Origin of the sequence: Rhodococcus sp. NPDC080181 (assembly GCF_040702225.1) — a bacterium.
Taxonomy (GTDB): Bacteria; Actinomycetota; Actinomycetes; order Mycobacteriales; family Mycobacteriaceae; genus Rhodococcoides; species Rhodococcoides fascians.
Genome location: NZ_JBFBKN010000011.1, coordinates 57,672 through 115,342, shown reverse-complemented (window position 1 = coordinate 115,342; position 57,671 = coordinate 57,672). Strand labels below are relative to the sequence as shown.

52 protein-coding genes and 1 riboswitch (2 of these 53 cut by a window edge) are annotated in these 57,671 nt (G+C 64.3%); of the genes, 20 read left to right on the top strand and 32 right to left on the bottom strand.

Going from position 1 to position 57,671, the window contains the following annotated elements; translation table 11 throughout:
- Together AB0O58_RS14840 and AB0O58_RS14835 are read left to right on the top strand one after the other, a co-directional pair.
- Positions 1–482, top strand: the 3' end of a protein-coding gene (locus tag AB0O58_RS14840; RefSeq protein WP_366238339.1) for an acyl-CoA dehydrogenase family protein. The gene continues 682 nt to the left of window position 1, outside the view; 482 of the gene's 1,164 nt are visible here — the last part of the coding sequence; the start codon falls outside the window, past its left edge; the stop codon is at positions 480–482.
- The gene (locus AB0O58_RS14835) at positions 479–1,315 is read left to right on the top strand and encodes a CoA ester lyase (protein WP_366238338.1); all 837 of its coding nucleotides are present in this window, start codon (positions 479–481) and stop codon (positions 1,313–1,315) included. The genes AB0O58_RS14840 and AB0O58_RS14835 overlap by 4 nt, the downstream gene beginning before the upstream one ends.
- A 101-nt stretch (positions 1,316–1,416) precedes the next feature.
- On the opposite strand, the gene AB0O58_RS14830 is transcribed toward AB0O58_RS14835, so the two are convergent.
- The 4 genes from AB0O58_RS14830 to AB0O58_RS14815 all read right to left on the bottom strand — a co-directional run bounded on the left by AB0O58_RS14830 (position 1,417) and on the right by AB0O58_RS14815 (position 5,313).
- Positions 1,417–2,226 carry an ABC transporter ATP-binding protein gene (locus AB0O58_RS14830; RefSeq protein ID WP_032406993.1) on the bottom strand — a complete coding sequence of 270 codons (810 nt, stop codon included), beginning with the start codon at positions 2,224–2,226 and terminating at the stop codon, positions 1,417–1,419.
- Positions 2,227–2,235: 9 nt separating this feature from the next.
- Positions 2,236–3,264, bottom strand: coding sequence for an ABC transporter substrate-binding protein (locus AB0O58_RS14825; RefSeq protein WP_032406920.1), 1,029 nt, complete (start codon positions 3,262–3,264; stop codon positions 2,236–2,238).
- Between the two features lie 35 nt (positions 3,265–3,299).
- Complete coding sequence (locus AB0O58_RS14820; RefSeq protein ID WP_032406919.1) at positions 3,300–4,169, bottom strand: ABC transporter permease; 870 nt, start codon at positions 4,167–4,169, stop codon at positions 3,300–3,302.
- Positions 4,170–4,284: 115 nt separating this feature from the next.
- The gene (locus AB0O58_RS14815; protein ID WP_032406992.1) at positions 4,285–5,313 is read right to left on the bottom strand and encodes a LacI family DNA-binding transcriptional regulator; all 1,029 of its coding nucleotides are present in this window, start codon (positions 5,311–5,313) and stop codon (positions 4,285–4,287) included.
- 211 nt (positions 5,314–5,524) lie between these two features.
- On the opposite strand from AB0O58_RS14815, the gene AB0O58_RS14810 reads away from it, so the two are divergent.
- Genes AB0O58_RS14810 through AB0O58_RS14795 form a run of 4 tightly spaced genes read left to right on the top strand, consistent with a single transcriptional unit; the run spans position 5,525 to position 9,787 of the window.
- The gene (locus AB0O58_RS14810; RefSeq protein WP_027497766.1) at positions 5,525–6,682 is read left to right on the top strand and encodes a Gfo/Idh/MocA family oxidoreductase; all 1,158 of its coding nucleotides are present in this window, start codon (positions 5,525–5,527) and stop codon (positions 6,680–6,682) included.
- Entirely contained in the window at positions 6,679–7,860 is a 1,182-nt protein-coding gene (locus tag AB0O58_RS14805; protein WP_032406918.1) for a dihydrodipicolinate synthase family protein, read from the top strand. The genes AB0O58_RS14810 and AB0O58_RS14805 overlap by 4 nt, the downstream gene beginning before the upstream one ends.
- Positions 7,857–8,708, top strand: coding sequence for a sugar phosphate isomerase/epimerase family protein (locus tag AB0O58_RS14800; protein ID WP_045840809.1), 852 nt, complete (start codon positions 7,857–7,859; stop codon positions 8,706–8,708). Before AB0O58_RS14805 ends, AB0O58_RS14800 begins: the two co-directional genes overlap by 4 nt.
- Entirely contained in the window at positions 8,705–9,787 is a 1,083-nt protein-coding gene (locus tag AB0O58_RS14795) for a glycerate kinase (RefSeq protein ID WP_045840808.1), read from the top strand. The genes AB0O58_RS14800 and AB0O58_RS14795 overlap by 4 nt, the downstream gene beginning before the upstream one ends.
- A gap of 443 nt (positions 9,788–10,230) precedes the next feature.
- On the opposite strand, the gene AB0O58_RS14790 is transcribed toward AB0O58_RS14795, so the two are convergent.
- Positions 10,231–10,821, bottom strand: a complete 591-nt coding sequence (locus AB0O58_RS14790; RefSeq protein WP_156158478.1) for a hypothetical protein — start codon at positions 10,819–10,821, stop codon at positions 10,231–10,233.
- A 3-nt stretch (positions 10,822–10,824) separates the two neighbouring features.
- On the opposite strand from AB0O58_RS14790, the gene AB0O58_RS14785 reads away from it, so the two are divergent.
- The 3 genes from AB0O58_RS14785 (at position 10,825) to AB0O58_RS14775 (ending at position 12,816) form a co-directional block, all read left to right on the top strand.
- Entirely contained in the window at positions 10,825–11,643 is an 819-nt protein-coding gene (locus AB0O58_RS14785; RefSeq protein ID WP_231578172.1) for a DUF3558 domain-containing protein, read from the top strand.
- 13 nt (positions 11,644–11,656) lie between these two features.
- Positions 11,657–12,058 carry a hypothetical protein gene (locus tag AB0O58_RS14780; RefSeq protein WP_052054987.1) on the top strand — a complete coding sequence of 134 codons (402 nt, stop codon included), beginning with the start codon at positions 11,657–11,659 and terminating at the stop codon, positions 12,056–12,058.
- 183 nt (positions 12,059–12,241) lie between these two features.
- Positions 12,242–12,360: riboswitch (SAM riboswitch) on the top strand.
- A gap of 27 nt (positions 12,361–12,387) precedes the next feature.
- Positions 12,388–12,816, top strand: coding sequence for a hypothetical protein (locus tag AB0O58_RS14775; protein WP_027497761.1), 429 nt, complete (start codon positions 12,388–12,390; stop codon positions 12,814–12,816).
- A gap of 78 nt (positions 12,817–12,894) precedes the next feature.
- Here the strand turns inward: AB0O58_RS14775 and AB0O58_RS14770 are convergent, their stop codons facing one another.
- From AB0O58_RS14770 to AB0O58_RS14760, 3 genes are all read right to left on the bottom strand, one after another.
- Entirely contained in the window at positions 12,895–13,272 is a 378-nt protein-coding gene (locus tag AB0O58_RS14770; protein WP_032364353.1) for a hypothetical protein, read from the bottom strand.
- A gap of 61 nt (positions 13,273–13,333) precedes the next feature.
- Positions 13,334–14,644 (bottom strand): cytosine permease, encoded by a 1,311-nt coding sequence (codB, locus tag AB0O58_RS14765; protein WP_032383265.1) that lies wholly within the window; start codon positions 14,642–14,644, stop codon positions 13,334–13,336.
- On the bottom strand, positions 14,641–15,105 hold the full coding sequence (locus tag AB0O58_RS14760; RefSeq protein WP_032368971.1) for a nucleoside deaminase: 465 nt from the start codon (positions 15,103–15,105) through the stop codon (positions 14,641–14,643). Before AB0O58_RS14760 ends, codB begins: the two co-directional genes overlap by 4 nt.
- Before the next feature lie 144 nt (positions 15,106–15,249).
- Here AB0O58_RS14760 and AB0O58_RS14755 point away from each other — a divergent pair, with 144 nt between their 5' ends.
- From AB0O58_RS14755 to AB0O58_RS14745, 3 genes are all read left to right on the top strand, one after another.
- Positions 15,250–16,803: a PucR family transcriptional regulator ligand-binding domain-containing protein gene (locus AB0O58_RS14755; protein ID WP_366238337.1), complete on the top strand. Its 1,554-nt coding sequence runs from the start codon at positions 15,250–15,252 to the stop codon at positions 16,801–16,803.
- Between the two features lie 117 nt (positions 16,804–16,920).
- The gene (gene gdhA, locus AB0O58_RS14750; protein ID WP_032384870.1) at positions 16,921–18,264 is read left to right on the top strand and encodes an NADP-specific glutamate dehydrogenase; all 1,344 of its coding nucleotides are present in this window, start codon (positions 16,921–16,923) and stop codon (positions 18,262–18,264) included.
- Between the two features lie 364 nt (positions 18,265–18,628).
- Entirely contained in the window at positions 18,629–19,099 is a 471-nt protein-coding gene (locus AB0O58_RS14745; protein ID WP_366238336.1) for a GreA/GreB family elongation factor, read from the top strand.
- 33 nt (positions 19,100–19,132) lie between these two features.
- Here AB0O58_RS14745 and AB0O58_RS14740 read toward each other — a convergent pair whose 3' ends face one another.
- The 16 genes from AB0O58_RS14740 to AB0O58_RS14665 all read right to left on the bottom strand — a co-directional run bounded on the left by AB0O58_RS14740 (position 19,133) and on the right by AB0O58_RS14665 (position 42,209).
- Positions 19,133–19,969: an NmrA family NAD(P)-binding protein gene (locus AB0O58_RS14740; RefSeq protein WP_045840801.1), complete on the bottom strand. Its 837-nt coding sequence runs from the start codon at positions 19,967–19,969 to the stop codon at positions 19,133–19,135.
- A gap of 9 nt (positions 19,970–19,978) precedes the next feature.
- The gene (locus AB0O58_RS14735; RefSeq protein WP_230593340.1) at positions 19,979–21,895 is read right to left on the bottom strand and encodes a hydantoinase B/oxoprolinase family protein; all 1,917 of its coding nucleotides are present in this window, start codon (positions 21,893–21,895) and stop codon (positions 19,979–19,981) included.
- 14 nt (positions 21,896–21,909) lie between these two features.
- Positions 21,910–24,009 carry a hydantoinase/oxoprolinase family protein gene (locus AB0O58_RS14730; protein WP_032364448.1) on the bottom strand — a complete coding sequence of 700 codons (2,100 nt, stop codon included), beginning with the start codon at positions 24,007–24,009 and terminating at the stop codon, positions 21,910–21,912.
- Between the two features lie 248 nt (positions 24,010–24,257).
- Entirely contained in the window at positions 24,258–24,920 is a 663-nt protein-coding gene (locus tag AB0O58_RS14725; protein ID WP_032399123.1) for a carbon monoxide dehydrogenase subunit G, read from the bottom strand.
- Entirely contained in the window at positions 24,917–27,397 is a 2,481-nt protein-coding gene (gene cutA / locus AB0O58_RS14720; RefSeq protein WP_094714604.1) for an aerobic carbon-monoxide dehydrogenase large subunit, read from the bottom strand. The genes AB0O58_RS14725 and cutA overlap by 4 nt, the downstream gene beginning before the upstream one ends.
- Positions 27,394–28,032, bottom strand: a complete 639-nt coding sequence (locus AB0O58_RS14715; RefSeq protein WP_094623193.1) for a (2Fe-2S)-binding protein — start codon at positions 28,030–28,032, stop codon at positions 27,394–27,396. Before AB0O58_RS14715 ends, cutA begins: the two co-directional genes overlap by 4 nt.
- Positions 28,032–28,946, bottom strand: coding sequence for an FAD binding domain-containing protein (locus AB0O58_RS14710; protein WP_366238335.1), 915 nt, complete (start codon positions 28,944–28,946; stop codon positions 28,032–28,034). Before AB0O58_RS14710 ends, AB0O58_RS14715 begins: the two co-directional genes overlap by 1 nt.
- Positions 28,947–29,026: 80 nt before the next feature.
- Positions 29,027–30,487, bottom strand: coding sequence for a solute carrier family 23 protein (locus AB0O58_RS14705; protein WP_283542310.1), 1,461 nt, complete (start codon positions 30,485–30,487; stop codon positions 29,027–29,029).
- A gap of 129 nt (positions 30,488–30,616) precedes the next feature.
- Positions 30,617–32,221 (bottom strand): helix-turn-helix domain-containing protein, encoded by a 1,605-nt coding sequence (locus tag AB0O58_RS14700; protein ID WP_283542311.1) that lies wholly within the window; start codon positions 32,219–32,221, stop codon positions 30,617–30,619.
- 56 nt (positions 32,222–32,277) lie between these two features.
- Positions 32,278–33,420 (bottom strand): XdhC/CoxI family protein, encoded by a 1,143-nt coding sequence (locus AB0O58_RS14695; protein WP_032399125.1) that lies wholly within the window; start codon positions 33,418–33,420, stop codon positions 32,278–32,280.
- Positions 33,421–33,561: 141 nt separating this feature from the next.
- The gene (locus tag AB0O58_RS14690; RefSeq protein WP_283348369.1) at positions 33,562–34,938 is read right to left on the bottom strand and encodes an amidase; all 1,377 of its coding nucleotides are present in this window, start codon (positions 34,936–34,938) and stop codon (positions 33,562–33,564) included.
- A gap of 21 nt (positions 34,939–34,959) precedes the next feature.
- A complete protein-coding gene (locus tag AB0O58_RS14685; RefSeq protein ID WP_283348370.1) occupies positions 34,960–36,678 on the bottom strand; it encodes a PucR family transcriptional regulator in 1,719 nt (572 codons plus the stop codon).
- Positions 36,679–36,720: 42 nt separating this feature from the next.
- Positions 36,721–38,169, bottom strand: coding sequence for an amidase (locus AB0O58_RS14680; protein ID WP_027497746.1), 1,449 nt, complete (start codon positions 38,167–38,169; stop codon positions 36,721–36,723).
- Between the two features lie 105 nt (positions 38,170–38,274).
- Positions 38,275–39,381: a ring-opening amidohydrolase gene (locus AB0O58_RS14675; protein WP_366238334.1), complete on the bottom strand. Its 1,107-nt coding sequence runs from the start codon at positions 39,379–39,381 to the stop codon at positions 38,275–38,277.
- Positions 39,382–39,459: 78 nt separating this feature from the next.
- Positions 39,460–41,040 carry a carboxyl transferase domain-containing protein gene (locus AB0O58_RS14670; protein WP_094623190.1) on the bottom strand — a complete coding sequence of 527 codons (1,581 nt, stop codon included), beginning with the start codon at positions 41,038–41,040 and terminating at the stop codon, positions 39,460–39,462.
- Positions 41,037–42,209, bottom strand: coding sequence for a CoA transferase (locus AB0O58_RS14665; RefSeq protein WP_032364454.1), 1,173 nt, complete (start codon positions 42,207–42,209; stop codon positions 41,037–41,039). The genes AB0O58_RS14670 and AB0O58_RS14665 overlap by 4 nt, the downstream gene beginning before the upstream one ends.
- 203 nt (positions 42,210–42,412) lie before the next feature.
- Here AB0O58_RS14665 and upp point away from each other — a divergent pair, with 203 nt between their 5' ends.
- Positions 42,413–43,036, top strand: a complete 624-nt coding sequence (gene upp, locus AB0O58_RS14660) for a uracil phosphoribosyltransferase (RefSeq protein WP_032393066.1) — start codon at positions 42,413–42,415, stop codon at positions 43,034–43,036.
- Between the two features lie 144 nt (positions 43,037–43,180).
- Here the strand turns inward: upp and AB0O58_RS14655 are convergent, their stop codons facing one another.
- Entirely contained in the window at positions 43,181–43,399 is a 219-nt protein-coding gene (locus tag AB0O58_RS14655; protein WP_287452534.1) for a helix-turn-helix domain-containing protein, read from the bottom strand.
- Positions 43,400–43,737: 338 nt separating this feature from the next.
- Between AB0O58_RS14655 and AB0O58_RS14650 the strand changes: the two genes are divergently transcribed.
- Positions 43,738–45,483, top strand: a complete 1,746-nt coding sequence (locus AB0O58_RS14650) for a TerD family protein (protein WP_094643665.1) — start codon at positions 43,738–43,740, stop codon at positions 45,481–45,483.
- A 130-nt stretch (positions 45,484–45,613) separates the two neighbouring features.
- Complete coding sequence (locus AB0O58_RS14645; protein WP_287452531.1) at positions 45,614–45,901, top strand: hypothetical protein; 288 nt, start codon at positions 45,614–45,616, stop codon at positions 45,899–45,901.
- Positions 45,902–45,903: 2 nt separating this feature from the next.
- Here the strand turns inward: AB0O58_RS14645 and AB0O58_RS14640 are convergent, their stop codons facing one another.
- Positions 45,904–47,529, bottom strand: coding sequence for a long-chain fatty acid--CoA ligase (locus tag AB0O58_RS14640; protein WP_366238333.1), 1,626 nt, complete (start codon positions 47,527–47,529; stop codon positions 45,904–45,906).
- Between the two features lie 106 nt (positions 47,530–47,635).
- Between AB0O58_RS14640 and AB0O58_RS14635 the strand changes: the two genes are divergently transcribed.
- Positions 47,636–48,034: a PPOX class F420-dependent oxidoreductase gene (locus tag AB0O58_RS14635; protein ID WP_366238332.1), complete on the top strand. Its 399-nt coding sequence runs from the start codon at positions 47,636–47,638 to the stop codon at positions 48,032–48,034.
- A gap of 7 nt (positions 48,035–48,041) precedes the next feature.
- Here the strand turns inward: AB0O58_RS14635 and AB0O58_RS14630 are convergent, their stop codons facing one another.
- From AB0O58_RS14630 to AB0O58_RS14615, 4 genes are all read right to left on the bottom strand, one after another.
- Complete coding sequence (locus tag AB0O58_RS14630; protein WP_366238331.1) at positions 48,042–49,097, bottom strand: alpha/beta hydrolase; 1,056 nt, start codon at positions 49,095–49,097, stop codon at positions 48,042–48,044.
- Between the two features lie 69 nt (positions 49,098–49,166).
- Positions 49,167–50,051, bottom strand: coding sequence for a hypothetical protein (locus AB0O58_RS14625; RefSeq protein ID WP_366238330.1), 885 nt, complete (start codon positions 50,049–50,051; stop codon positions 49,167–49,169).
- Between the two features lie 70 nt (positions 50,052–50,121).
- The gene (locus AB0O58_RS14620) at positions 50,122–51,477 is read right to left on the bottom strand and encodes an FGGY family carbohydrate kinase (RefSeq protein ID WP_366238329.1); all 1,356 of its coding nucleotides are present in this window, start codon (positions 51,475–51,477) and stop codon (positions 50,122–50,124) included.
- 10 nt (positions 51,478–51,487) lie between these two features.
- Positions 51,488–52,492: a LacI family DNA-binding transcriptional regulator gene (locus tag AB0O58_RS14615; RefSeq protein WP_366238328.1), complete on the bottom strand. Its 1,005-nt coding sequence runs from the start codon at positions 52,490–52,492 to the stop codon at positions 51,488–51,490.
- A 74-nt stretch (positions 52,493–52,566) separates the two neighbouring features.
- Here AB0O58_RS14615 and AB0O58_RS14610 point away from each other — a divergent pair, with 74 nt between their 5' ends.
- Complete coding sequence (locus tag AB0O58_RS14610; protein WP_283315498.1) at positions 52,567–53,139, top strand: AAA family ATPase; 573 nt, start codon at positions 52,567–52,569, stop codon at positions 53,137–53,139.
- Here the strand turns inward: AB0O58_RS14610 and AB0O58_RS14605 are convergent.
- Complete coding sequence (locus AB0O58_RS14605) at positions 53,132–54,139, bottom strand: LacI family DNA-binding transcriptional regulator (RefSeq protein WP_027497732.1); 1,008 nt, start codon at positions 54,137–54,139, stop codon at positions 53,132–53,134. The genes AB0O58_RS14610 and AB0O58_RS14605 overlap by 8 nt on opposite strands.
- A 30-nt stretch (positions 54,140–54,169) precedes the next feature.
- Complete coding sequence (locus tag AB0O58_RS14600; protein ID WP_027497731.1) at positions 54,170–54,895, bottom strand: SDR family oxidoreductase; 726 nt, start codon at positions 54,893–54,895, stop codon at positions 54,170–54,172.
- 406 nt (positions 54,896–55,301) lie between these two features.
- Between AB0O58_RS14600 and AB0O58_RS14595 the strand changes: the two genes are divergently transcribed.
- The 3 genes in view from AB0O58_RS14595 to AB0O58_RS14585 are tightly spaced (at most 54 nt apart) and all read left to right on the top strand, a layout consistent with a single transcriptional unit that may run on beyond the window.
- Positions 55,302–56,081: an ATP-binding cassette domain-containing protein gene (locus tag AB0O58_RS14595; RefSeq protein ID WP_032364377.1), complete on the top strand. Its 780-nt coding sequence runs from the start codon at positions 55,302–55,304 to the stop codon at positions 56,079–56,081.
- The gene (locus AB0O58_RS14590; protein ID WP_287452525.1) at positions 56,078–57,175 is read left to right on the top strand and encodes an ABC transporter permease; all 1,098 of its coding nucleotides are present in this window, start codon (positions 56,078–56,080) and stop codon (positions 57,173–57,175) included. The genes AB0O58_RS14595 and AB0O58_RS14590 overlap by 4 nt, the downstream gene beginning before the upstream one ends.
- Positions 57,176–57,229: 54 nt before the next feature.
- A protein-coding gene (locus AB0O58_RS14585; RefSeq protein WP_283550899.1) for an ABC transporter substrate-binding protein crosses the window boundary here: on the top strand, positions 57,230–57,671 show its beginning. Its footprint extends 530 nt past the window's final position; the window shows 442 of its 972 coding nt (coding positions 1–442); it begins with the start codon at positions 57,230–57,232; its stop codon lies beyond the right edge, outside the window.

Here is a 57,671-nt window from a genome sequence, read left to right as displayed (position 1 = left end):
GCGTCGAGGGTCGTGGTCTGCAGCAAGCACTGTCTGGTCTCGAGATCGGTCGGCTCAACATTGCCGGACGCAGTGTCGGAATCGCACAGGCCGCGTACGACGCAGCCCTCGAATACGCGAAGCAGCGCACCGCATTCGGACAGCCCATCGCCGAGTTCCAGGCGATCCAGCTCAAGATCGCCGACATCGCGACCCAGCTGCAGGCTGCACGTCTGATGACGTACTGGGCTGCATCACAGGCGGATTCGGGTAAGCGCGTCGACATGGAGGCCGGGATGGCGAAGTACTTCGCCTCCGAGGCCGCCATCACCGCCAGCCTCGAAGCCATGCGTATTCACGGTGGCTACGGCTACTCCACCGAATTCGTCGTCGAGCGCCTCTACCGCGACGCCCCGCTCATGGCCATCGGTGAGGGCACCAACGACATCATGCGCACCGTCATCGCCAAGTCCCTCGTCGCGGGCACGGGCGTCATCGGATGAGGACGGCTCTGACCTACCTCTACGTTCCCGGGGACGTCCCGGAGCGCTTCGACAAAGCACTGGCATCGGGCACCGACGCGGTGGTGTTGGATCTCGAGGACGCGGTCACCGCAGCGAACAAGGACCAAGCCCGTGCGACCGTGGCCGAGTGGGTCGCGTCCTGCGATCCGGGAGACGTGCAGATTTGGGTGCGGGTCAACCCAGGGCCGTTGCAAGAGGACGATATTCGCGCGGTGATGCACCCGAACCTGACCGGCCTCTGGCTGCCGAAGGTGTCGTCGGTTCGCGAGGTTGAGCAGGCCGATGCTCTACTGAGTGGCACCAGCGCGGTGGTCTCGCCCCTCATCGAGACGGCCGCCGGAGTGTTTGCCGCCCTCGAGATTGCCCGCGCGCCTCGGGTCAAGTTTCTCCAAATCGGGGAAGTGGACCTCGCCGCGGATCTGGGCGTCGACGGTTCCGCGGAATCACTGTCGTTCGTGCGGGCTCAGGTGGTCGCAGCCAGCGTGGCGGCGGGGATTGATCCACCGCCTGCTGCGGTGTCGCGAAACTTCCGCGATGCCGATGCGTTCGAGGCCGATACTCGCACTCTGGCCGGTCTCGGTTTTGTTGGCCGCGCATGTATTCATCCGGCTCAACTCGCGCCCGTGCGAACGGTGTTCGTACCTTCGGAGGACGAGGTGCGTGAGGCCGAGGAGATGCTGGCCGACTTGGAACGTGCCACCTCGGGTGTGGCGGTGGACAGCAAAGGATTCCTGATCGACGAAGCCGTGGCGCGGAGTGCTCGACGCGTGGTGCAGCGAGGAGTCGCACGGGAGACGATGGCGCGGAGCTGACAAGCTCGACGCCGGAGAACAATGCACCCGTGAAATGCAGCCCTCACGACGGCAGGCGGCCCTGCAGACCATCGAGGTCTGCAGGGCCTTGTGCGTGGTGATCAGTCCGCGCTCGTTGTCGCTCCCAGGAGATCGCGGACAGTGTTTGCAACACTGATGAATTCTGGCTTCTCCATCGTTGCGCTGTAATCGCGGTGCACAGGAAGGTCGACGTCGAGGATGTCCACTATCCGACCCGGCCGTGGGCTCATGACGACCACTCGGTTGGCGAGGTAGACCGCTTCGGCGACGGAGTGGGTGACGAGCATGACCGTCGTTCCGGTCTCCCGCCAGATGCGGTGCAGCTCGACGTTCATCTTCTCGCGGGTGAGAGCGTCCAGAGCTCCGAAAGGCTCGTCCATGAGCAACACTTCGGGTTCGTGAAGCAATGCGCGACAAAGTGATACGCGCTGCTGCATGCCGCCGGACAGCTCATGGGGGAGTGCTCCCTCGAAACCGGTCAACCCGGTCATCTCGATGAGCTGATCGGCCTTCGCGGCCGCTACCTTCTTGTTCATTCCGCGCATCTCACCCTGAAGCAGAATGTTCTTGCGCACGGTCCGCCATTCGAGCAGTGCAGCACGTTGGAAGACGTAGCCGATGTTGCGTTGCGGGCCCTTGACCTCCTTGCCGACCAGCTGGACCGACCCACGTGAGGCACCGGTGAGACCGGCGACCACTTTGAGCAGGGTGGACTTGCCGCAACCGGAAGGCCCTGCAATGGAGACGAATTCACCCTTCCCAACCCGGAGGTCGACATCGGAGAGAGCGGTCACGTCACCTCGTTTGGACGAGAACTGAACGGTGAGGTTGTCGACAGAGACCGCGGTGTCCGTCACGGTGGGAGGCCGTTCACTGGTGATCGCATTCATGGTCACGTCTCATTCCTCGTTGGAGGTGAAGGTCGAGTCCCAGTAGGTCGAGGACTCGGCTCCAGCCTCGGTGAGTCCGGCATCGCTGAGGATGCTGATGGTGTTGGCCCAGTCCTCGTCGCTGTTGACACCCGGAGCCATTCCTTCGGTGTTGTCCGTGGTGAGCAGCGGAATGGTTTCCTGCCACTGCTGCAGAAGCACCGACTCCGGCGGAGTCTGCGGGTCCTTACCGACCATCGATGCCACGGCCGCTTCAGGATTGGCGATGGCTGCCTCGAACGATTCGCGGGTGGCGTCGACCATGGCCTGAACGAGTTCGGGGGAGCGCTCGATGGTCGACGTGTTGGCGATGAGGCCGTTGCTGTAGAAGTTCAAGCCCTCGTCGGAGTAACGGAGGTAGCGCATCTCGCGTCCGGACTTGTTCGCAATATTGGGCCCCTGGTCGTGTGCGAAGCCGATGAGACCGTCGACCTGACCCGAGAGCATCGCGGCGATCTTGCCCGCGGAGTCCAGACTCTGCTGCTGAACTTGGTCCTCGGGAACGCCGACGCGGTCGAGGAAGATGGGGAATGTAGTGGTGGGCGCATCCCCGGCGGAGACGGCGATGGTCTTTCCTGCGAGGTCGGCGGTGGTCTGAATAGGTCCGTCTGCGTAGACCTGCACAGCCGACGGCGTCGTCTGCAGGAATACGCCGAGGCTCTTGACCTTGACCCCCTTGTCGATGTTGGACATCACGGCCGCAGTGTCGGCCCAGCCGAAATCGGTCTGGTTGGAGCCCGCGGCCTGTGCGGTCTTGGTCGATCCCTGGCCCGCAGTGATGGTGAGGTCGATACCGTGCTCGGCGAAGATACCTTCTTGCACTCCGTAGTAGAACGGGGCGTGCTCGCCGTAGGGATACCAATTGAGCATCAGCGAGGTCGCGGTGGTTTCACCGTCGGCACCCGGGGCCTTCTCCTCGCCTCCACCTCCTCCGCTGCATCCGGCGAGTACGAGAGCGGACGACGCGACGGTCGCCACCAGAACGTTTTTGAGCTTCATGGAATATGTCCTTCGATGGAGGGAGAGCAAGCGGGTCACACAGCGCCGACGGACGCGGTGGAGCGACGCGATGCGTGCCAGGGGATAAGGAACTTCTCGGCGATCTCGATGATCAGGAAGAGCACGATGCCGAGCAGGGACATGATGATCAGAGAGGCGAAAAGCATTGCTGTATCGATGTTTCCGTTGGCCTGGAGGATCACGTACCCCAGACCTTCGTTGGCCCCGACGAATTCACCGACCACCGCTCCGGTCACCGCGAGTGTTGCGGCGATCTTGAGGCCGGACATCAGCTGCGGCAACGACGCCGGAAAACGCACCTTGCAGAACGTCTTCCATTTGCTCGCACCCATGGTAGATGTGAGTTCGAGGATCTCGGGATCGACGGAACGCAATCCCGCCATTCCGGCGATGACAATGGGGAAGAAGGCCATGAGGACGGCCACGAGGATCTTGGGGCTGGGACCGAAGCCGAGCCACACGACGAACAGTGGCGCGATGGCGATCTTCGGGATCACCTGTGCGAACAGGATGAGCGGGTACATCGTCTTCTCGATCGAGGACGAGTAGATCATCACCACTGCAACGGCGATTCCGACGCCGCTGGCGATGATGAAGCCGGCGACGGTTTCGTACGTTGTCACCCAGGTGTGGCCGGCGAGGTAGGACGCGTTGTCCACCATCGTCGACCACGTGTCACCGGGTGACGGAAGAATATAGGGCGCAACGAGTTCGGAGGCGGTGACGGCCCACCATGCGGCGACGAGCACGGCCACGAGGGCCAGAGGTCGCCAGAGGCCGGACCAGGTATTGCGGAGCGAAGGGAACCGTCGACGACGGGTCGGTGCGGGTTGAGGAACCGACGCAGTGGCAGAACGGACTTCGACCGACGATGTTGTCGTCATATGGAGTCCTCGATCTAGTAGGAGGCGGGTCCGTCTACACCCGCTGGAATGCGCTTTCCGAAGCTGTCGCCCAACGTAGTGTGATCGCGCCCACAGTGTCAAGCAATTCGGACAATCAGCTGTTCAGAGAGGTGCTACGGCGCAGGACGACGGTGCCCGGTGCCCACTCCCGGCTGCCAGGGCGACTGTCCGGATCGAGGGCGAGCTGCACGGCTCTCTCGCCGATATCCACCAACGAGAGTGCGACGGTGGTCAGGCTCGGAGAGTGATCGCGCAGTGTAGGGATGTCGTCGAATCCGGCGACGCAGACATCCTCCGGCACGCTCAGGCCCAGCTCACGCCACGCTGCGATTGCCCCGATGGCCATGACGTCGGTGACTGCGAACACGCACGGTGGAGCGCCGTGGCCGGGGGAGAGTTCGAGCGCAGCCGCCAGACGCCGCGCGGCGCTGTAGCCGCCGTCTCGCGAGAAGTCCCCGGCCACTTCGATTTCCGGTGTGATGCCGTGTGTGCACAGTGTCTCGACGAAGCCGTTGCGACGATCGGTCGAGGTCCGGATATTTCCCGGTCCGCCGATGATGGCAAAGCGACGATGGCCGTGCTCGTGCAGGGCCTGCGCCAAAGCCGCAGATGCGGCGAAGTTCTCCGGTTCGACCGCAGAGGCGAACGGCACCGGTTGTCCGATCACCACCACCCTGCCGCCGTTGTCGCGGTATGCCGCGAACTCCTGTCCCAACGCTCGGTCCAAGTCGCCGCTCTGCCTTGAGCCGGCCAGGATGATGGCATCGGCGCGGTGCGAGATGAAGGTGGCGACCGACTGCCGCTCGAGAGCGAAATCGCGCTCGGTACTGGCCAGGAGCACCAGCTTGCCTGCGTCGCGCGCCTCGTTCTGCACGCCGCGAACGATGGAGGAGAAGTACGGATCGGCCACATCGTGCACCACGAGCCCGATCAGTCCGGTCGACGACCGAGCCAGCGCCTGGGCCTGCGCGTTGGCGATATAGCCGAGATCCGCCGCCGCTGCACGGACGCGATCGGCGACACCCTCGCCGGGCACTCGTGACGAGCCGTTGAGCACCCGCGACGCTGTGGCCTGCGAGACGCCGGCCGCCGCAGCCACATCGCTGAGTCGGACTGCCGCCATGAACCCCTCACCCCCTGCGAAATCGTTGTGATCGACGGTCGCACTTGACCGATCGACATCGACAGCATAGCTTGGAAAGCGCATTCCGAAGCTGACTTTCCCTCACGACGCGTAGTGGACTTTCCGCCACACCGTCGCCGCGGCCCCATCCGTCATGGCTCGCCGTCGTCCCACGTCCTTCGTCATCAGTGCACAGAAAGGGCAATCTCTCATGCCCACACCCACCCGTACCTTGCGCATCGCCATGAACGGCGTCACCGGCCGCATGGGCTACCGTCAGCATCTTCTTCGCTCCATCCTGCCCATCCGCGACGCCGGCGGGCTCCTCCTCGACGACGGTTCACGCATACAGGTCGAGCCGATCCTGGTCGGCCGCAACGAAGCCAAGCTCCAAGAGCTCTGCAGCCGACACGGTATCGCCGAGTACACCACCGACAGCGCATCGGTCATCGACGACGCGTCCGTCGACATCTACTTCGACGCTCAGGTCACTTCGCGGCGCGCCGAGGCGCTCTCGTCGGCGATGAAGGCCGGCAAGCACATCTTCACGGAAAAGCCGACAGCCGAAACGCTGACGCAAGCCATCGAACTGGCCCGCATCGGGCAGAACGCAGGCATCACGGCCGGCGTCGTGCACGACAAGCTCTACCTCCCAGGCCTGGTCAAACTCAAGCGGCTCGTCGACGAGGGATTCTTCGGCCGCATCCTCTCCCTACGGGGCGAATTCGGCTACTGGGTCTTCGAAGGCGACGGTCAGCCCGCCCAACGACCCAGCTGGAACTACCGGGCCGAGGACGGCGGCGGCATCGTCGTCGACATGTTCTGCCACTGGAACTACGTGCTCGAAGGCATCCTCGGCAAGGTCGAGACCGTCATTGCGAAAACCGCCACCCACATCCCGACGCGCTGGGACGAGCAGGGCAACGAATACGCCGCCACCGCCGACGACGCCGCTTACGGCATCTTCGAGATGGAGAACGGCGTTGTCGCCCAGATCAACTCGTCGTGGGCAGTGCGAGTGTTCCGAGACGAACTGGTCGAATTCCAGATCGACGGCACGCACGGATCGGCGGTCGCGGGGTTGCGCAACTGCGTCGCCCAGCATCGTTCGCACACCCCGAAGCCTGTATGGAATCCAGATCTGCCCGTCACCGAACCGTTCCGCGACCAGTGGCTCGAGGTTCCCGCGAACGCGGACTTGGACAACGGGTTCAAGTTGCAATGGGAAGAGTTCCTGCGCGACGTCGTCGCTGAACGGCCGCACCGCTACGGTCTGCTCTCCGCTGCCCGCGGTGTGCAGCTGGCCGAGCTCGGTTTGCGATCCTCCGCCGAGGGCCGTCGCCTCGAGGTCCCGGAGATCGCGCTGTGACCGCCGTCGACTCCAGGGTGTCGATCACCCTCCCCGGCCGCGGGGTCTACGCGCTCGGCGAACCGGGTGAGTGGACCAAGCCCACCGCCCCCATCACCTCACGCGTCGCATATGCCGCAGCGCACGTGATCCCCAGGGCCACAGGAGACAACACCCCGGGGGCACCCGCCGACATCGACTGGGACGCCACCATGGCGTACCGCCATGAACTCTGGTCCTACGGATTGGGTGTCGCCGATGCGATGGACACCGCTCAGCGCGGCATGGGCCTGGACTGGGCCGCTACGTCCGAGCTGATCAGTCGCTCTGGAGCCGAGGCCGCTCGCGTCGGAGGATCACTCGCCTGCGGCGCGGGAACGGACCAACTCGACTTGAACGCGCTGCCGTCGGGCAAAGACGGTCTCGCTGCTGTGCTCGACGCCTACCGCGAGCAGATCTCGGTGGTCACCGAGTCGGGAGCAAAGGTCATCGTCATGGCTTCACGCGCCCTGGCTCGGGTGGCGACGTCACCCGACGACTATCTGCACGTCTACTCGACATTGCTCGACGAAGTCGAACAGCCTGTCGTATTACATTGGCTCGGAACGATGTTCGATCCCGCGCTCGCCGGATACTGGGGTAGCGCTGACATTTCGTCCGCTACGGGTACCTTCCGCGGGCTGATCGAGTCGCACGCAGCCAAGGTCGACGGAGTGAAGGTGTCGTTGCTCGACGCTCAGCACGAGATCGAACTACGAGCCGGGCTGCCCGCAGGCGTCCGCCTCTACACCGGCGACGACTTCAACTACCCCGAGCTGATCATCGGCGATGGACAGCATCATTCGGATGCACTACTCGGCATCTTCGCCGGCATCTACCCGGCGGCGTCGACGGCGTTGCAGGAGCTCGACCGCGGGAACACTGCACGCGCCGAGACCATTCTGCGTTCGACGCAGGAGCTCGGCCGCCATATCTTCGCCGCGCCCACCTATTACTACAAGACCGGGATTGCGTTCCTGTCGTGGCTCAACGGCAAGCAACCGGGCTATTCGATGGTGGGCGGTCTGTCGTCGGGTCGCAGTGTGGAACACCTGACCACGCTGTTCGTCCTCGCCGATCGCGCCGGGCTCTTGTCGGATCCGTCGCTGGCTGCGCATCGTATGGGGCTATACCTGGATCTGAACGGAGTGTCCTCGTGAAATTGTTACCGTTCGATATCGAGAACCCCTACGCGTCACTATCTCTCAACACCAAGACGACGAATAGCTGGACGCTGACGCAAGCCGTCGACGGGGCCGCGCGAGCCGGGCTGGGTGCGGTGGCCCCGTGGCGGGATCGGATTCAGGAGGCCGGTGTCAGCGAATCGGCCAAGCTCATCTCCGATGCCGGTCTGCGGGTGTCGAGCCTCTGCCGCGGTGGGTTCCTCACGGCGATCGACGACGACGGTCTCGATGACAACCGTCGCGCTCTCGACGAAGCCGCCGAACTCGGAGCGCCCGAGCTCGTGATGGTCATGGGTGGCATCCCCGATCGCGACCTCGTCGGAGCGCGGGCTCGGGTGGAAGAGAGGCTGGCTCTGCTCGTTCCGTATGCACTCGAGCGGGGGGTTCGCATAGCGCTCGAACCTCTGCACCCGATGTTCGCGGCCGACCGTGCTGTCATCTCCACACTGGGACAGGCTTTGTCGATGGCCGAGCCGCATCCGGTGGAAGCGGTAGGCGTCGTGGTCGACACCTTTCACGTGTGGTGGGATCCGGACCTGGAGTCATTGATCCGAACGGCAGGTGACCGTGGCCGCATCAGCTCGTACCAGGTGTGCGACTGGCTGGTGCCGATGGAGGCCGACCCGCTTCTGTCGCGCGGAATGATGGGAGACGGTGTGATCGACTTCGAATCCATCGGCCGATGGATTCAGGACGCTGGGTACCGAGGTGATGTCGAAGTGGAGATCTTCAACGCTGCCGTGTGGGCGACCGATGGAGACCAGGTGATCGAGACGATGAAGCAGCGCTACCGCGATCTGGTTCTTCCCAGTCTGATCGCATGAGAGTTCTCTTCGCCCCCGATTCCTTCAAAGGCACCATCGACGCTGTGGATGCCGCCGCGGCACTGATCGAGGGGTGGGCGGCTGTCCGCAAGGGTGACGACCTGGTGTCGATGCCGCAGGCAGATGGGGGCGAAGGGACGCTCGACGTGCTCGCAGCGTGCTCGGCAGACTCGACGTGGTCATCGGTGCGCGGTGTCTGCGGCCCGGACGGTCGGCCGGTCGACGCGCGATGGTTGATGCTCGACAACGGCCGGGCGGTGATCGAGCTTTCGGAGTCGTCGGGCATCGCGATGATGGAGTCGCTGAATGCATTTGCTGCGACCACCCGCGGGCTCGGTGAGGTCATTCGAGGCTGCGGTTCGGATCAAATTACGGTAGCGCTGGGGGGCTCGGCGTCGACCGACGGCGGGCTAGGAGTGCTTCGGGCGCTTGGCGTTCGGGTGCTGGACCAATCGGGTCAGGACGTTCCGGAGGGCGGTGCAGGTCTGGTGGCCGCCCGGTCGGTGGATGCGTCGGGCCTCGCGGGGGTGCCGTCCGATATCGAATTGCTGACCGATACGCGCGCGGTCTTGTTCGGACTCGACGGTGCCGCACACATCTTCGGGCCGCAGAAGGGTGCGTCGGCCGCTGACATCGAGTCTCTCGACGAAGCGTTGGAGTATTGGGCCGATCTGCTCGCCGATGCGGGCTTGCCGGCCGACCCGTCCATGCCGGGAACCGGTGCTGCGGGAGGGGTCGCATTTGGGCTGTGCGCGCTGGGGGCTCGTGTATCCGCCGGAGCGCAACGGGTGTCGGACCTGACGGGACTGTCGGCTGCTGTCTCTTCCGCCGACCTCGTGGTGACGGGTGAGGGCACCTTCGATCGCACGTCGCTGACTGGCAAACTGGTCGGATATGTAGTTCAGATGTGTTCGGACGCTTCGGTTCCGGTAGTGGTGGTCGCCGGGGCGGTGAAGTCGGACGTCGAGGTGCGGACCGTGTCGCTGACGGACCTTGCCGGCAGCAGTGAGGCCGCCATGGCGGATCCGCGACAATGGTTGATCGACGCTGGACGGCGTCTGGCACACAAAGTTCGATAGCGAGGGGCACCGAAAACGCCGTCGGATCGGATGGTGCCCGCTGCTGCGGCACCGGCGCTGAGGATGAAGTTGTGCCGTACTTCGTTGCGGAAAACCATCTGCATCGGCAGGAGCCAGAATCTATCCTCGTCGGTGAAGTCGGAACTGAGAATCTGGAAACCGCGTTGATTGACAGTGTCTTCGCCCTTGGCGTCGAGAACCCCCAGAGTCGCGGGAAGTCCTTACCGATGTCGTCGGGTCCCGGCTGCGACAGTGCGGCCAGCCGGCATTAGAGCCTGCGGGTTTCGTGTGGGACGGTGCAGGTTTCCGCCGAGGACGTCGAGCATGTCTGCAGTGACTCGCGCCTACTTCGCGAAGAACAATCCGGTGATGATCATCGGCTCGCTCGCTCGTTCGTGAATTGCCCTCAGGCTAAACGATCTCGGCGGTAGATCTTCGAGCGCCTATGCCGTCGTACGCAACGCCCACGCCCGAGCGAGCGCGAATGTTGCCACGAGTACGCACAGCACCGCCACCATCACCGCGACGAAAGTGGATACCGTCGTGGAGAATCCGAGAATCCAGGCGGTCCCCATTCCAGCGAGGGTAGCGAGGACACCTCCGATCGGGAGAAAGACAGCTACAACCTTGGTTGTCCGAGACGACAACGGATCATGAGTTGCCCTGAGCAGCAACCGGACCGAGGCGACTCCGACCACGTAGGCCAATATTCCGGTGCCTGCGTATATCGGGAGCACGTAGTCGGTCGATACGCCCGAACTTGAACCGGAGAAGCTTGTGCCGACGAGGATCAGCACTGGCATCATCCCCAGCGTCACTCCGACCAGACCGGCAACGACTACGAGCCCCACGCGCCGAGAGGGTTCGACGATGAATCGATAGCCACACAGGTGCAGCACCAGCCCTGCGAACATGCCGATCACCGCGCCGGTCGAAGCGGCGACGACGGGTCGCACCCATAGCCCCAGCGTGGTGTCGGGTCCATAGAACGATTCGCCGGAGACGTACGCCGCGTACCCCGAAGTTCCGGTCACTGCGTGACCCAGTACCGCGATCACAGCGCCGAGCAAAGCAAAACAAGTTGCCTGTTTTATCACGCATCAATGATGACGGATGTCCGATCTACGTCGAGAACCTCGGCCGGAGTGGTGCCCGTTCATCACTGGGATCATTCGGTCCACAGCGCGTCGCACCTATCGGCAAACGCAGGGCATGCTCGCCTCCGATCCAATGGAACCGATGCGTCGCTAGCTGCGTCCAACATCAAGGATGGCTTACCTGGATGGAGTGCTGTGAGCAAGATGCGATTGCTGATCGCGGGTGCGGTCGGGGTGATGCTGGCGGTAACCGGATGCGGACGGGCGACCGAAGGCATGCCTGTTGCGTCGCCGTTGACGACCTCGGTGTCGACAACCGCACCGGCAGATGGTGCATGGGATCCGTGCACTATCCCGGACTCGGCCATCGAGGACGCAGGCTTGGCAGTCGAGACGAAGTCCTCGAACTTGGTAGGAGATCTGCCAATTTCGGAAGACTGGATGACGTGTTTTTGGACGAACCCTCTGCCGACGCCGTGGTATCGCGTCGGCATCTTTTCTTCCACGGAAAGTCTGGACTACTTGCGTGAGCGGGGACCGTTCGAGAATTTCGAGCCCATCGAGGGTTCCGACGGCATGCGCTTCCAGCGGACCATCAAGTACGACGAGGTCAACTGCGGCGTCGCCTTCGGCCACCCGGGTGGCGTCGTCTACCTGAATCTCGACGGGTTGGTGATGACACCACCTCTTGAAAATCCGTGTGTTGAGGTCGAACGGTTGGCGCGTTCGCTCCGACTGTCCTTGCCGTCGGAAGAATAGGTGGATGTAATCGATGGGTTCGGAGACCAACGAGCTGGCGTCGTCGATGCAGCAGTGGCAGGCGCTGTCGATGCAGGCAGATTCCGGGCAGCTCGAGATTCCAGAAGGCGTGGCGTTCCGGTGTGACGAGGTGTGTGCTGCCTACATCCGGCACTTGAAAGACATGGTGGTAAAGACGCAAAACTTGGTCGACGTCAAGGCATTCGGCTCCTTGGATTCGGCCAGGCAGCTCGGCGAAAAGTTCGAGAGGATTGCCTACAGCGGTGATCGCTCGCTGCGCGTCGTGCTGACGCAGCACATCGAGGTCATCGAATTGATGCGGTCGGTGTTCAAGCGCTACTTCGATGAAGCCGAGTACGCCGATCAGCGGACGTTGACGTCCATCGCGGAGATCGGTGAGCGTCTGGGCAGGTGACCTTTCAGGTCCGAGGCCCAACGCGATCGGTGCCACCGGTCCGTCTGGACAGATACTGCGCCGCTGCGCAGTTGGTGTGCGAGCTGAAGTGCGGGTCCCGATCTGGATGCGAATTTCGTCGGAAGATGCTCCGCTGACCCACAGGATTGTCGCAGCCGTACCCCTCGGCTATTGTCGAGGAAGGTTCAAGAGCGACAGCCGTAGGTACCTGGCCGGCTGTCCGGCAACCCCGTCTCCATCGACAGGGTGCCCCAGGGGAAGAACCGGCGCATCTCGCGACCGCGGGTGCGCAAGTCGATGGAGGTCGCACCTCCAGGACGAGGTGAAAAATGTCTGCAGATGACGGACTCGCAGCAGCACAAGCCAAATGGGAACCCATTCCGCCGGATCGTCGTCGTGCCTGGTGCCAGACGCTGCTGAGCTATCCGCCGATATGGTTCGGGGTGTTCCCGATGCTCGAGACCCGGAGGCTGGTACTCGAGGGTGGATATGCGAACAGTGAAGCCTGGATCGACCTTGCGAAACGTGCTGAAGCAGTGGGTTTCTCACCGCGAACGTGGCTGATCTTTCGGCAGAGCCTCGAGCCGGCCTATTTGAAGGATCGGTTCCCGTCGCATCCCGAGAACAAGCCAAAGCGGCGGGGAAACGGCCGCGTGGAGACGGTAGTGGTCGATCCAGAGGACTTCTCCGAGTGGCCATGGCTGTTCGAGGCAGGATATCGCGCGGGAGAGGCGACCCTGCACGCGTTGTCCCGCTGAGTGGGTCGACTAGCAGTCAGGCGTCTTGTCCCGGCTGCGGGCGCTCTAGTAACTGACCGAAAGCCTCTTACCGCTCGATTAACCGAACGCGATGCGAAGCCCTACGCTCGCTGTGGCTTCACCGGCGCTGAGGATGAAGTTGTGCCGTCCTTCGTCGCGGAACACCATCTGCATCGGCAGGAACCAGAATCGATTCTCCCCGGTAAATCCGGCACCGGGGATCTGGAGACCACGTTGATTGACGATGTGTTCGCCCTTCGCGTCGAGCACTTCGAGCGTCGCGGGGAAGTCCTTACCGATGTCGTCGGGCCCCGTCTGCAGTAGCGCCACGAGACGGCATTCGAGCATTCGGGTGTCGCGAGGAACCGTGCAGGTATCCCATACACCGCCGAGAATGTCGAGCATGTCTTCGCTGACTCGCGCGTACTCCGCGAAGAACAATCCGGTGATGATCATCGGCTTCGGCCACCTCTTTCGCCCAACACTGGCCTCGGGGTTGACAGTCGTGTCGACAACCCTAAGCGGCCACGGAGCCACTTGCTGACGCCGCGGCACGTCGATGCAGAACCACCGTCAGCGCGATGGCGACCACGATGCCGATCAGGGGTGGTATTCCGAATTCGAGTTCCCCGGACAGCCACGCAAGGAATGCCGCGAAGGCGTAGACCGCGAGATGTCGCCAATGCACGAGCGGGGGAGTGTGCCCCTCGGGTATGCCCTGACGCCAGCGGCACAGGAAGTCTCCGATGAGAACACCGCCCAACGGAGGAATGAAGGTGCCGAGCAAGCTCAGGTAGTCGACCAGATGATTGTGCACACCGACGAGTGCGAGCACGGTCCCGATGACGCAGCCGCCGATGATGAACGGTGCCTTCCGGGGATGCCGGAACATTTCCGCGCCGGCGACGCCGAAGGCATATGCGGTGTCCGCGTTGCTCTTCCACAGGTTACCGAAGAGCAGAATCAGGCCCCAGCCGACGAGTCCCAGGTTGTAGAGAACCAGAACGAAATCGCCCTCACCGAAGGTGATTGCTCCGATCGCTCCGAACAGAATCATCATTCCGTTGCCGAGAAGGAACCCGATGATGCACGCCCACGCCGCTTGCGACCCGGATCGTGCGAATCGAGTCCAATTGGGTGCCTGTGTCCCCGCGGAGACGAAAGTGCCGACGACCGTCGTGATGGCGAGCGTGACCGTCATGGTCGTCGTGGGTGCGATCGACGTCAGACCGGCGAACCCACCGACCTCGTCGAGAGAGCGGGAGACCACCCAACATGCCAAGGCAATAATCAATGGCGTCGACACGACCGAGACCCAGTACATCCCGCGGTATCCGTAGCAGGCGGTGATGCACATGAGGATGCTCGCACCGATCATGACGGCCGCCCGTGCGGCATAGGACTCCCAGCCCAAAGCCTGCGAGGTGAGCTCACCGATGGTGCCGATGATGACGCCATACCAACCGATTTGCGTACCACCGAGGAGCAACGACGCGAGCTTGGATCCGCGGGTGCCGAAGCTGTAACGCGCCATGAGCACGGTCGTCAAACCTGTACGTGCACCGGCAAATCCCATCATGGCCACGTACGCGCCCAGAATCGCCGAGCCGGCGACGATCACCAGGATGAGGGTCCAGAAACTGAACGCCGTGCCGAGTGCAGCGCCGGCCAGCATCGTCGGAGTGAAGATGGTGAAGCCCAGCAGAACGATGGCCAACGAGAAGAACGGCTTGCGGGCACTGCGGGGCACGGGCGTGACGGGGTAGTCCAGGTCTACCGGTTCGTCGGCCTTCTGTGCGGTGGATTCGTGATCGGCTCGGTTGCTCATGCCTCCTCGCCGATGTCTTCGAGCCACAGGCCTGGGCGCTCCGCCAACATGCGTTCCATGAGCTGCAGACAGGCGGGGTCGTCGACGACGTCGAGCTGTACTCCATGCTCGCGCAACAGACTCTCCGACATCTCGAACGAGCGGTTCTCGCCGATGACGATTCGCGGAATCTCGTACAGCAATGCGGTTCCCGCACACATGAAGCACGGGGACAGGGTGGTGTAGAGAACGGACTTGCGGTACACCGATGCCGGTAGTCGCCCCGCTCGCTCGATGCAGTCGGTTTCGCCATGACGAATTGCGCTGTCCATCTGCACGCGTCGGTTCCGTCCCACCGCCAGAACTTCGCCGTCGTGCACGAGTGCCGCGCCGATGGGAACGCCGCCCTCCTCCCAGCCGATCTGTGCTTGTTCGATTGCAAGTCCGAGGAAGTACTCGTCGGTGTGCGCGGGATCGGTCAAGGGGTCCTCCTGAAGTGTCTGCGAACGGTGAGGGTGATGCGTGCCATCAGTCGACCAGGCCTCGCACAGATTGCCAAGGGACAACGTGTCACTCGAGCAATAGTCGATCTGGAGCACTGTGTCCCGCCGGCGGAGCATGAACGAATGCTGCCGACTCTGCGAAACGTTCTGGCGCTGCCGTCTTTCGAAGCGGCTGCTGTCGAGGTACTCACGGGCTCACCCGACACCGTGGTCGTCCGCTGGGTGCATTCGTCCGAGGTCTACGAGATGGGCGGCTTGCTGTCGGGCGGAGAGCTGTTGTTGACCACCGGACTCGGCCTCCAAGGGCGATCGGCCCAACAGCTGACCGCCTACCTCGACCAACTGGCCGACGCGGGATGTGCCGCTCTTGCAATGGAAGTCGGGCGCTCATTTCTCGTGGCACCGCCGGAATTGGTCGAGGCCGCGCGTCGCCGAGGGGTGGCGTTCCTGACGCTGCACACGATCGTTCCCTTCGAGCGGATGGTCGAGGACTTCCACGACCTCGTGATGAGGCGCCGGCTCGGAATGCAGCGCACCGGCGAGCCGGTCTGGCATCAGCTCATGGACCTCGTCGTGGCGGGGCAGGGCATGACTGCCCTACTCGACGCGATCGCACGGCTGGCCGGCTGTGGCGTCGATCTGCTCGACGCGGAGGGCCGCGTCGTCGAACACAACGCTACCGCTGCGCCGCGATCGGCCGATGAAAAAACGGTCCTCGACGTGCGCGGACCCGCGGGCTCGCTCGGTCGGCTCGTGCTGGCCGGACGGACCACTGCACGGCGCTCGGCCATCGGTCACTGCGCGGCCGTCGCGGTAGCTCTTGAACTCGGTCGACATCCAGGCCTCGGTCCCCGACAGTCCCGTGCACAGGCCGTGATCACCGATCTCGTGGGAGGCACGTCGACCTCACACGGTGACCTGGTCGAGCGCCTCGGCGCAGCCGGTTGGGCACCCACCGAAGGCCACCATGTTCTGGTGGCCGCCGTCGACGTCGATCAACGAACTCCGGCGCGCGAGCTGTTGATTCCGGTTCGAGAGGCGGTCGAGTCCGTCCTCGGGCGGTGTTTGGTCGGGGTGGCTGCAAACCACGTCGTCGTGCTCGCGCAGGGCTGGGTGCAGCCGTCGCCTGCGCGAGTTCGCTCCGCGTTCAACGAGATCGAGGCTCTGCTCCGCGGCGGATCTCATGGTTCAGCATTGCGCACGATCGGTGCGTCGGCTGCGGTTCTCGGGTTGTCTCACATCTCCGATGCGATCGGCCGAGCGCGTGAGGTGGTCCAGATCGCGCGGCGCTTCGGAACTCGCACCGGTGTTCTGTGCGCTCGCGATGTCGGTGTTCAACGGTTGCTGGGCGCGTGCGTACCGGCCATGATCACGGAGTTCGTCACCGAACAGCTCGGTGACGTGATCGCTTTCGACACCGAGCACTCTGCCGATCTCGTGCGAACCCTCGATGCCTTCGTGGCGAACGGCGGTAGTAAAGCCCAGACCGCGATCGGACTGGGCATCAGGCGACAGTCTCTCTACGCCCGGTTGTCTCGACTCGACACGCTCCTGGGCACCTCGCTCGATGATCCGACGCACCTGGCCGGTCTGGGACTCGCTCTGACGGCGTGGCGTATGCAGACAGGTGTTGACCCGCAGGCCGCATTCGCGCGTACATCGCGCTGCGGAAGCTGACCCCACTCGATCGGGAACGTCGTGGATCCGGTCCTGTGAGTCCCCAACCTGTGTGCCCATCTCGCGTCCGTCATTGTTACGGTCTTATTTCACATTCCTCACATAGGAGACGCACGAGTGTCGACGCGAGACCAGATCGAGACGATCTACCAGCAAGTTCGCGCGCGGAACGCGGGGGAGCCCGAGTTCCATCAAGCGGTGACCGAGGTGTTCGACTCGCTTCGAGTGGTGGTCGATCGCAGTCCGGGTTACGCCGACGCCGGGTTGATCGAGCGTTTGTGTGAGCCGGAGCGTCAGATCATCTTCCGTGTTCCGTGGATGGACGACGCCGGCGCAGTGCACGTCAACCGTGGCTTCCGAGTGCAGTACAACAGCGCCCTGGGGCCGTACAAGGGTGGATTGCGGTTCCACTCCAGCGTCAACCTGGGCATCGTCAAGTTCCTGGGTTTCGAGCAGATCTTCAAGAACGCACTGACCGGGCTCCCCATCGGCGGCGGCAAGGGCGGCTCCGACTTCGACCCCAAGGGCCGATCCGAAGCCGAGGTCATGCGGTTCTGCCAGTCCTTCATGACCGAGCTGCACCGCCACATCGGCGAGTACACCGATGTGCCCGCCGGCGACATCGGCGTCGGTGGCCGCGAAATCGGTTATCTCTTCGGGCAATACAAGCGTCTGACCAACTCCTACGAATCCGGCGTGCTGACCGGCAAAGGCACCTCGTGGGGTGGTTCGCAGGTACGCCGGGAAGCCACCGGCTACGGCGTCGCCTATTTCGTCGCAGACATGCTCGAGACGCTCGGCACCTCACTGGATGGCAAGACCGTCGTCGTATCCGGGTCCGGAAACGTCGCCATCTACGCGATCGAGAAGGTGCATCAACTCGGCGGCACGGTGATCGCATGCTCGGATTCCTCGGGCTACATCGTCGACCCCAACGGCATCGACCTCGAACTGCTCAAAGACATCAAAGAGGTGCGACGCGAACGCATCAGCGCGTATTGCGAGACCGTCGACGGAGCATCGTTCATCGAGAACGGCTCGATCTGGGATGTGCCGTGCCAGGTAGCAATGCCCTCGGCCACGCAGAACGAACTCGATGCCGACGCGGCGAAAGTCCTCGTCTCCAACGGCGTGAAGGTGGTGGCCGAAGGGGCCAACATGCCGACCACACCGGAGGCCGTCCAGATCTTCCGCGACGCCTCAGTGGCGTTCGCACCTGGCAAGGCGGCCAATGCCGGAGGAGTGGCCACCTCCGCTCTCGAGATGCAGCAGAACGCATCTCGTGACTCGTGGAGTTTCGAGTACACCGACGAACGCCTCGCCGCGATCATGCACGGAATCCATCACCGAACCATCGCGACCGCCGAGGAGTACGGCAAGCCGGGCGACTACGTCCACGGCGCGAATATCGCCGGTTTCATCAAAGTCGCCGACGCGATGATCGCTCTCGGCATCGTCTGAAGCACCGGCCTCATCACCGACTGGCTTTTTGTTTTCTTTCGGCTACAGTCGGCTGCACGAGCTCGAACCGAAAGAAGGTGTGTCGCTGTGATCCCCGATGGAGCAGAGGTGCGGTAGCGTTCGCGCTTTCGTCACCTCGTTCGATCCTCGGTCCCTCGACTCCGTCCTGGACCCGATTGCAGCGCCACCTCTTTCGACCACCGGCCGTTCTGATCGCGCTCGGTAAAGCCCCTCCGTCGGCGCATCGAGAAACAGCGGTCATCGAATAGTCATCTCGAATCGGCGGGCGCAGTTCTGCGTCCGTGCATCGCGCAATGACGTGCTGCTCGAGCACTCTCACAACCCCAGTCACACAGGAGAAACCGTGACCACTATCGATCACCTGCCGTTCGACACACCCGCACCCCGTGAGCAACAACTGCCGGAGCTACTGGAGAGCCGAGTGATGGCTTTCAACAACGTTCTGGTGCAACGTGCTTCGGGTGACCTGGACAACAACGACGCGTACCACCGCGCTCGCGCCGAGCTGCAGCGCATCGATCGCACGATCGCAGAAGTGAAGAGCCGCATCGCAGATTCGGACGCATCGAAGACCATCGACCGCGATATCGCCGGCCCAGGATCTGCTGTCACCGTCATGTTCGATGGTGACGAGAAGGACGTGGACACCTTTGTGCTGGTCGAACACGCGATGGAGAGCAGCGGCCGAACCTGCTCGACCGCTTCACCTTTGGGCGCTGCCTTGGACGGGAGTCGAGTGCGTGACGTACGCACGTACTCGCTCCCCTCCGGTGCCGAAAGCACAGTGACAATCCTGGGCATCACCTGGCCGTGAGGGTGTTGCAGTGGCCTGCTCGTCGAGAAACGACTAGCTGATCAGCGCACGCACCGGCGTCGGCTCCCGGCCCAACAGGGCTGCGGTGACGGCACTCCCGGCCAGAAAGTCTCGGTCGTCGTAGAACTCGAACATTGCCCCGAGTCGATGTTGCTCATCGGCGGACATCGAGTCGCTGTGCAGCCTCATCCATTCATCGACACTCGAGGACCTGGAAGCGACCACACGGCCGGTGGCCACCTCGACCAGACGAACCACGTCTCGGACACTGAGCGCTTCCGGCCCACCGAGCTCGTACGTCGATCCGTGGTGAATGTCCGCACCCTCGACCAGAATCCGGGCTGCCACCTCGGCCACATCGTCGAGGCTGATGAACGAGAACGTGGTGTCCAGGCTGTAGGGCACAGCAAGATCGGTACTGGTGCCGGTCAGAACCGCCTCGAAGTTCTGCGCATAGGCGCACGGCTGCAGGATGGTCCAGTGCAAGCCCCGCTCCGAACTGAAAGCACGTAGCGCTTCCTCGCAGCGGGCCTTGTCCATGTGATGCGGCATCCTCGGGCTGTAGGGCCAGGCCACCGAGTGATACACGACGTGGTCGACCCCTGCCGACGCCGCCGCGTCCAGCGCCCGCACGAGTAGAGCCGGCTCGTCCGGATGCACATTGGGCGCAATGAAGTACGCCCCGCGGCACCCGGTGAAAGCCTCGACCAATCCATTACCGGTCTCCAGGTCCACCGGAAAGTCCGGAGCAGAACGACTCAGCCGCCGTACCACCGCCACACCGTCGAGTGCAGCTGCGACGGCTCGTCCGGTCTTACCCGTGGCACCGACGATCGCGATGTCGGTGCCACGGGAAACGTCGAGAGTCATCAGGTGATCTCAGCGATCGATGAAGTCGTACTCGGCGAACTTCGCACCACCGGAAAGCTGCTCGTATCCCGGTCCACGATCGAAGAACGGCTCATCGAGGCCGCGCGCATTGCGCATCTCTGCACGCAGCTTCTCCGAAGCCTCCACATCCGCGGTCGCCGTGGCCTCGGCAATGACGACGCCGTAGTCCTTGGCCGCGAACTCGCGAGAGACTTTGCCCCACAGCACGTCCTGCTCCACCGACTCGATGGGACGCTCGAGCGGATCGCCCCAGCCGCCGCCACCCGTCGTGCGGATACGGATGGTGTCGCCCGCCAGGATCGGCTCGGCATCGGTCAACGCGTCGAACTCACGCTCGTTGGGCTGACCCGGATTGAGCGTCACCGAGAACGATCCGCCGGCCTTGCCGCCCTTGACGCCCCAGCACGCGAGAATCGAACGGTCGGCGATGGACATGAAGTGCGCATCCTTGAGCATCCGGATGTGCTTCTCGTAACCGAGGCCGCCGCGGTAGCGTCCGGCACCGCCGGAATCCGTGGCCAGACCGAGCTTTTCGACGATGAACGGGAAGCGGCTCTCGGTGAATTCGGTCGGCAGGTTCCGCGAATCGGGCACGACGTGGATGGTGTCTTCACCGTCCGCGTAATGCCGTCCACCGGAGCCGCCGCCGAGCACCTCACGCATGAGGTACGAGTTGCCGTCGAAGTCGTCGCCGTACACACCCGTGTAGCGGATGGTCTCCTGATCGGCAGGCATGTTGCCGTCCACAGCTTTTGCCACGACGCCGGCGAGCACACCGAGCAGACGCAGGATGACGAATGTACGAGCGTTGGTCGGAGCCGGGAAGATCGGGGTGATGAGCGTGCCCTTCTCGGGGAACTTCATCTCGATCAGCGGGATGACGCCCTCGTTGACGTCGAGCTCGGCCATGCGCTCGGGGGAGTCCGCGAGGTTGCGGAGCACCGGCGCAAGCCATTTGGCCAGGAAGTTGCCGTCGGCGTAATCACCACAGTGGTTGATCGGGCCCTTGGCCTGCGGTCCGGTGCCGGTGAAGTCGAGGATGAGTCGCTCGCCGCGCTCGTCCTCGGGACCGGTCTTGGTGAGTGTGATGCGCTGAACGTGCAACATGGGCTCGTCGACGCCGTCGTGCTCGGCGTAGTCCTCCCAGGTGTATTCACCTTTGGGGATCTTGCTCAGGATCTCGCGACGGTAGATCTCGGTGGTGGCATCCATCATGGAGTCGAAGCACGCCTCGACGGTGTCGATGCCGTAGCGCTCGTACAGCTCCGTCATCCGCCGCGCACCCATCAGGCACGCGGAGCATTCGGCGTCGAGATCGGCGGCTAACGCGTCGGGCATGCGCGAGTTGCGCGTCATGATGGTCAACGCAGCCTGGTTGGGTACACCCTGATCCCACAGCTTGATGGGCGGAACCATCAGGCCCTCTTCGTACACGGTGGTCGCACCGGATGGCATGGAGCCGGGGCAGCAGCCGCCGATGTCGTCGTGATGGCCGAAGGCCTGCACGAAAGCAACGACGGACGGCTCGGTGTCGCCGGGCTTGGTGGCGAACACCGGCACGGTGACACAGAGGTCAGGGAGGTGGCCGATGCCACCCTCGGAGAGATAGACGTCGTTGTGGAAGTAGACGTCGCCCGGCTTCATGGTCTCGAGCGGGAAGTCGCGAGCCACCGGATGCACCAACGCGGAGTACGAGCGACCGGTGAGCTTGCGCAGGTTCCGGTCGTGAATTCCGGCGCGAAAATCGTGGGCGTCACGAATCATCGGGGACCGCGACGTCCGCGAAATGGCCGTCTCCACTTCCATTTCGACGCTTGCGAGGTAGCCGGCCACGATCTCGACGAGAACGGGATCAGGCGCAGGCGCGTCGACCGGAGAGAGCCGGTAGGGCTTGTTGTTCACCATGTCGATGACGGTCATCAGTTCGCTCCGTTCGAGTCGAGAGTGCGGGTGATGCGGACGTTGCCGAACGTGTCGATGCGGGCGGAGAAGCCCGGATCGATCGGCACGGTGGAGCTGAATTCTTCGATTACGGCCGGTCCGGTGATCGTGTCACCGGCACCGAGATCCGCACGGCTGTAGATCGCGGTCTCGTGCCAGCCGTCGAAGTACGCCTGACGCGTTCCGGTGCGGGCACTTTCGGCTCCGGTGCCGGCGGCGATCTCCGACAGCACGGGGCGCTTGATGGGGCCGATACCGCTGACCCGCAGGTTGACCCACTCGACAAACTGGCTCTGATCGCCGCGGAAGTCGTAGCCGTACAGCTCGCGGTGAGCTTCGTGGAAGGCCTCGGCTGCTTGATCGATCGTGGCCTGGGTGATCTCGCCGTCGGCGATCGGGACACGCACCTCGAAGGCCTGACCGAAGTAGCGCAGGTCGGCCGAGCGTGCGTAGCGACGATCCTCGGCCGCGAAGCCTTCACCGGCGAGCGCCTCGTCGGCCCGAGATGCCAGCACTGCCAGCTCCGATTCCAGATCCTCCGCGCGCAGACGGTCGTGCCGACTGACGTGCGTCTGCACGTAGTCGTTGCGCACATCGACGGTCAGCAAACCGAACGCCGAGACGTTGCCCGGGTTCAGCGGCACCAGAACGTCTTTCAGACCCAGGATGTCCACCAGGCGGCAGGCGAGCAGCGACCCGGAGCCGCCGAACGTGACGAGGGTGAAGTCGCGGACGTCGAGGCCACGCTTGACCGAGATCTGCCGCAGCGCATTGGCCTGGTTCCAGGCCGACACCTCGAGGATGCCGGTGCCGCAGGCTTCGACTTCGAGCGAGAGCTGGTGCGCGAGGTCTTCGATGCCCTTGCGTGCCAGGTCGGTATCGAGGGGGATCTCGCCGCCGAGCAGGTGGGGAGGAATGCGGCCGAGCAGGACGTGGGCATCGGTGATGGTGGGCGCGGAGCCGCCGTTTCCGTAACACATGGGCCCGGGATCGGCACCGGCCGAATGTGGCCCGACGCGCAGCGTTCCCTCGGGTGTCATCCAGGCGATCGAGCCGCCGCCCGCGCCGACGGTGACGACGTCGATCATCGGGATCTTAGACGGGTAGTTGCCGACGCGTCCCTCGGTGGTCAGCGCGGGCTCGCCGCGGACCACGACGGTCACGTCGGTGGAGGTGCCGCCACCGTCGCAGGTCAACACCTGTTCGACGCCTGCCGCGCTGGCCACCAGGGCCGCACCCAGCGCGCCGGCGGCCGGACCCGACAGCACGGTGGTGATGGGCTGGTGCACAACCTCTTTGGCGGAGAGGACGCCGCCGTTGGACTTCATGACGTAGAACGGCACGTCGCGTGCATCACCGGATTCGGTGGCGAACTCCCGCAACCGGTTCGCGATGTTGTTGACGTAGCTGCGAATGTTCGGCTTCACGGCAGCGTCGACCAATGTGGTGATGGCGCGCTCGAATTCGCGGTACTCACGCAGCACCTCGGTGGAGATGGAGACCGTCGCCTCGGGGTATTCCTCGAGCAGGATGTCGCGGACACGCTGTTCGTGGTCCGGGTTGGCGTAGGAGTGCACCAGGCAGACGCCGAGGGTCTTGACCCCCTCTGCCTTGAAGAATGCTGCTGCCGCGCGCACATCGTCATCGTTGAGAGGGCGAATCTCGTTGCCGTCGAACGAGAGCCGGCCGCGGATGGTGCGGACGCGGTGTGCGGGCACGATGCGATCGGGCTTGACCCAGAAGTAGGAGTTGCCGTAGCCGTCGGGTACCGACTGGCGCGCGATCTCGAGTACGTGCTCGTAGCCCTCGGTGGTGATGAACCCCAGGTTCTCCACCTTGCCTTCGAGCAGCTTGTTGGTAGCGACAGTGGTGCCGTGGCTGACGGCGCTGAGCGAATCGCCGGATACGCCGAGCTGGCGCAGTACCTTGTCGATGCCGGTCAGGAATCCCTCGGCCGGATCACTCGGCGTCGACGGAGTCTTGGTGGTCACCATGGCTCCGGACTCCTCGTCCACTGCCACGACGTCGGTGAATGTGCCACCGGTGTCGATACCGACCCGAATCTTTCGTGGTTCCACGCTTCCTCCTCGATATGGTTCGTAGGCCACGCGTCCGTTGATCGGATCGGCGGGTACCTGACGTGTACTCACATTCGACCCGTTCTGCGTCTCAGTATCTTTGGCACAAGGTGCCAAACTCCGGCCGAGCATTTGAGCTTCGCGCGCCCTGCACCGGCGTCGAATTGGCAGTACTTGCAACGACAAAGGCCGCTCACCCCCGATGGTTGGGATGAGCGGCCTTTGTCGTGAGCCGTGACGGCGCGGAGCTACCGGTGACAGGACGAGCGAGTGAGCAGTCCGCCCAACACGACTCCGGCCAGTGCGAAGCCTGCGCCGGCTGCGGCGGCCAGCAGTGTGCCGCGGACGGACTGCGCGGCGACGGGTGCACCGGCACTCACAGCGCGTCCGGCCGCGACAGGCAGGGCAGTGGGGGTGCTGCCGGAATCGCTGGCTGATACCTCCGCGGGCGCAGCAGCGGCCTCCGGCACCCCGTTGGCGATGACGCCGTCGAGACCGTTGAAGAACACCCCGGCCATCTTCTTGGCGACACCGGTGATCATGCGCTGACCGACCCCGCCGACCATGCCGCCGACCACGGCGTCGGCGTCGTAGCTGAGCATCGTGCCGCCGCCCTCGGTGGGCTCGAGCTTGATGGTGACGTCGGCGCGCACCGTGCCCGGTGCGCCGGCACCGGAGGCGGTCATAACGAACGATTCGGGCCGATTCTGTTGCGAGAGGACAACTTCACCGTCGTAGGTGCCCTTGATGGCTGCGACGCCTGCGGTGATCGAGAGCTTGTAGTGATCGTCGCTCAACTGCTCGAGCGACTGCACTCCGGGGATGGTCGCGGCCAGTACCCGGCCGTCCTGCATGCTGTCGTACACCTCGGCGGGAGGTGCGGCCAGCGTGGCGGTTCCTGCGATTCTCATGAAATCTCCTCGGTTGTCTGAGCGACCGCATGGGTCAGCCGCAGCTCGTACAGGTCGGACGGTGAAATGGGCATCGAGGTGATCGAAAAGCCTTCGGCATCTTCGACAGCGGCCGCGATGACGGCGCTGGTGGGGATGACGCCGGCTTCGCCGGCACCCTTCATGCCCAACGGATTGAGCCCGGACGGGGTGACGGTGTGGTCCATCTCGATCGTCTCGGGAACTTCGGTGACGAACGGCATCAGGAAGTCCATGAACGAGGCGTTCAGGAGTTGCCCGTGCTCGTCGTAGGCGATCTTCTCGTACAACGCTCCGCCGATTCCCTGGGCGACGCCGCCGTGAATCTGGCCCTCGACGATCCGAGGGTTGATGACGTTGCCGCAGTCGTGCACCACCGCGTAGCGCTCGACGTGGATCTCGGCCGTCACCGGATCGGTCTCGACGATCGCCGCGTGGATGCCCGACGCGAACGTCGAGCGCGGGGGAGAGTAGTAACCGGTGGCTTCGAGGCCCGGCTGTTCGCCCTCCGGCACCGGCGGGATCGTCATGTCGGTGTCCATCTTCGCGAACCCGGTGGCCTGCCTCGACTCCTTGTCGAAGGCATAGCGCAGCGGATTGGACAGTACGGCAACAACACCGAGGGAGATGGACGTGCCCTCTGCTCCGGGTTCGGTGCCGATCTTGCAGACGTAGCCCCCGCGCAATTCGAGCTCGACGGGGTCGAGATCGAGGGCACGCCCGGCGATGACCTTCGCTTTCTCGGCGACCATCTGCGCGGCCACGTGGAACGCCGAACCGGACATCACCGCACCACGGGAGGCGAATGTGCCGACGGCATAACCGAATCGACGAGTATCGCCGGTGGTGATCTCGACGTCGGCGATGGAGACACCAAGGTCATCGGCGACGATCTGCGCGAACGTCGTCTGATGGCCCTGGCCCTGCGTCGTCAAGCCCGTTGCGCCCTTGATCTTTCCCGAGTTCTCGATGAGCACGTGCGCGCCCTCGTACGGCCCCGGGCCGGTGCCCTCGACGTAGGCACCGACACCGATACCGACGGTGCGGCCCTGCGCGGCTGCCTGCTTCTTGTATTCGGGGAAGCCGTCCCAGTCGATCAGCGCCTTGAGCTTGTCGATGCCGGCCTGGTAATCGCCGGTGTCGTAGATCAACGGTCGACCGTCCTGGAACATCAAACCGAAGTCGTAGGGCATCTCCTCGGGCCTGATGAGATTCTTCTCGCGTACCTCGAGTCGGTCCTTGCCGAGGTACTGGGCGATGGCGTCCATGGACCGTTCCATGGCGAACACACCCTGTGGGCGGCCCGCTCCTCGATACGGAATGACGATGACGGTGTTGGTGTACAGCGAATAACCGTTGCAGCGGAACGAGACCGGCTTGTAGGGTCCGAGCACCTGCGTGGCGGTGTTGATAAGCACGATGATGCCGTAGGGCAGGTATGCGCCGTTGTCGTGCCAGACGGTGAAGTCGAAGGCCAGCAGCCGTCCCTCGTCGTCGAAACCGAGGGTGACCTCTTGGACCTGTGCACGTTCGTGCGCACTCGAGATGAAGTGCTCGCGGCGGTCCTCGACCCACTTGACCTCGTTGGAAATACCGGCGCGACCGAGCTGTCGGGCTGCCCACGTCACCATGACCTCCTCCGGCCACGGGTGCATGATCTTGACGCCGAAGCCGCCACCGACATCCGGGGCGATGCAGTGAATCTTGTTCATCGCCATTCCGAGTCGCGCCGCGACGGCCGCGCGCACCGACGTGGAGGTCTGTGTGGACGACCAGAAGGTCAGCGTCTCCTCGTCACTGTCCCAGCGCGCGTAGACGCCTTTGCCCTCCATCGGCATCGCCGCCGAACGCTCGATGTTCAGGTCGAGGGTGATGCGGTGTGGTGCGGCGGCCAGTTCGGCGTCGATGTCTCCGAAACCGTGCTGCAGGTGCGCGGCCACGTTGTCCGGAACGTCGTCGTGTACTCGGCGAGCCGCGACGCGCGCGGTGTCGATGCCGACCACGGGTTCGAGGATGTCGTAGCGGACGTCGATGACCGCGCAGGCATCCTCGGCCACGTAGCGGTTCGTAGCGATGACCATGACGATGGCCTCACCGACGTGGTTGACCTCGTCCTTGGCGAGAGGAAAGCCGTTGCGTGGAGCCACGATTGCCGGATGGGGGATCAGCAGCGGCAGCCCTTCGGCCATCTCGGCGGAGTCCGCTTCGAGATCGTCGTAGGTGTAGACCGCATGCACGCCCGGCATGGCCAGCGCGTCGTCGATATCGATGGCAGTGATGCGTGCATGTGCGTGCGGGGAGCGTACGAAGGCAGCGATCAGCGCCCCGTGACCGAGATCGTCGAGATACTTGCCCTTGCCGCTGAGCAGGCGCTCGTCCTCCGACCGCGACAGCGGTTGGCCGAACAGAGGAGCGGTGTTGGTGGGAGTGTGCGGCGGTGCGGTGCGCGTGGTGCTCATGCTCGGCCCATCCGTCCGCCGACGGGACTGGTGGATCCGCGTACCTTCCGGTCGAGTGCGGCACGACTCGACTCGTCGTCGGGACCGAGCGGAAACTCTCCCGCCCGTTCGCGTTTGATCTCGGCGGCGCGCAGCACCGAGGCCTTGATGTTCTGATAGCCGGTACACCGACAGATGTTGCCGGCGATGGCCTCGGTGGCTTCCGCCTGCGTCGGCGAGTCGTTCTCTTCGAGGAACGCGGCGATCGTCGTGACGAATCCCGGTGTGCAGAAACCGCACTGCAGACCGTGGCAGTCCTTGAAGGCCTGCTGCACGGGATGCAGAGTGCCGTCCGGCTCGACGAGGCCTTCGACCGTGGTGACGGTCTGGCCTTCTAGGCTGGCAGCGAGCATCAGGCAGGCCCGGACGGGCTTGCCGTCGAGAAGCACGGTGCACGCGCCGCACACGCCGTGCTCACATCCGACGTGGGTGCCGGTCTGGCGAAGGTCGTGGCGGATGGCGTCCGACGCGAGGGTGCGGGCCGGGACGACGATCGTCTGCTTGGTTGCGTTGAGGGTGAACGTCACCTGTACGTGTTGTTCACCGGTCTCCGCCATCAGATCGTCCAAGTGCTGTTCGATATCTGTTGTCTTCATCAGTGGTTCACTCCGGAATCGGCGTGCTGCGGGTGAGCGGACTTCGACGACGCGCCGTCGACTGCGGCGGCCATCACCACCCGTGCGGTCAGTGCTGCGACGAGTTGCGATCGGTACGCCGCGGTGGCATGAATATCGGACTCGGTCTCGACGCGTCGACGTGCGTCCTCCGACAACGCGTTCCACTTCGGATCACGTGCGTCGGACACAGCGGCCCCACCGATGACATCGGAGTAGTCGACGACCTCGCCGAATTCTCCGGCGGATACGTAGGTGACGTGCGCGGTGCGCACCGCGTTCTCGGCAACGGTGACGCGGGCCGCGACCCCGACGAGCGCGTAGTCACCGTGGCGTCGCGCAACCTCGTCGATGGCCGTGCCCTCGCCGGATCTGGCGGCGGGAACCGTTGCGGCGATCGCGATCTCGTCGGTTTCGAGCGAGGACTCCAACGGCCCGAGAAACAGATCCTTCGCCGCGATCTCCCGGCGGCCGCGGACGGACTGCACCGTCAACGAACCGTCGAGCAACCGGATGACGGCAGGCATCTCGGCCGACGGGTCTGCATGGACGATCGATCCGACGGTGGTCCCACGGTTCCGGATGGTCGCGTGGGCCACCAGCTGCAGTGCCCGTCCGAGCAACGGCTGCGTCCGGGCGGCAGCCCGGTTCGACGCGAGCGACGCGTGCGTGGCCAGAGCCGCGAACGTGACGCCCGAGTCGGTCGACCCGGTGATGTCGTCGAGACCGTCGATACCGGTGATGTCGATCAGGTTCCCAGGAGCGGCCAGGCGCATCGACAGCATCGGAATCAGGGATTGCCCGCCGGCGAGTACCTTGCCGTCCACCTCGGCCAGAATCCGGCACGCCTCCTCGATCGACCGCGGCCGATGGTATTTCAATGGAGAAGGTTTCATATCCCGATCCTGCCTGCCTGTGCCTGGAAGTGTTTCGTCAAGAGGTGACAAACGTCACGCCCCAGTGTTGCAATCGCTCGTCACCGCAACGGCTTCAGGGTGTCGACCTCGCCGGCAACCCCGTCTCCGTCGTTACCGTCGGAACGTGCTGTGGTAGAGGAGGATCGATGCCGAGGCGACGCGTCGACCGGTGTCTTCATGTGGGCCGGGGCAATGCGAGCGCACAGGTGGTGGAGCCCTATGACGACGATCGTGCCGAGGGAGATACCGCTCAACGAGAACGAATCGCTGAACACGAGCGAGGTGTCGCCGATCGCGATGATCAGACCCGCGGCAACCGGCATCATGTTGAGCGGGTTGCCGAAGTCGACACCGTTCTCGCGCCAGATCTTGGCACCCAGCAGACCGATCATGCCGTAGAGGACAACGGTGATACCGCCGAGTACGCCGCCGGGGGTGGCCGAGATCAGCGCGCCGAACTTCGGCGAGAATCCGAGGATCATGGCGATGATTCCGGCCGCCGTGTATGCCGCCGTCGAATAGACCTTGGTCGCCGCCATGACGCCGATGTTCTCGGCGTAGGTCGTCGTCGGTGAGCCACCGACCGAGCTGGCCATGACCGTTGCGATGCCGTCGGCAGCGAGTGCCCGGCCCATCATCGGGTCGAGATCGTCGCCGGTCATTTCCGCGACAGCCTTGACGTGCCCTGCATTTTCGGCGATCAGCGCGATGACACCCGGAAGGACGAGAACGATGAAGGCGAGACTGAACGACGGTGCGTGAATGCCGACGATGCCGTTGGCCTCGTCGCTGAACGGCGGGAGCCCGAACCACTGCGACGCCTCGACACCCGACCAATTGACGCGGAAGTGCTCGGTGACCTCGCCGGCCGTGGCGTCGTAGGACGTGATGGGCCCGGATACGAGGTCGAGGATCCAGGACAGTGCGTACCCGAACACCAGCGACAGCAGAATCGCGATCCGTCCGAGGAACCCGCGCAACGCCACGCTCATGACGATGAGCACGAACATCACTGCGAGAGCGACCCATTGGTCCTGTGGCCAGTAGGTGCTGGCGACGACGGGCGCGAGATTGAAGCCGATCAACATGACCACCGCACCGGTGACGACCGGGGGCAGCACCCGCACCACGACGCCGCCGCCCATGAAGTGGATGGCGAGTCCGGCCAGTGCCAGGACGAGACCCGATACCAGGATGGCACCGGTGACCTCCGCTGACGTTCCACCCTGCGCTCGGATGGCGGCGACGCCGCCGACGAACACCGCGGACGTGCCGAGGTAGCTGGGGATGCGGCCCTTGACCATGAGCAGGAAGAAGATGGTGCAGAAGCCCGACATCAGAATGGCGAGTTGAGGATTGAGCCCCATGATGATGGGGAAGACGAATGTGGCCCCGAACATCGACACCACATGTTGGCCGCCGAGACTGATGGTGCGGCCCCAGTTCAACCGTTCGTTCGGCGCGACGACGTCACCCGGTCGAACATTCTTTCCGTCTCCGTGAATCTTCCAGATAGGCATGTCGAGCCTTTCTCCAACGTGTCGAACCGGGGTGGTTCGCGGGATGGGTAAAGCATTGTCCTGCAACGTTACTGACGCATTTCCGAATCGCTACGAGCGCAATCTGCCAAGCGCTCGATGGCGGGTCCGTCACATGTGGTGGTCGGTTCCGCGCATGGCCATGATTTTCAGTGCGAGGGATAGATCCAGGCGTAGATCGGCGCGATCGGTGAAGGGGCCCAGTATCTTTTCGAGTTTCGTTATTCGGTATCGCAAGGTGTTGTAGTGAAAGTGCAGTGCCCGAGCGGTTTCGGCGATGTTGATGTTGGTGGCCAGCAACGTTTCCAGGGTTCTGCGCATGTCGCGTGCTTCGTCGTCGTGCCCGGCGAGGTCGTGCAGGGTTTCCCGGGTGAACGATTCGAGCTCGTCGACGTTGTCCACCAGGCTCAGTAGTCGGAACACGCCGAGTTCGTCGAATGTGGTGACGGCCCAGTCCCCGGATACCTGACGGCCGACCTTCAACGCGGTACGCGCCTGGCCGTACCTGCTGGGGATGTCGGCCACCGTGGTGCACGGGCGCGAGATCCCGACCGTGAACGGTTGCCGACCACCGCCGCCGTCTCCGTGCACTCGTTCGACGATTTCGTGCACGTCCGCGACCGTCGTGGGACGTTCGCCCATGATGATGACGGTCTCGGTACCGAGGGCGGCGATGGCGGCCTGCGGATCTCGTTGTGCCAGAGCCCCTGCGAAAGCCGACATCTGCCGATCGACGAGTGGCCTGCGGCCGGGCGTCGGTTCGTCGTCGAGGTGTGGGATCGGTTCGATCGCGACGATCACCACCGGCCTGCCGAGATCCCAGCCGAAGCGTCGAGCATGCGCCACCGCGTGTGCGTGCTCGCCGCCTCGGCCCAGGAGGAGATCGCGTAGAAAATTCGATCGGTGTTTCTCCTCGACTGCCGACAGCGCGAGATCGCGAGTGACGACCATCGCCAACACGCCTGCGGCCGCGTCGGCGGTGTGCAGGTCCGATTCTGTCAAAGGCCGACGTGAGGAGAACAGGACGATGCGTCCGTGGTCGATTCCGTTGGCAGTGATGGCGCATACCGCGATCGAATTGCCCTGTTGCGAACGGAGACCGAGGCCGCCGTCGACGGAGTCGGTGCGCAGTCTTCCGGTGGGATCGAGGGCGGTGCTGGTGCGGAGGGCGTGCAGTTCGTCGTCACTGCCTGCCGAGGCAAGTTCGCGTCCGTCCACTGTGGTGATCGACACTGCCACATCGCATTCGACCGAGGTTGCGAATGCCAGTTGTGCCACGCCGCCGCCGGCGAGCGTGATGTCGGTCAATGCCCGGCGCAGACGTTCGGACCGAAACATCGCTCGTGCCTGCGTCTTTGCGTTGTCGCGTAGGCCCGCGGTGAGATCGTGCCCGGGGTCGAGTTCGCCGCAGACCTGAACCAGCGGCAGGCCCAGTGTCTCGGCACTCACGCCGACGCACTCCGGAACGGCGATGTCGTCGTCCACCCGCACCAGAATCCCGGCAACGCCGAGGGAATGGGCTCGGGACAGCAGCGCGTCCGTGGGCTCCGTCAGGTGCGTGAGGGCCTCGCTCGTCGTGGACAACAGGTCACCCGGCCGAATCCAGAACCGAATGCCGGCGGGGTCGTCGACATGATTGATTCTGCGTACCGGCCGGCCGAGGCCGGCGCGACCGGCGAGCACCGTGGCGTGCGCCAGCAGGTTCGAGCCCAGCACGGTCTCGACGGTATGGGGTACCTCCGTGGTGGGCGAGCGTCGCTCGTCGTGCAGTGTCAGCACCTGACGGCCGATCGAACGGGTGATGTCGCGTCGATCTCGGCAGCAGCATCGCGGTGGATCGGCCCACTGAGACTTCGCAATTCGAGCCCGGTCGTCTGCCGTGAGACCTTGAGGATCTCGGCCACGATGGAGATCGCCGTTTCCGGTGGAGTGGAGGCACCCAGATCCAGCCCGATGGGGGAGTGCAGGCGCCCCAGCTCGCTGTCGGTCACCCCGCGCTCGCCGAGCAGTTCCACCCGGCGGCGGTGGGTAGATCGACTGCCCAGCGCGCCCACGTAGGCGGCACCACTGCGCAGCGCAACCTCGAGCAGCGGAATGTCGAACTTCTCGTCGTGGGTGAGAACGGTGATGACGGTGCGCTCGTCCACCGGCGCAGTAGCGAGGAACGTGTGCGGCCACGCCACCACGACGTCGTGCGCGTCGGGGAATCGTGCTCGGGTGGCGAACACCGGGCGGGCGTCGACGACGGTGACGGCGAAGCCGGCGAACGTGCCCAGGCGGCACATCGCGGCGGCGAAATCGATGGCACCGAACACATACATCCGGGGCGGTGGCCCGAACAACTCGACCATGACGGATCGCGCGCCGTCGTCGACGATGTGAATGTCCAGGCCGGACTCGCCGCGGTGTAGTCGGTCGAGAACGGCGAGACTCACGCTCGAACCGTCGGACTCGATGTCGGTGAGTCCGTCGGGATCGACGGTTGCTTCCGCTCCCAGAACCGCCTGTCGCGTCGGGGCCCCGGTGGTGAGGTCGGTGAGCACGGCCACCGGCTCGCCGCTCGAGACCAGACGAGCGACGTCTTCGAGTGCCGCGCACGCGTCGCTGTCGATGAGACGAACGAACACCTCGATGGTGCCGCCGCACGTGAGGCCGACGCCGATCGCGTCGTCGTCCGCTACCCGGTAGGTCTCGCTCCTGGCCATGCCGTCGGCCAGGACGTCGTTCGCCAGCTCGTACAGGGCACCTTCGATGCAGCCCCCGGAAACGCTGCCGACGACCTGACCGGATGCGGCGACCGCCATTGCCGCACCCGCAGGGCGCGGCGACGACTGCCACGTACGTACCACCGTGGCCAGGGCGAACGGCTCACGTTCGCGCAGCCACGGGGCCACGTCGTCGAGAATGTCGCGCATGCCGCCGCCTTTCGACCGGATGAGTGATGCCCATCACGCTAGTTGCTGGCGCGGGCCGACCATGAAACACATTTCGACCAAATCGACAGCGGGTCGTTGTAAGAACCTGCCGTCGCGGTACGGATGGACGGACCGCGCGGGCTACGTCAGAGCGGCGGCGACGGCAAGAGCGTGATGCTCGTGCCACGGCTTGGCGATGATCTGTACACCGATCGGCAGACCGCTGCTGGAGGTGGCAACGGGAATCACCACCGAGGGCACCCCGAGGATGCTGATCGCTCGGCTGCTCGCCAACGCCTGCGACCACGACAGAGATGCACCGTCGACCTCGAAGCTCGTCTCACCGAGAGGAGGGGCGAGGATCGATGCAACGGGAAGTATCAGGACGTCGCCCATCGTGGACACCAGCTGGTGCTGCATCTCGGCGCGTCGAGCCCACAGTGCCTCGACGTCTGCGGCCGTGGTGGTTCGGACGGCAGCGAGGATGGCCCGGATGTTGGCGCTGAACTCGGCGGGGCCGTATTGCTCGATGTCCGTTTGGGTTTCGCAGGCCCGCATCTGTGTGAACAGCTCATGAGCGCCGTGTAGTTCGGTGCCCTCGTACGGCGTCACCGATCCGACGATCGGCTCTGTGCGTAGAGCTGCGGCCTCGACGGCAGCGCGGATCTCCGCATCGACCGGAATTGTGCCTTCACCTGTCGCCCAGCGGATATCGAGCTTGCGAGTGTCGACGTCCGCCGGGTCGAGCCACCTGTACTGCGGCTGCGACAGCACGCGCAGCAACAGGATCACGTCGTCGAGAGTGCGGGCCATGGGTCCGATGGTCTGCACGGTGCCGTGCATGGTCGCCGTATTCGTCAGCACTCGGTTGTTGCTCATGACACCGGGATACTGCCCCTCGGAGTCGATTCGGCCCGGTGTCGGCCTGATCGAGCACAGACCGGTGCAGTGCGCGGGCCACCGCACCGAGCCACCGAAATCGGTGCCCAGTCCCACCACGCTCATGCCCGACGCGATGGCCGCCGACTCACCGCCGCTGCTCCCGCCCGGTGACAGCTTCGTGTCGGCGGGGGAGAGCGGGTTGACGGTGTAGCCGAACAGGTCGTTGTGTGTCAGCCCGCTGGCACCGAACTCGGGTGTGTTGGTCTTACCGATCAGGATTGCGCCCTCGGCGCGCATCCGAGTAACGGCGGGAGCGTCGACGCGAGGGACGTTGTCCGCGAGCGCATGTGAACCCGCCGTGGTGCGAACTCCGGCGGTGGCGATCAGGTCCTTGACCGTGAACGGCACTCCGGCGAGGTCGCCGACCCGCTCGCCGCGGGCGATGCGGGCATCGATTCCGTCGGCTGCCAGTAGTGCCGATTCGGCAGCGACGGTGACGATCGCATTCAGCTCGGTGTTGATTCGGTCGATGTGTTCGAGGTGCTGCTCGGTCACCTCGCGTGCGGACACGGTGCCGGCCTGCACTGCTGCCGCGAGTGCGATGGCGTCGGTTCCGATCGAATTGCCCTCAGGCACTGAGTGTCTCCTCGGGTGGTGTCACAGCCCCTTCATCTCCGCGACCCGCAGTGCCAGCGCTACATCCAGGCGCAGAATCGGATCGGTGGTGAACGGGCCGACGATGGACTCCAGCTTGCCGATGCGGTAGCGGAGTGTGTTGTAGTGGAAATGCAAGACGCGGGCGGTCTCTGCGACGTTGCAGTTGGTGTCGAGCAGCGCCTGCAACGTCTGGCGCAGGTCGACGGCATCGGCGTCGTCGCCAGCGAGTGAGCCCAACACCTCGGTTGCGAAGGCCTGCAGCTCGGCTCCGTCAGTGACCAGTGACAGCAGTCGATGCACGCCGAGGCCGTCGAAATGCGCTACCGATCCGTTTCCGCGCATACGGCGTCCTACGACGACTGCTTTGCGGGCTTGATCGTAGGCGCGCGGAATGTCGGCAACGGAGTCGATGACGCGGCTCACGCCCGCGCCGAACGAGTTTCGTCCGCCGCCCTTGTCTCCGGCGACGGAGGCGATCAGATCCTCGACGACGTCCCGTTCGGTGCCGGGTTCGGCCGGCATCAGCGTGACGACCTCGTTGCTGAATCCGACGACGGGAGCCCGGCGATCGCGCCGGCGCACCACCTGCTGCCATGCCGCGGTCAGGCGCTCCTGCGGCAAGCGGCCGGACACGGCCGGCTTGACCGAATTGCTCACGGCCACTTCGGCAATCTCGTCCAATTGGGCAACGATGACGACCATGCTTCGATCCACGTCCCAGTCGAGCTGGGCGCAGTACTCGATGATCTGTTCGGGGGATTCGGTTGCGCCGTTGAGGACGTCACGCAGAAAATCGCCCCGAAACTTGGACTCGACGGCAGAGACAGCAAGCTTCTTGATGACCGCCAGCGCCACGACGGTGGCCGCGCGTTCGAGGGATTGCATCGTGACGGGACCGAGTCGTCCGGCGGCGGCGACTGCCACGATCAGTCCGTGGTCGGTACCGCCCGCGATGATCGGTGCGACGGCAATGCGGTGCCCGCTGTCGCCCGGGACCGGTTGCAGGCCTTCGTGGAGTCGTTCGGTGAGCAGGCGACCGGACGGGTCGAACAGTGGCATCTCTTCCAAGGCCGCGAGATCTGCGTCTGCTCCTGCTGTGGCCTGGACTCGACCGTCCGGAGTGCAGATGAGCACCGTTGCCTCGAACAGTGTGGCGACCTCGTCGGCGATCTGCGGTAGATCGCCGCCTTCGAGCACGATCGAGGTCAGGGCTCGATGCATGCGATCGGCGATATCCAACGCCCACGCCTGCCGGTCGACGAGGTGGGTGAACACCTCGGAGATGACCTCGTCGAAGCCGACATCTCGGCGAATGAGGAAGAGCGGCAGGCCGAGTCGATCTGCTGCCTCGATCATCGCAGCGGGCACGTCTCCGAAGTAGCGTCCTTCTTTGACTCCGAGCGCGGCCGCACCGCGTTCGGCAAGTCCTTCGACCAGCTCCACCAGGGCACCGGCATCGAACGGGCGGCCCGAATCTGCATGCCGCAGTGGGAAACCCGTTGTCAACAGCAGTTCGTTCGGTTTCACCCACGGCAGGATGTCGGGAACTTCGATGACGTTGACGCGTCGAACCACGTTCTCGAGTCCCTGCTCGCCCGCAACAAGAGTGGACCCGGAGAGGCTGGGGAGTGCAAGCAATTCTGCGACGGTGAGCGCGTAACTCGCCGACGCCGGGAAGTCTCGTACTCGTGGCCGAAGCGCACCGACCATGTCATCCATTGTTCAACAATACTGTGTAGGGCATGTCGCGACGGCGGGGGATCAGCCGACGTGCAGTGCCGGCGGGAGAACGCGCTCGACCCACCGCGAGGCCTGCTCGTAGGCATAGGCGAGCTGCAGAACCGCCCGGTCGGCACCGTGCCTGCCGATGATCTGAACACCCATCGGCAGACCGCGATCGTCGAACCCGACCGGGACGGCGGCGGCAGGAACACCGGTCATCGTCCAGGGCACCACCGTTTCCATCCACCGGTGATAGGTGTCCATGGGTCGACCCGCGATGGACTGCGGCCAATGTTGGTCCTTGTCGAACGGGAACACCTGAGCGGTGGGCGCGAGAACGAAGTCGTAGGTCTCGAACAATGTCGTCAGTGCGCTCTGCCAGTCGTTGCGAGCCTGCGCTGCCTTGGTGACATCGAGTGCGGTCAATGCGACGGCATGCTCCATCTCCCACAGCATTTCGGGCTTCATCAGCTCCCTCGTGCGCGGGTTCTCGTACAGATCGGCCATCCCGAGCTGCGCCCACCACCGCCACGTCAGGAACGAGTCCCAGATTTTCGCCGGGTCGTACGACGGCACGGTGCTCTCCACTGCGCAGCCGAGGTCCTCGAAGACGGTGAACGACGACTCGCACAGATCGAGGACACCGGGTTCGGTAGCCAGGTGACCGTTCCAGTCTCCGACCCACGCGATGCGGGCACCGCGGAAGCTGCGTTCGAGAGTGCGGGTGAAGATCTCCGGATCCTCGTCGATTCCGAGGGGCGCGTTGGCATCCGGGCCCGCCATCGTCGACAGCAGATGTGCGACATCGGTGACCGATCGGCCCATCGGTCCGGCGACCGCACCCTGGGCGATGAAGCCGGGCTCGGGAATTCGTCCCCACGACGGGCGAAAGCCGACCACGTTGTTGAAGGCCGCGGGGTTGCGCAGCGATCCCATGTAGTCGGTGCCGTCGGCGACGGGCAGCATGCGTAGTGCCAAGGCTGCCGCGGCACCTCCGCTGCTTCCGCCTGCAGTGCGCGAGGTGTCGTAGGGCGAGACCGTGGTTCCGTACACAGGGTTGTACGTCTGCGATCCGAACCCGAATTCCGGTGTGTTGGTCTTGCCGATGACGATGGCACCGGCCGCCTTCACACGGGCGACGAACAGATCGTCCGCCTCGGCGATGCGATCGGCGAAGATCGGTGACCCCGATGTGAACGGTAGCCCTCGGGCTGCCGACAGATCCTTCACCGCATGGGGAAATCCGTGCATCCACCCGAGATACTGCCCGTCCGAGAGCTGCCGATCTCGCTCGCGTGCCTCGGCCAGCAGCTCGTCGCGATCACGCAGGGCGACAATGGCATTGACCGTCGGATTGTGTGCCTCGATGTGGTCGAGGTACGCCGTCATGGTCTCGACGCACGAGACCTCGCGGCGCTTGATCTTGCCGCTGAGCTCGACCGCGTCGGACATCAGAAGTTCGGCAGCGGGTCCGACGGTGGTTGCCATGGTGGTTCCTTCGTTCGAGAGAGACGCAGAAGCAGGGAGGGCCGGACGCCGCGCGAACCCGAGAATGTCGGGTTCGCGCGGCGCTGTTCGATATCGAAACCGGTGCTATCCGAGGTCGACGATCGCGGCGACGGGTCCGCCACCTTCGGGGCCCTGGTGCGCTGCCGAGACCGAGACGAAGACCGCTGGGTCGCCGGTCACTGCTGCGGTGACGCCGCCGACGCACGCCTTGATCTGGCGGTGCCAATGGACGTCGGAATCGCCGAGCATGGCGTTGCGTCGTCCACGGACCGTACCGTCCTGGCTTGCTTCGCATTTGAGGAAGACGTTGACGAGCTTGCCGCCCAGATCCTTCGTGTGCGGTCGTTCGGGGAGTTCGAGACCGGCATCCTTGATCGCGTTCCAGATGCCGTCCTGATCGAGCGCGTCGTTCATCACGCTGTGTCCGATGCGGTACCGACCGCCGATTCCGCGAGTGTTACCCACGACGACGATCTGCGCACGGTCCAACTCGACGCCCGAGGAGCACGACGCCACCGAGGAGTACAGCTCACGACTGTGCATGACGTCCTCGTCGGTCGGCATATCGATCTCACCGAGCGCGACAGCGATACCGAGAGCGGTGCCGCCGTTGGACAGATCCATCGACTCGTGTGTCTGTTCGGTCCAGACGGTCTTGCCGCGGCTCTTGGCGTCACGGATGGTGTGGATCGTCAGCAGCGGGGTCTTGGTCTGCACGTAGTGCACGTCTGCTGGGTCGGTGATGCCGGCGTTGGCCATCGCATCCTTGACTGCCGCAGCCACTTTGGTGATCATCGCAGTGCGGCCGATGTCCTCGGGCATCAACTGCTCGCTCATCGCGACGCCGACCGTCAGTCGCGGCTGCTCGGTCTGCACTGCCTTGTCCGACGGTACGGTCGCGAAGATGGTGGCGTGGGGGCTGATGACTCCGTCGGTGCCACCGGACCAGACGATCGGAACCTCGCCGACATCGTGTGCGCTTCGAGTTCCTTTTGCGGACAACACTTCGCGGAATGCTCGGTCGGCGATGATGCGGGTGTAGTCGTTGACTCCGCCGTTGCCTTCGGTCTTACCGATGACTGCAATGACCCGGTCGGCGTCGAGCACCCCGTCGTCGATGAGCTTCGCCAGCTCGCTGGCATCGGACACGTTGTGGAGCGGGACCTTGCGGACCTCGATTGCGTCGGGCACTGAAATCTCCTTCATCGGGATCTGTGGGTACTGCAGAGTCGGCCGGCGTTCGCGCGGCGGGGGCTCGCCCCACGAACGTTATCGACCGTTGGACCGGGGGTGCACTGGCAAGCTTTGCCCAATCAGCGCACTTTTTTGGTTATCGGACATCCCCAGGTAGCGGTAGCGCTGCAGCCGGGAGGTCGCCAGTGCGGCAGGGTCGGCAGCGAGGAGTACGGCCAACTCGTGTTCGAGCACGGTACCGAGCCGAGACAGGAACGCCGCAGGTTCGTCGGAGGCATCCGGCCGTTCGGCCACGATCCGGTCGATGACGCCGTTACGGAGCAGGTCCAGGCTGCGCACTCCCTGCTCCTCTGCCATCTCGGCTGCGCGGTCGGTGGTGTGGAACTTGATCGCCGATGCACCCTCCGGCGGCAGTGGCGACAGCCAACCGTGCTGAGCACACAGCACCCGATCGGCGGGGAGCAGTGCGAGTGCGCCGCCGCCGGCTCCCTGGCCGAGCAGCAGGCAGATCGTCGGTGCCTTCAGTGTCGTGAGTTCGACCAAGCAGCGGGCGATCTCGCCCGCGAGGCCACCTTCTTCGGCCTCCTTGCTCAACGCGGCACCGGCAGTGTCGATGACTGTGACAAGGGGGAGTTGCAGCTCTTCCGCCAAACGCATTCCGCGTCGTGCTTCCCGGAGGCCGGCGGGACCCAACGGCTGATCGGCGAAAGTGCGGTCCTGGCCGAGAAGTACACACGCCGAGGCCCCGAACTTGGCAAGGGCCAGAAACAATCCGGGCTCGATCTCACCGGCTCCGGTGCCCTGCAACGTCGTTACCGTGTTCGCTGCCGATCGCACGAGGTGGCGTACTCCCGGCCGTTCCGGTCGTCGAGAACGACGGATGGATTCCCATGCAGGCACATCGTCGAGGTGCTCCAACGGGATGTTCGGAACCGGCGGAGGTGGCTCGTGTGGCGCACACAGGACGGCGAGCGCCGAAATGGCAACCTCACGGAGTTGCTCGGGAGGGACCACCGCGTCGACCAGGCCACGGGCGGCGAGGTTTTCGGCTGTCTGCACTCCCTCGGGAAACTTTTCGCCGTACAGCGCCTGATACACGCGCGGACCGAGAAAGCCCAGGAGCGCACCCGGTTCGGCCGCAGTGACGTGGCCGAGTGAGCCCCACGAGGCAAGTGCTCCGCCGGTCGTGGGATGGCGAAGGTAGACGGCGTAGGCGAGACCCGCCGACTTGTGCGCAGCGATAGCCGCCGAGATTTTGACCATCTGCAAGAAGGCGACCGTGCCCTCCTGCATCCGTGTTCCGCCGGAGGTCGGCGACGCGAGCAGCGGGAGCTGTTCTGCCGTGGCCTTTTCGACGGCCTGTACCAGTCGTTCGGCAGCCGCCGTTCCGATGGAGCCGGCGAGAAACCCGAACTCGCACAGGACGAGTGCCACCCGGCGCCCTGCGAGGGTGGCTTCGCCGGTCAACACCGACTCGTCGCAGCCGCTCGTTTCACGGGCCGCGGCCAGCTCGTCGAGATAGCCCTGATCCGCCGGTCCGTGCACCCCGATCGGGGGAAGCGGGTCGGTGTCCCATCGGACGAAACTGCCGGCGTCGACGACCATCTCGACGAGTTCGATCGCGCCGAGCCGGGCCGGCGCGCCGGTGCGGGTCATGGCGTCGTCTCGAGCCAGGCGCGGATCGAGTCGCCGTGCTGGTCGAGGGTCGGCGGGGCTGCGTGCGTCGTGCGCATAGCGGCACCCTCGCAATCCTCGTCCATGCGCAGCGGTGGGCCGGGCAACGTGATGGTGCCCAGGGCCGAATGGTCGACGTCGATCATCAGTCCCTGCGAACGGGTCTGTTCCCAGGTGTAGACCTCGGCCAGATCACGGACACGTCCGGCCGGTATGCCCAGCTCGCCGAGTAGTCCGAGAAGCTTGTCGGTCGGCCAGTCCGCGAAAACGGCATCGACAGCGGCGATGACGGCCTCTCTGTCGTCGACCCGTTGGGGGTTGGTGGCCCACTCCGGACGGTCCAATCCGAATGCGGGAGCGAAGCGTTGCCACAGTCCTTCACTGCCCACGGCAATCTGAACCAGCCCCTCGGACGAGTGGAACAGACCGTACGGGCAGATCGACGGGTGATGTCCGCCGGTGGGGCGGGGCACTTCGCCGGCCACGGTGTAGCGAGTGCCTTGAAACGCGTGCACCCCGACGATGGAGGCCAGCAGGCTGGTACGCACGACGCGGCCGCGGCCGGTGGTGTTGCGCTCGTGCAGTGCGGCCACGACGCCGTACGCGCCGTTCATTCCGGCGAGCAGATCACCGATGGGAACGCCGACCCGAGTGGGCTCGTCCTTCGACGGCCCGGTCAGGGACATCAATCCTGCTTCGCCCTGAGCGATCTGGTCGTAACCGGGGCGCGTGCCTTCTGGCCCGTCGTGGCCGAAACCGGTGATGGACAGGATCACCAGACGCGGGTTCAGCTCGTGCAATGCCTCCATGCTGTAGCCGAGGCGAGCGAGAACGCCGGGGCGAAAATTCTCGACGAGTACGTCGGCGCGGCGGATCAATGCAGTGAGCGTTTCTCGGCCGTCGACAGCTTTCAGGTCGAGTGCGATGGATTCCTTGTTGCGATTGCACGAGAGGAAGTACGTCGAGTGTCGATCGCCCTCGTCGTCGGCGACGAAGGGTGGGCCCCAACTTCGGGTGTCGTCACCGCCGCTGGGCGATTCGACCTTGATCACTCGCGCGCCGAGGTCCCCGAGCATCATCGCGGCATGGGGTCCGGCGAGTGCCCGCGACAGGTCGACGACCAGGCAGTCGGAGAGCGGTCCGACCGTCATCGGATTGCGTTCCGAGACAGGGGAGCGATGTCGGTGTCGAACTCGAATCGATCGTTGCGAAGCGTCATGCGTCCGAGTCAACGTGCCGGTCGCGGCCCCGTCGTGGGCAAAAGTTGCCGACGCTGAGGGGTCGCTTTCGGACAGTTCGAGCGAGCGCGAGCCGTGTGGACGGATGGCCGACGAGGGGCCCATAATCGGCGACCATGGATACCCACGTAGTCGACCATCCCTTGACCGCAGCGCTTTTGACGACGATGCGCGACGTCCACAGTGACAACGCGACCTTCCGTTCAGCGCTGCGGCAGCTGACACACACGTTGGTGTACGAGGCTTTGCGTGATGCCCCGGTGGACACTTTCGAGGTCGACACCCCGGTTGCCCGCACCACGGGTGTGCGGTTGGCGAACCCACCTCTGCTGGTTCCTGTTCTCCGGGCAGGGCTGGGCATGGTGGAGCAGGCGAGTGCGCTCATTCCGCGATCCGGTGTGGGATTCATCGGCATGGCGCGAGACGAAGAGACACTGCAGCCGGTGCCGTACCTCGAGTCTCTCCCCGCAGATCTCGCCGGCACGCCGGTGTTCGTTCTCGACCCGATGTTGGCCACAGGCGGGTCCATGACCGCGACGATCGACTTGCTCGTCGCACGTGGAGCAACCGACGTGGTCGTCGTGTGCGTCGTCGTCACACCTGAAGGCCTTGCAGCGCTGGAGAAGTCAGGACATCCTGTCCGCGTGGTCTGTGCCGCCGTCGATGATGAGCTCAACGATCAGGGCATCATCGTGCCAGGACTGGGGGATGCGGGAGACCGTCAATTCGGGCCTCGGTGACGATCCGACGCAGAGGAGTCGTCGAGGTAGTTGTTGTCGTATCGAAACACCATGTCGTTTCCCGAGCGGGTCAGTCAATCGGGAAGAAGGGTCTTCCCTGGTAGGCATCGGCTGCATCGACCTCTCGTAGCTCGAGTGCTTGAATCATGTCGGATCCAGCGGTGGCACAAACGATCCGGCGCGCGTGAGCAGTGCGATATCGCACCCCAGAGCATCCGCGACCGCGACCATGCTGTCGAGCTGCACTGTGTTCTTTCCTCCTTCGAGTGCTTGAACGGTGGAACGACCCACCCCGGCGAGCAACGCCAACTCGGCTTGGGTCATGCGCAACTGATGGCGACGCGCGACGAACGTTTCGGCCAGTTCTCACGAGTGCTTACGGGCTCGTCGTCGCGGTTCCGCCATCATCGCTCCTTGTGCTTGCCCTGGCATGCATATTGGAACTTCCCCGAAGGCTCTGCCGACAATGAGCCCCTATGCCTGCTTCAGCAGGCAGAAAGTGTGGAAACGTCGTCTCGCAGGGGGAGGGCTCGCTATGCGTGCGTTGGCAAGCGCACTGATGGTCCGAGGTACGCCAATGTGCTGTGGAACGGCCGTCGGTGGACAGGAACCGTAGGTGTTGGCCCGAAGTCGACTCGCGTGCAGCATCTCGTGCGGCATAGTGGCCTCCATTGTCCGATGCGGCCGAAAGCGGTAATCCTGTGAAGAATTCGGTTAGAACCGGCAGCGACAAATGGGTCGTCGTCGATGTCGAGACCTCGGGTCTGAAGGCATCCCGTGATCGAGTGCTCAGTGTGGCCGCTCTGACGGTCGACGAGGACGGACGTGTCGGACGCGAACTGTCGACTCTGGTCAACCCGGGTTGCGATCCTGGCCCGGTGCACATTCACAAACTGACGCCCGAACGGCTTGCCGGTGCGCCGACGTTCGACATGATCGCTCCGCAACTCATGGATCTGCTGGATGGTCGAACTTTGGTCGCGCACAACGCGAGTTTCGATCACGGGTTCTTGAAGCTCGAATCGATGCGTGCGGGCATCGACATGCCGACGAAGCAACGGTTGTGCACCGTGGCATTGTCGAGGCGACTACAACTCGATACTCCCAACCACAAGCTGTCCACCCTGGCCGCGCACTGGAAAGTGCTGCAGTCCAATGCGCACGACGCCTACGACGATGCCCTAGTGCTGGCGCAGGTGTTCACCCACAGCGCTCGGCTGGCCAGGTCGCTCGAACTTCCCCTTCCAGTCGTCACGTGCACCGAGCGTCTGACGCTGTATCCGGATACCGTTCCCCGCACACATTGCGCGTGGGAGAACCCAGGTCCACTTGCCGAGGACGGCGGTCTCGTTCAGGGCATGCGAGTCGTGATCAGCGGCGACACGCGAATCCCGCGATTGCGCTTGGCCGCTCAGCTCACGGAAGCCGGACTGGACGTGATGAATTCCGTCAGTCGATTCACGAGTGTGGTGGTGTGTTCGGATCCCACAACGGAAAGCGGAAAAGTCGAAAGGGCGCGCGCCCATGGCCTTCGCATCATCTCGGAGTCGGAATTGCTCGACTTGCTCCGGAATGTGCAGCCAGGAACGCCGAAAGGTATTCGGCCGCAGACCCAGCCGAAACCAGCCGAGCAGCAGCCCGATCCAGTCGTCAAGCCCTGGCAGACAAGAAGGGTCTTGGTCATGGGCGGTTCGCACGCCGAGTCGGTACTCATGCGGTCGCGCCTGATCCAACTCGGTGCGACACCGGCTGTGAATCTCAGCGCCGGCGTGACCGACATCCTGATCTTGGACGGCGGCGATGGAGACCCGCGGATGCCGAAAGTGAAGGAACGGGATCTCACGTTGCTGACACCGGCAGCGATCGACCGAGAACTGAATATCGAAGTTCCCGCGCCGCTCCCTGCTCGGCGGTCCCGAATCGCTCCGTTGGTGCCACGGGGTGGCGTCGTCGACCTCGACCCTGATCAGGCAGTGCTGACGGTCAACAGTTCCTGGCGTGCAGACGACTCCGATCGGGTCGGTGTAGATGTAGTCGCGTTCTTGCTGTCCGACGATGAATTGGTCGCCAGTGACGAGGATTTCGTGTTCTACAACGCTCCGGTCACCTCGGACGGTGCCGTCTCGATGTCGATCGATGGTGACAGCGAACAGGGTGTGCGGATCGACCTTTCACTCGTTCCCGAGGATTGCGTGCGTATCACCGTCGCCGCAGCAATCGACGGTGACCACACATTCGGTGACCTAGGCGCGGTATCGGTGTCGCTCGATGGACTCGATTCGGCGGTCGCGACAGCGGTGCTGGATGCCGCGACCACGGAACGATCGATGCTGCTCGCAGAGATCTACCGCCGCGGGAGTGGCTGGCGCTTCCGGCCGATCGGTCAGGGCTACGACGACGGATTGGCAGAATTGGCGGTGCGGTTCGGCGTGGAGGTCGATGGGTAGTCGCGCTGCGTCGCGTCGACCGGTAACGCGACTCGGCCGTCGAGCGACGTCACCAATGGACGGATCGAGTCGGTGGCCGGACCACGGCCGGCGACGTTGTGCAGGACGTGCCGCCACGAAAGGCCCTCGAATGAACCGCACCAGCCGACGCATTGCAGTATTGACCGGACTTCTGGCGCTTCCGCTCGCCGCCGGCACCACCATGGGGGCTGCGACCGCCAGTGCCGACGAATGGCATTACGGTCCTGTCTATCGCGCCGAGCAGTCCGGGGAAGGCGCGCAATACTTTTGCAACAAGGCGCTGTCACTCGAGAAGGCGTCGCAGTCGTACATCGTGGTGTCGTGCACCAACGTCGAGAACACCGATACCTGGTACCGAATCGTGGTGAACCCCTACAACTGGGGTTGGAGCAGTTAGTCCTACACCAGTTCGATGACCTCCAACGCCCCGTCGGCGTGGGAACTCCGCAGCCTTTTCTTGTCGTATTTGCCCACGCTCGTTTTCGGGACCTCGTCGATGAAGGTCCATCGTTCCGGCAACTGCCAATGCGCGACGCGGCTGTCGAGGAACTCTTTCAGTTCTTCGGCCGTCACCGACGCACCCTCGCGCACGACGACAGCGACCAGTGGCCGTTCGTCCCACTTCGGGTCGGGCACACCGATGACCGCGGCCTCACGAACAGCCGGATGTCCCATCACCTGGTTCTCTAGTTCCACCGAGGAGATCCATTCACCGCCGGACTTGATGATGTCCTTGGATCGATCGGTCAGGCGGAGGTAGCCGTTCTCGGAGATGGTGCCCACGTCACCGGTTCGCAGCCAACCGTCGTCGAACTTGTCGTCCGCGTCGGCGCGGTAGTAGCTGCCGGTGATCCACGGGCCGCGGACCTCGAGCTCGCCGACGGTCTTCCCGTCCCACGGCAGGACCGTTCCGGCGTCGTCGACGAGTCGTGCCCGAACGCCGGCAACGAATCTGCCTTGTGTGCAACGTAAGTCGAACTCGTCCTCCGGCGACAGTCCTGCGTCGGGCCTACCGGAGGTGCCGAGTGGTGACGTCTCGGTCATGCCCCATGCCTGCGAGATGTGCACGCCGTACTTCTCGTGGAATGCCTTCATCAGACTCGGCGGGCACGCGGCACCGCCGACCACCACATCACGCAGACTCGACAGATCCGCCGGGTGTTCGTCCAGATGAGCGAGCAGGGCCTGCCAGATGGTCGGGACAGCAGCCGCCGCTGTCGGACGTAGCGTCGACATCATTTCTGCCAACGGAGCCGGCTGCAGAAACCTGTCGGGCATGATCAGTGACGCACCGACCATCAGCGCCGCATACGGGAGCCCCCACGACATCGCGTGGAACATCGGCACGATGGCCAACACCTTGTCGGACTGCGCAATTGCCATCGCGTCGGTCATGCACGCCTGCATGGAATGCAGGTAGATCGAGCGATGCGAGTACACGACCCCCTTGGGATCGCCGGTGGTGCCCGAGGTGTAACACATTGCGGCAGCTGATCGTTCGTCGAGTTCGGGCCAATCGAACTCCTCCGGGTTGCCCGCCAGCAGGTCCTCGTAGCCGAGCACCTCGATACCGTCGGGTGCAGTGACCTGCGCCGGGTCGACCCCAACGACCACGAGGTGTCGCACGGTCTCGAACGTCGGCAGCAACGGCGTCAGCAGGGGGAGCAGACTGGCGTCGGCGATGATCACCTGATCCTCGGCATGATTGACGATGTAGGTGAGCTGCTCGGGGAAGAGTCGAATGTTCAGGGTGTGCAGCACTGCGCCCATCGCCGGAATAGCCATGTAGGCCTCCATATGCGGGGCGTTGTTCCACATGAATGTCGCGACTCGCTGATCGTCGTCGATCTCGATGGAACGCAGGCCGTGAGCCAATTGTGCTGCCCGCCTGCCCAACTCCCCGAATGTCACCGTGGTGGGCCCGGTGTCGGTCCACGTGGTGATCTCGGCCGAGGAGTGGATGGACGTCCCGAATCGAACCAGCTGGCCGATGGACAGTGGGGTGTCCTGCATGGTGCTCTTCACGACGATCTCGCTTTCGATGTCCCGGCGCGGGTGCACGTCGTTGTGCTCCGCGTCACAACATGCACACTACGGACTCGACGCGAGGAGGGTGCGTAACTTGGTACTCATGGCCACTACTTCGGATGACGCTCGTGCCCTCGGCGACGAGGCATTCGTTTCGCTCACCACCTTCCGTCGATCCGGTGCGCCGGTATCGACGCCGGTGTGGATCGCCCGAGACGGCGACAACCTGGTCGTCATCACTCCCGCGGACAGCGGCAAGGTCAAGCGCATCAGGAACTCCGATCGCGTGGAGCTCCGCCCGTGCAGTCGGCGCGGATGGGTGCCCGATGACGCTGTGGCGGTGACCGGCTCGGCAACCATCGTCACCGGAGACGCCGCCTCGAGACCGACATCGGTATTGAAGAAGAAATACGGCATCGAATACCGCATCGTCATGCTCGTCGAACTGATCATTGCTCGACGCCGCAAGCCGCGGGTGATTCTGTCGATCGCCACCGACTGAGGTCGGTTCACATCAGGGCAGCATCCACCGCCGCAACGATGTCGACCCAGATCTCCGACGTGGGATCGACGACGGCGAAGTGCCCACCCGGTCCTTCGACCGAAACAACGGAATCGGAACTCGCGGATGCGGCAGCGTAGTACGCGCGGCTGATCTCGAGCAGATTGGGATCGTCGCCCACTGCGGACACCACCAGCTGTGGAACACCGAGGGGCAGCCGAGACATCGGTGACGACTCCTCGTAAATGCGCCGCGCCTCCGCGTAACGGGCACCCATCGCGTTCGATACCGCACCCTCCCCGAGCCACCGCTCGTCGCCGACTCTCAGGTCGAGCACCCCGGCCAGACTCACCGCCAGGGCAGGGGCCACCCGTTCTCCGACAGAATCGGCCGCAAGTCGCAGGGCCAGTTGGCCTCCCGCGGAATGGCCCATCAGGACGATTCGAGACAGATCCAGCGAGGCGGGTGCCGTCTCCAGCGCGGCGAGAGCAGCCGCGACATCTTCGGTCGTCGCATCCCACCCGTGTTCGTCGGGTCGGCGATATTCGACATTCCAGGTGGCGTACCCGCGTGCGGTCAGATCGACCGCCATCGCATCCATCAGGTCGAATTCCCACCTCGAACGCCAGTACCCGCCGTGAATCAGTACGGCGACGGGGAACGGGCCGTCGCCTTCTGGCACCCGCAGTTCGACGCGTTGCTCGGGGTGATCTCCGTACGTCACGATCGTGCCGGGGTGGAAGCGGTGGAAGTAGACACTGTCGATCGCGAACCGGAGACCGTCGAGACCGCGGCCCCGGATATGTGCGCGAATACCCTCGGATCTATCAGGTGCGCACTGACCGAAGTCGACGCGAACGACGCTGCTGTACAACGACGAATCGACCTCCGCTCCATCGCCGGGAACGACGACGACCTCATCGGAACCGGTTGCAGCGTCGACAATTCCGCCCGACAGACCGCGGGTGGACAGCGCCCTCGCGACCAGCTCCTGCGCGGTCTGCAGATCGGCGAACACTCCGGGCGCGGCAACGATATCGATGTGCTTCGAGTCTTCCGTCATGGGTTCACGCTACCCAGAGGGCGTCGACCGAGCCCGCGTTGGCGCACGGGCTCGGTCGAAAGACGCGGATCAGGCGTCGACGGCCGCGTTCAGCTCACGCAGCCGGGGGAGTGCGCGGTTGGTGAGTAGATCCTCGCGGATCTCGGCAGAGACAGCCATGCTGTCCTTCCACAGTGACCGGCCTGCCATCGCTCCACGTGCACCGTTGGCGACGGCGATGCGGACCTGCTCGATGAACGTCTCGTGATCGACGCCCGCCGACAGCACGGCCCACGGAACACCCTGTGCCGCTTCGGTAACGGCAGCGCAGGCCTCGGCGGAACCGGGGTAGGGGAGCTTGAGCACCTTGGCACCGCACTCGACCGAAATGCGCGTGGAGTCGGCGATGATCTTGCCGAAGCCGGCCTTGTAGTCCTCGTCCGACTCGCCCTCGAGCTGGTACGTCAAGATCTCGACGATGAGAAGCAGACCCTCGGCCGAGCAGGCCTTGACGAGGTCGCGGATCTCCTCGGCAACACGGGAGTCGACGCCCTGCTGCTCGGGGCGCATGTAGAACAGCATCTTGGCGACGTCGCCGCCGAGGTCACGCACGACGCGCGGGGTCACGCCGTCGACGAAACGGGTGTAGCGCAGACCGTCGGTCTCCTCGAAGCCCGACGCATCCATGCCGACCACCAACGCGGTGCCCCGCGAGAGCACACCGTCGTCGACGATCTTCGGCAGTGCCACCTCCGGGTCCAGCAGGATGGCCGGCGCGTGATTGCCGAGGTAGCGAACCAGATCGGCTTTGGCCTCGGCGAGCTGCTCGACGGTGATCGAGCCCGGCCCGTCGACGGCGTCCTTCATGACGGCCTTCATGCCGTTGCGCTGATCTCCGGCGACGATGAGCATGTTGCCGTCTTCGGTGGAAATGGCAGCCATTCCGCGACGTTCGAGGGTGGTGAGTTCGTTCATCTTCTTCTCCTGGTGGGTGTTGGGGTCGAGCGCGAGTGGGACAACGTTGTCTCACTGCAGAAATGTGGGCTCAGATTTCTATGAGCGTCAGTAGTCGGGCGGCGAACAGTGCTGCACCGTAGGCGGTGTCCTGGGATCTGGTCGAGACCGAGACGTCGGGCAGTACCTGAGCCCGGGCATCTCGTACGCTGGCCATGCCGGCCCAGCCGCCGGTGAGCAATGTCGTCCTGGCGGGCGGCACCTCGGCGTCGAGTGCCTCGATAAGGCGAGCCACTTCGTCGTTGCCGTGCAACAGAATCGAGCGGAACAGCTCGGCCGAATCGATCCCGTCGGTACGGACCGTGATGGACAGCACGCCGTCGTCGTTGCGGGCGCCGGCGATGTCGATACCGCCGTCGGTGAACGGTCCACCTGCAGGCAGTGCGCACACTCGCTGGTCCAGTAGGTCGCGACCGGCACGATCGCTGATGTCGCACAGCTGCAACGCCCGTCGCATCAGCAAGCCGGTCTTCACTCCCGCGACGAGCACATGTTGCCCCGGAACCACGTGGCGCACCGAGTTGATGAGGTGTTCGGCCAGCCTGCTCCGTGCGTCGGTGGTCAACGGAGTGTCGAGCACCCGCAGCAGCACCTCGGCAGTGCCCATCGACACGTGGTATCGGTCGGGCGGGATAGCTCCGCCGGACACCGCGGAGACGAGATGATCGTGACCGGCCACGGTCAATCGAGCTCCGGCAATCGTCTCGGGAAGTGTTGGTGCGTCGGCAGTTCCGAGATCGGTTCCGGCGTCGACCAGTGGCGGCATGAAGTCGGTGCCGACACCCAGGTGCGCCAACATCTCCGACCACGGCTCGCCGCTGTCCTGATCGAGTAGTCCGGTGCGTGAACTCAGCGAGTAGTCGGCCACCGCACGACCGCCGAGGGACAGGACGACGAACTCCGGCAGATTGAACCAGCGAAGCCCGTCGAGGCTCAGTCCGTTGTCACGTAGATGAGCAATCTTGACGACGGAGACCTGAACGCCGACGGGAAGTCCGGTCTTGCCGGCGAACTGATCGCGGAGGTGCCGGGGCAGTGCCTCTACCTGTTGCTGGCCGCGCGGATCGAACCACGCGAAGGCCGGTGCACGGACAACGTTGTCTTCATCGAGAAGGAATCCCGTCTCACCCATCCCGGACACCGCGATGGCGTCGATGCGGGCGGCCGGGTCGCCGGTTGCCTCGGGCAGTCGGCGAGCGACCTCATCGAGTAAGTGCCCGATGGTGTACAACAGCTCTTCGGCGGCCAGGTCGGTGGTTCCGCCCGGGCCGTGCCGCCACGGTGTGGGACTCTGCTCGATGAGCAGCTCGGTGCCTGCATCGTCGGTGACGAGTACTTTGACGCCGGTGCTCCCGAGGTCCAGTCCCGCAACAAGTCTGGGGTTCACGGAGTAGTTCTCATTTCTCTACGGGTAGGGGGAGTGCGTGTGAAAGTCGTTCCACCAGAGTGGTCGGCGCAATCTGCTGCTCGGGTTCGAGATAGGGATCGTCGAACCGCTGCACCAGGCGGTCGAATGCGAGGGTGCCGATGCGATATGGGTCTTGGTCGATGCAGGTCACCGACGGGCTGACGGCGTCGGCGAGCGAGAAATTGCCGAACGACACCATGGCTACGTCGGTGCGCCCGATCTCGTGCAGAACCGACACCACGGCGGTCGCGTGTCGTGCGTTGGCGACGAAGAACGCAGTCGGTGGATTGTGCTGCGCCAGTAGACTCTTCACTACAGGCCGCACCGAATCTGCGGCGTGGGATACCGGAGGGGCGAGCGCGGCCTCCGGCTCTTGGCCGAGATCGGCGAGAACGTCGAGGTACGCCTGCCTGCGCAACTGCGCGGTCTGCAGGCGATCGTCGAAGCCGAGCAGAGCAATTCGCGTGTGCCCGCTTGCCACCAACTTCTCGACGGCTCGCTTGGCGGCACCGTAATCGTCGACGATGACAGAATCGAAACCGGTGATCGAGCGGTCGATGGTGACCGTGGGCAGTGTGCGACGCCGAGGTACGAGGAAGTCGCTGTGGTCGCCGACCGGCGCGAGAATGATGCCCCGCACGTGTTGTCCGGCCAGGAGAGCCAGCTGATCCCGTTCGCGCTGGGCATCGAAGCCGGTGCTGCCGACGATGACGGCGAGCCCGTGTTCGAGTGCGCGATCTTCGACGGCACTGACCAGTGATGCGAAGAAGACGTCGTCGATGGAGTCGACGACGATCCCGATGGTGTTGCCCGACCCCGATTTCAGGGACCTGGCGGCGGAGTTCGGAACGTAGTTCAGTGCCTGCACCGCAGCCTCGACCCGCTCGCGCAGCTCAGGCAGGACCGTATCCACGCCGTTGACGACGCGTGAGACGGTCTTGAAGCTGACGCCCGCCAAGGCGGCGACGTCTTTGATGCTGGCGCGCTCGGTCACGTGAACTCTCGATCGGAGGAAGTGTGTCGCTGTTGCACGTATGCGAGACAACGTTGTCTTGTATGATTCCCGCTATGCCTCATGTCTGTCAAGACGTCCTCGGAATCGAACGGGAATCCCTGCCGGTCCTGGTGGTTGCCGGCGCGGCGGGCAGTGGCAAAACGACGCTGGGTAGAGAGCTGGCGCGCCGTCTCGGCACGGCCCTGCTCGACCTGGACACCATCACCAATCCGCTACTGGACGAACTGGATTCGCTGATCGAAGGCCCGCACTGGAACAGTGCCGGTCCCCATTCGGAGCGAATTCGCGCCGGGCGCTACGCCGTGGTGCGCGCCGCTGCCCGGGATCTCGTACAACTCGGTCAGCGGCCCGTCCTCGTTGCGCCCTTCACCCGCGAATTGACGGGTGCGCCCGAATGGACGCTACTCGTGAACGAATTGTCCCCAGCCGCAACGAAGGTGATCCACGTCGACGGATCGCCGGAGCTCCTGGCGCGACGCCGGGCCGCTCGTGGGGCGGATCGCGATGCCCACCGGCCGGTGGATCCGCCCGCTCGGACGCCGCGCATTCCGCACCTACGCGTCGACGCCGAACTGACGACCGCGCAGCAAGCCGATCTCGTTGCCCGAGAACTCGGGCTCAGCTGATGGTGTGAGTGGTTCCGGGAGTGCAGGATTCGCGCTCGATCAGCTCGACGCCGAGGATGTTGCGCCGTTTGTAACGGCGCCCGGGATTTTCGATTCGACCCAGCAGTCGTTCGATGGCCAGATGGCCAAGTCGAGCCGGGTTCTGATCGATCACCGTCACCGGTGGCATCACTGCATCGGCGAGGGGAAAGTCGCCGAATCCGACGAACGCCAGATGCAGCAAGTTCATCTGCTGTAGAACAGGCACGCAGGCCATTGCCACTCGCGCGTTCGACAGAAACAGTGCAGTAGGGGGACTGTCGAGTGCGGTCAAGTCGGTCAGTGCCACACGGGCGTCCTCGCGGTCCAGCACACCCAGAGCGACGAGAGCCTCGTCGAACTCGATTCCCCGTGCCTGCAACGACTCTCGATATCCGACCAAGCGATTGCGGCTGGTCGGGATCCCGGCACTGTCGCCGATCACGGCGATGCGGGTATGACCCAGATCGAGGAGATGATCGGTGGCCAGTACCGCCCCGCCGTGATCGTCGTCGACGAAGCTGTCGGCTTTGAGGCCGTCGGGTGCGCGGTCGACGAACACCGTCGGAGTCTTGTCGATCCAGCGCTCCAGGTATGCGTGGTCCGCACCCGTCGGCGCGATGATCAAGCCGCTCAACTGCCTACGCAGCAGCGACTCCACCAACGCCTGTTCCTGATCTCCGTCGTGACCGAGGCTGGTGACGAGAACTGCCATGTCGTCCTGGCGGGCCCGTTCCTCCACTGCGCGTGCGATGGAGGAGAAGAAGGGGTCGTCGATGTCCGGTACGGCGACACCGATGGCCGCCGTCTGGCCGTTGCGAAAGGAGGTCGCCATCGTGTTCGGCACATAGTTGAGCGACTCGAGCGCTTCGGCAACGCGGGCACGAGTATCGGGATCGACGTGCGGGTCGTTGTTGTACACCCGTGAGACGGTCTTGGCACTGACCTTGGCCAGCGCCGCGACGTCTTGCATGGTGGTCATGATCTACCCCGTCTGCTCGTCCTCGTCCCGTCAGCGACTGGTGTAGCCGCCGTCCACCGGCAACGACACTCCGGTCACCATGGAAGCATCATCGCTCAGCAAGAAGGCAATCGGCGCGGCAATCTCGTCTTCGGTGGCCCAGCGTCCCAGCGGCATCTGCGCCAGGAACGGCTCCTCGATCTCCGGGCGACCCCAGTAGAACGCCGACATCTCCGTCATGACGACCGTCGGGTTCACACCGTTGACGCGAATGCCGTGGCGGCCGAGTTCGAGTGCGGAGACCCGAGTGATGTTGTCCAAGGCTGCTTTCGAGGACCCGTAGGAGATGTGTCCGGTCAGAGCGACGAGACTGGCCTGGCTCGAGACGTTGACGATGGCTCCGGTGCCCGCGGCGATCATGGCGGGGACGGTGTACTTGATGACCAACAGTGCGCCGCGCGCATTGATGGCGATGACCTTGTCGAAGATCGAGATGTCGGTGTCCTGAGGCGTGGCGATCTCGCCGCCGAAACCGGCGCAGTTGACCACCCCGTACAGCTCGAGGCCCGCGACGGCGTCGCGAACACTGTCCTCGGACGTCAGATCGAACGCCAGGGGCGTGGCCCCGGTCTCGTCGGCCAGCTTGTCGAGCGCGTCCACCGACTGGCCCGCCGCGACGACGTCGGCACCGTCGGCCACCAAGCGCCGAACCGTTGCCGAGCCGATGCCTCCGCTGGCACCTGTCACCAAGATCTTGCGGCCGTCGAACTTTGCCATGGGGGTCTACCTTCACTGTTCCGAGTGGTCATGTCATCGGTGTCATTCGTCCCGGAGTGGACGCGTATGTCATCGGTGTCATGGACGGTACCGCAGCGCGTCGTTCCCGTCGCGAAAACGGTGTAGATCGTCCATTTGTCCAGTTCAGAGACGGTACTCCGTGGTCGGATATCGGCCTCGTACTGCGGCGGAACAACTGCCGGGTCGACAGGCCATGTCACCGGTGACATGAATTTTCGCGAAACACGTGACAATGCGAGTTGTGTGGGTCACACTCGTTAACACAGCGAGCCCCGCAGGGAGCTCGACATGCCGCGCAGGCCCAGTTCTCGAACCGTGCTGCACCGGCGTCGGCGGGGGCGTCCTGTCCCACACCCGAACGTTTCCATTCGACCGAGGAGTACCCATGGCCACCGTTGCACCTGCTGCGACACCGATCCTCGAAGCGAGGGGATTGTCGAGGAGCTTCGGAAACGTGCGCGCCCTCGACGACGCAGACTTCGACATCTACCCGGGTGAGGTCGTCGCCCTCATCGGCGACAACGGCGCAGGCAAGTCCACGATGGTCAAGGCTCTTTCGGGCAGCCTGGCCGTCGACACCGGAGAGATCCTGTTCGACGGCACCGCAGTCGATCTCGACAGTCCGACGGTGGCGGCAGAGCTCGGAATCGAGACGGTGTTCCAGGATCTCGCGCTCGCTCCGCATCTCAACGCGCAACAGAACATGTTTCTCGGACGCGAACTGCCGGCCAAGGGGCCGCTCGGCCGCCTCGGTTTCCTCGACGTCTCCACGATGCGCAAGCAATCACAGGATGCGCTCGACGAACTCGGTGCAACCGTCCGCAGCCTCACCGTCCCGGTGGGATCGATGTCCGGCGGCCAGCAACAGGCAATCGCCATCGCGCGTGCCGTCGCCTGGGCCAAGGGCGTCGTCTTTCTCGACGAACCGACCGCCGCCCTCGGTGTGGTGCAGACGCGCAACGTCCTCGACACCATCCGCCGGGTCGCGGACAGGGGAGTGGCCGTGGTGTTCATCAGCCACTCCATGCCGCACGTGATGGAAGTAGCCGACCGCGTCCAGGTGCTGCGGATGGGCAAGCGCGTGGCCACCCTCGACGCCAAGAACACGACCATGGAAGAACTCGTCGGTGCGATGACCGGCGCAACCACCGGAGCAACACGATGAGCAACCAGACCATCTCCCCATCGCTCGAGCCGTTGCCTCCCGGCGACAGGCCGTCACGGCACACGTTCGATCTCGTCGAGTCGCTCGGAAAATTGGCGCGAGTCCAGGTTTTTCAGATCGTGCTGGTGCTGGCAGCGATCTGCCTGGTGTTCTCGATCATGGCCCCCGGCAGCTTCCCCGAATGGGGCAACATCCGGCAGATCATCCAGAACGTCTCCATCCTGGCCGTCCTCGGGATCGGCATGACGTTCGTGATCGTCACCAGCGGCATCGACCTCTCGGTCGGCTCGGTGCTCGTCTTCTCCGGCGTCGTATCGGCGAAGACGATGGCCGCGATCGGCGGCGACGGCTGGGGAGTGGCGGCCGTCGGCATCGTGGTGGCGCTGGGATGCGGCCTGTGCTGGGGCCTGCTGAACGGATTTCTGATCGGTAAGGCGAAAGTGCCTCCGCTGATCGTCACACTCGGCACACTGGGCGGGGCGCTCGGTCTGTCGCAGGTCATCACCGGCGGCGTCGACATCCGCGACGTACCACCGGTTCTCGTCGACACGATCGGCTACGGAAACCTGCCTGCCACCACCATCCCGTTGATCTCGAGCATCGCCTTGGTGCTGGTCGTCATCTTCGGAATCGTTCTGCACCGCACCAAGTTCGGCCTCTACACCTTCGCCGTCGGCTCCAAGGAGCAATCCGCCCGCCGCGTCGGCATCAAGGTGGACATGCATCTGGTCAAGATCTACGCACTCTCCGGCACCCTCGCCGGGTTGGCGGGCATACTGTCGCTGTCTCAGTACGGCACCACCGCGATCGCCGGCCAGTCCCAGACCAACCTCAATGTCATTGCGGCAGTGGTCATCGGTGGAACCAGCCTCTTCGGCGGCATCGGCACCATGTTCGGCACCGTCGTCGGATTGTTCATTCCGGCCGTACTGCAGAACGGCTTCGTCATCGTCGGAGTACAGCCCTTCTGGCAGCAGGTCGCCGTCGGTGCGGTTCTCATCGCCGCGGTGTACTTCGACCAACGTCGACGCGATGCTGCAAGTCGAGGCCAATCGTCCAGCTCCCTCAAGAGACTCTGGTCTCGAAGTCCCTAGCTTCGGACCGGCCCTGAACTCCCTCACTCGCAACCCCTTACAAGAAAGTCGACCATGATCACATCACGCACCGCCGTCGTTGCACTGAGTGTCGCTTCGGTCTCCGCCATGTTCCTGGCGGGTTGTTCGTCCGACTCCGGAAGCGGTGGCGGCAGCGGCAAGATCGCCTTCATCCAGGGCGTCAGCGGCGACGAATTCTATATCAGCATGCAGTGCGGAATCGAGGCCGCAGCCAAGGATGCAGGCGTCACCGTCGACACCCAGGGGCCGGTGAAGTTCGACCCGACGCTGCAGAAGCCGATCGTGGATTCGGTTGTGGCATCACGGCCGTCGGCCATTCTCATTGCGCCCACCGACGTCGCCGCCATGCAGGCCCCCCTCGAGGCAGCCTCCAGGGCCGGTATCAAGGTCGTCCTGGTCGACACCACTCTCGAAGATCCGTCCATCGCGGTCTCCTCCATCTCGTCCGACAACAAGGGCGGTGGCGCAGAGGCAT

Bases quoted from the DNA above. Each gene is read 5' to 3' on its own strand.
- AB0O58_RS14835 (WP_366238338.1), top strand. From the start codon at position 479: ATGAGGACGGCTCTGACCTACCTCTACGTTCCCGGGGACGTCCCGGAG.
- AB0O58_RS14830 (WP_032406993.1), bottom strand. From the start codon at position 2,226: ATGAATGCGATCACCAGTGAACGGCCTCCCACCGTGACGGACACCGCG.
- AB0O58_RS14825 (WP_032406920.1), bottom strand. From the start codon at position 3,264: ATGAAGCTCAAAAACGTTCTGGTGGCGACCGTCGCGTCGTCCGCTCTC.
- AB0O58_RS14820 (WP_032406919.1), bottom strand. From the start codon at position 4,169: ATGACGACAACATCGTCGGTCGAAGTCCGTTCTGCCACTGCGTCGGTT.
- AB0O58_RS14815 (WP_032406992.1), bottom strand. From the start codon at position 5,313: ATGGCGGCAGTCCGACTCAGCGATGTGGCTGCGGCGGCCGGCGTCTCG.
- AB0O58_RS14810 (WP_027497766.1), top strand. From the start codon at position 5,525: ATGCCCACACCCACCCGTACCTTGCGCATCGCCATGAACGGCGTCACC.
- AB0O58_RS14795 (WP_045840808.1), top strand. From the start codon at position 8,705: ATGAGAGTTCTCTTCGCCCCCGATTCCTTCAAAGGCACCATCGACGCT.
- AB0O58_RS14780 (WP_052054987.1), top strand. From the start codon at position 11,657: ATGGGTTCGGAGACCAACGAGCTGGCGTCGTCGATGCAGCAGTGGCAG.
- AB0O58_RS14775 (WP_027497761.1), top strand. From the start codon at position 12,388: ATGTCTGCAGATGACGGACTCGCAGCAGCACAAGCCAAATGGGAACCC.
- AB0O58_RS14770 (WP_032364353.1), bottom strand. From the start codon at position 13,272: ATGATCATCACCGGATTGTTCTTCGCGGAGTACGCGCGAGTCAGCGAA.
- codB (WP_032383265.1), bottom strand. From the start codon at position 14,644: ATGAGCAACCGAGCCGATCACGAATCCACCGCACAGAAGGCCGACGAA.
- AB0O58_RS14755 (WP_366238337.1), top strand. From the start codon at position 15,250: ATGCTGCCGACTCTGCGAAACGTTCTGGCGCTGCCGTCTTTCGAAGCG.
- AB0O58_RS14740 (WP_045840801.1), bottom strand. From the start codon at position 19,969: ATGACTCTCGACGTTTCCCGTGGCACCGACATCGCGATCGTCGGTGCC.
- AB0O58_RS14735 (WP_230593340.1), bottom strand. From the start codon at position 21,895: ATGGTGAACAACAAGCCCTACCGGCTCTCTCCGGTCGACGCGCCTGCG.
- AB0O58_RS14725 (WP_032399123.1), bottom strand. From the start codon at position 24,920: ATGAGAATCGCAGGAACCGCCACGCTGGCCGCACCTCCCGCCGAGGTG.
- cutA (WP_094714604.1), bottom strand. From the start codon at position 27,397: ATGAGCACCACGCGCACCGCACCGCCGCACACTCCCACCAACACCGCT.
- AB0O58_RS14715 (WP_094623193.1), bottom strand. From the start codon at position 28,032: ATGAAGACAACAGATATCGAACAGCACTTGGACGATCTGATGGCGGAG.
- AB0O58_RS14710 (WP_366238335.1), bottom strand. From the start codon at position 28,946: ATGAAACCTTCTCCATTGAAATACCATCGGCCGCGGTCGATCGAGGAG.
- AB0O58_RS14705 (WP_283542310.1), bottom strand. From the start codon at position 30,487: ATGCCTATCTGGAAGATTCACGGAGACGGAAAGAATGTTCGACCGGGT.
- AB0O58_RS14695 (WP_032399125.1), bottom strand. From the start codon at position 33,420: ATGCGCGACATTCTCGACGACGTGGCCCCGTGGCTGCGCGAACGTGAG.
- AB0O58_RS14685 (WP_283348370.1), bottom strand. From the start codon at position 36,678: ATGGATGACATGGTCGGTGCGCTTCGGCCACGAGTACGAGACTTCCCG.
- AB0O58_RS14680 (WP_027497746.1), bottom strand. From the start codon at position 38,169: ATGGCAACCACCGTCGGACCCGCTGCCGAACTTCTGATGTCCGACGCG.
- AB0O58_RS14670 (WP_094623190.1), bottom strand. From the start codon at position 41,040: ATGACCCGCACCGGCGCGCCGGCCCGGCTCGGCGCGATCGAACTCGTC.
- AB0O58_RS14665 (WP_032364454.1), bottom strand. From the start codon at position 42,209: ATGACGGTCGGACCGCTCTCCGACTGCCTGGTCGTCGACCTGTCGCGG.
- upp (WP_032393066.1), top strand. From the start codon at position 42,413: ATGGATACCCACGTAGTCGACCATCCCTTGACCGCAGCGCTTTTGACG.
- AB0O58_RS14645 (WP_287452531.1), top strand. From the start codon at position 45,614: ATGAACCGCACCAGCCGACGCATTGCAGTATTGACCGGACTTCTGGCG.
- AB0O58_RS14635 (WP_366238332.1), top strand. From the start codon at position 47,636: ATGGCCACTACTTCGGATGACGCTCGTGCCCTCGGCGACGAGGCATTC.
- AB0O58_RS14630 (WP_366238331.1), bottom strand. From the start codon at position 49,097: ATGACGGAAGACTCGAAGCACATCGATATCGTTGCCGCGCCCGGAGTG.
- AB0O58_RS14625 (WP_366238330.1), bottom strand. From the start codon at position 50,051: ATGAACGAACTCACCACCCTCGAACGTCGCGGAATGGCTGCCATTTCC.
- AB0O58_RS14610 (WP_283315498.1), top strand. From the start codon at position 52,567: ATGCCTCATGTCTGTCAAGACGTCCTCGGAATCGAACGGGAATCCCTG.
- AB0O58_RS14605 (WP_027497732.1), bottom strand. From the start codon at position 54,139: ATGACCACCATGCAAGACGTCGCGGCGCTGGCCAAGGTCAGTGCCAAG.
- AB0O58_RS14600 (WP_027497731.1), bottom strand. From the start codon at position 54,895: ATGGCAAAGTTCGACGGCCGCAAGATCTTGGTGACAGGTGCCAGCGGA.
- AB0O58_RS14595 (WP_032364377.1), top strand. From the start codon at position 55,302: ATGGCCACCGTTGCACCTGCTGCGACACCGATCCTCGAAGCGAGGGGA.
- AB0O58_RS14590 (WP_287452525.1), top strand. From the start codon at position 56,078: ATGAGCAACCAGACCATCTCCCCATCGCTCGAGCCGTTGCCTCCCGGC.